At 48.9% G+C, this 56,070-nt stretch carries 58 protein-coding genes, 3 tRNA genes and 1 pseudogene (1 of these 62 only partly in view); 43 read left to right on the top strand and 19 right to left on the bottom strand.

The window, feature by feature from the left end:
• The 3 genes from glyS to TW89_RS00300 all read left to right on the top strand — a co-directional run.
• Positions 1-1,268, top strand: the 3' portion of a protein-coding gene (gene glyS, locus TW89_RS00310; RefSeq protein WP_128580174.1) for a glycine--tRNA ligase subunit beta. It extends 796 nt beyond the left edge of the window; only the last 1,268 of its 2,064 coding nucleotides appear in the window; its start codon lies beyond the left edge, outside the window; its stop codon occupies positions 1,266-1,268.
• Between the two features lie 164 nt (positions 1,269-1,432).
• Complete coding sequence (gene apbC / locus TW89_RS00305) at positions 1,433-2,512, top strand: iron-sulfur cluster carrier protein ApbC (protein ID WP_128580173.1); 1,080 nt, start codon at positions 1,433-1,435, stop codon at positions 2,510-2,512.
• 58 nt (positions 2,513-2,570) lie between these two features.
• Positions 2,571-2,646, top strand: a tRNA-Lys gene (locus TW89_RS00300).
• Positions 2,647-2,838: 192 nt separating this feature from the next.
• Here TW89_RS00300 and TW89_RS00295 read toward each other — a convergent pair.
• The 5 genes from TW89_RS00295 to TW89_RS00275 all read right to left on the bottom strand — a co-directional run bounded on the left by TW89_RS00295 (position 2,839) and on the right by TW89_RS00275 (position 7,773).
• A complete protein-coding gene (locus tag TW89_RS00295) occupies positions 2,839-4,092 on the bottom strand; it encodes an ABC transporter permease (protein WP_128580172.1) in 1,254 nt (417 codons plus the stop codon).
• Entirely contained in the window at positions 4,089-5,003 is a 915-nt protein-coding gene (locus tag TW89_RS00290) for an ABC transporter ATP-binding protein (RefSeq protein ID WP_128580171.1), read from the bottom strand. The genes TW89_RS00295 and TW89_RS00290 overlap by 4 nt, the downstream gene beginning before the upstream one ends.
• 28 nt (positions 5,004-5,031) lie before the next feature.
• Entirely contained in the window at positions 5,032-5,775 is a 744-nt protein-coding gene (locus tag TW89_RS00285; RefSeq protein WP_128580170.1) for an SH3 domain-containing protein, read from the bottom strand.
• Positions 5,776-5,855: 80 nt separating this feature from the next.
• Complete coding sequence (locus tag TW89_RS00280; RefSeq protein ID WP_128580169.1) at positions 5,856-6,854, bottom strand: BtrH N-terminal domain-containing protein; 999 nt, start codon at positions 6,852-6,854, stop codon at positions 5,856-5,858.
• Positions 6,855-6,924: 70 nt separating this feature from the next.
• The gene (locus TW89_RS00275; protein WP_164836673.1) at positions 6,925-7,773 is read right to left on the bottom strand and encodes an RnfABCDGE type electron transport complex subunit B; all 849 of its coding nucleotides are present in this window, start codon (positions 7,771-7,773) and stop codon (positions 6,925-6,927) included.
• A 163-nt stretch (positions 7,774-7,936) separates the two neighbouring features.
• Here TW89_RS00275 and TW89_RS00265 point away from each other — a divergent pair, with 163 nt between their 5' ends.
• A complete protein-coding gene (locus TW89_RS00265) occupies positions 7,937-8,404 on the top strand; it encodes a YchJ family protein (protein WP_128580166.1) in 468 nt (155 codons plus the stop codon).
• Positions 8,405-8,669: 265 nt separating this feature from the next.
• Here the strand turns inward: TW89_RS00265 and TW89_RS00260 are convergent, their stop codons facing one another.
• Entirely contained in the window at positions 8,670-9,458 is a 789-nt protein-coding gene (locus tag TW89_RS00260; protein ID WP_003684681.1) for an inositol monophosphatase family protein, read from the bottom strand.
• Positions 9,459-9,623: 165 nt separating this feature from the next.
• Between TW89_RS00260 and TW89_RS00255 the strand changes: the two genes are divergently transcribed.
• The 4 genes from TW89_RS00255 (at position 9,624) to TW89_RS00240 (ending at position 12,448) form a co-directional block, all read left to right on the top strand.
• Positions 9,624-10,349: a 16S rRNA (uracil(1498)-N(3))-methyltransferase gene (locus tag TW89_RS00255; RefSeq protein ID WP_128580165.1), complete on the top strand. Its 726-nt coding sequence runs from the start codon at positions 9,624-9,626 to the stop codon at positions 10,347-10,349.
• An 82-nt stretch (positions 10,350-10,431) separates the two neighbouring features.
• Positions 10,432-10,722, top strand: a complete 291-nt coding sequence (locus TW89_RS00250; RefSeq protein ID WP_063068421.1) for an acyl carrier protein — start codon at positions 10,432-10,434, stop codon at positions 10,720-10,722.
• On the top strand, positions 10,719-11,777 hold the full coding sequence (locus tag TW89_RS00245) for a beta-ketoacyl synthase N-terminal-like domain-containing protein (protein ID WP_128580164.1): 1,059 nt from the start codon (positions 10,719-10,721) through the stop codon (positions 11,775-11,777). Before TW89_RS00250 ends, TW89_RS00245 begins: the two co-directional genes overlap by 4 nt.
• Positions 11,759-12,448, top strand: coding sequence for a hypothetical protein (locus tag TW89_RS00240; RefSeq protein ID WP_128580163.1), 690 nt, complete (start codon positions 11,759-11,761; stop codon positions 12,446-12,448). Before TW89_RS00245 ends, TW89_RS00240 begins: the two co-directional genes overlap by 19 nt.
• A gap of 110 nt (positions 12,449-12,558) precedes the next feature.
• Here TW89_RS00240 and TW89_RS00235 read toward each other — a convergent pair whose 3' ends face one another.
• The 3 genes from TW89_RS00235 to cyaY all read right to left on the bottom strand — a co-directional run bounded on the left by TW89_RS00235 (position 12,559) and on the right by cyaY (position 15,232).
• Complete coding sequence (locus tag TW89_RS00235; protein WP_128580162.1) at positions 12,559-14,163, bottom strand: hypothetical protein; 1,605 nt, start codon at positions 14,161-14,163, stop codon at positions 12,559-12,561.
• A gap of 184 nt (positions 14,164-14,347) precedes the next feature.
• Positions 14,348-14,854 (bottom strand): S-ribosylhomocysteine lyase, encoded by a 507-nt coding sequence (luxS, locus tag TW89_RS00230; RefSeq protein ID WP_004518928.1) that lies wholly within the window; start codon positions 14,852-14,854, stop codon positions 14,348-14,350.
• A gap of 54 nt (positions 14,855-14,908) precedes the next feature.
• Positions 14,909-15,232, bottom strand: a complete 324-nt coding sequence (gene cyaY / locus TW89_RS00225) for an iron donor protein CyaY (RefSeq protein WP_128580161.1) — start codon at positions 15,230-15,232, stop codon at positions 14,909-14,911.
• Between the two features lie 50 nt (positions 15,233-15,282).
• On the opposite strand from cyaY, the gene lptM reads away from it, so the two are divergent.
• Both lptM and lysA read left to right on the top strand, forming a co-directional pair.
• Entirely contained in the window at positions 15,283-15,474 is a 192-nt protein-coding gene (lptM, locus tag TW89_RS00220) for an LPS translocon maturation chaperone LptM (protein ID WP_432757666.1), read from the top strand.
• A 16-nt stretch (positions 15,475-15,490) separates the two neighbouring features.
• Entirely contained in the window at positions 15,491-16,711 is a 1,221-nt protein-coding gene (lysA, locus tag TW89_RS00215; RefSeq protein ID WP_128580160.1) for a diaminopimelate decarboxylase, read from the top strand.
• 102 nt (positions 16,712-16,813) lie between these two features.
• Here the strand turns inward: lysA and TW89_RS00210 are convergent, their stop codons facing one another.
• Together TW89_RS00210 and TW89_RS00205 are read right to left on the bottom strand one after the other, a co-directional pair.
• Positions 16,814-17,041 carry a SlyX family protein gene (locus TW89_RS00210; RefSeq protein ID WP_004518924.1) on the bottom strand — a complete coding sequence of 76 codons (228 nt, stop codon included), beginning with the start codon at positions 17,039-17,041 and terminating at the stop codon, positions 16,814-16,816.
• 1 nt (position 17,042) lies between these two features.
• Positions 17,043-18,416, bottom strand: coding sequence for a Na+/H+ antiporter family protein (locus TW89_RS00205; protein WP_128580159.1), 1,374 nt, complete (start codon positions 18,414-18,416; stop codon positions 17,043-17,045).
• Between the two features lie 348 nt (positions 18,417-18,764).
• On the opposite strand from TW89_RS00205, the gene TW89_RS00200 reads away from it, so the two are divergent.
• The 4 genes from TW89_RS00200 to TW89_RS00185 all read left to right on the top strand — a co-directional run bounded on the left by TW89_RS00200 (position 18,765) and on the right by TW89_RS00185 (position 23,799).
• Complete coding sequence (locus TW89_RS00200) at positions 18,765-20,084, top strand: MFS transporter (protein WP_128580158.1); 1,320 nt, start codon at positions 18,765-18,767, stop codon at positions 20,082-20,084.
• Between the two features lie 319 nt (positions 20,085-20,403).
• A complete protein-coding gene (gene adhE, locus TW89_RS00195; protein ID WP_128580157.1) occupies positions 20,404-23,019 on the top strand; it encodes a bifunctional acetaldehyde-CoA/alcohol dehydrogenase in 2,616 nt (871 codons plus the stop codon).
• 125 nt (positions 23,020-23,144) lie between these two features.
• Positions 23,145-23,399 carry a helix-turn-helix domain-containing protein gene (locus TW89_RS00190; protein ID WP_070591788.1) on the top strand — a complete coding sequence of 85 codons (255 nt, stop codon included), beginning with the start codon at positions 23,145-23,147 and terminating at the stop codon, positions 23,397-23,399.
• Positions 23,386-23,799, top strand: coding sequence for a hypothetical protein (locus TW89_RS00185; RefSeq protein WP_128580156.1), 414 nt, complete (start codon positions 23,386-23,388; stop codon positions 23,797-23,799). Before TW89_RS00190 ends, TW89_RS00185 begins: the two co-directional genes overlap by 14 nt.
• Positions 23,800-24,095: 296 nt before the next feature.
• On the opposite strand, the gene TW89_RS00180 is transcribed toward TW89_RS00185, so the two are convergent.
• The 3 genes and pseudogenes from TW89_RS00180 to leuS all read right to left on the bottom strand — a co-directional run bounded on the left by TW89_RS00180 (position 24,096) and on the right by leuS (position 28,672).
• Positions 24,096-24,911: a DNA-methyltransferase gene (locus tag TW89_RS00180; RefSeq protein WP_128580213.1), complete on the bottom strand. Its 816-nt coding sequence runs from the start codon at positions 24,909-24,911 to the stop codon at positions 24,096-24,098.
• A complete protein-coding gene (locus TW89_RS00175; protein ID WP_128580155.1) occupies positions 24,904-25,716 on the bottom strand; it encodes a DNA adenine methylase in 813 nt (270 codons plus the stop codon). Before TW89_RS00175 ends, TW89_RS00180 begins: the two co-directional genes overlap by 8 nt.
• Positions 25,717-25,952: 236 nt before the next feature.
• Positions 25,953-28,672 (bottom strand): annotated as a pseudogene (gene leuS, locus TW89_RS00170) (leucine--tRNA ligase).
• Between the two features lie 210 nt (positions 28,673-28,882).
• On the opposite strand from leuS, the gene dnaJ reads away from it, so the two are divergent.
• Positions 28,883-30,040: a molecular chaperone DnaJ gene (gene dnaJ, locus TW89_RS00165; RefSeq protein ID WP_128580154.1), complete on the top strand. Its 1,158-nt coding sequence runs from the start codon at positions 28,883-28,885 to the stop codon at positions 30,038-30,040.
• A gap of 65 nt (positions 30,041-30,105) precedes the next feature.
• On the opposite strand, the gene TW89_RS00160 is transcribed toward dnaJ, so the two are convergent.
• On the bottom strand, positions 30,106-30,510 hold the full coding sequence (locus tag TW89_RS00160; RefSeq protein ID WP_128580212.1) for a MarR family winged helix-turn-helix transcriptional regulator: 405 nt from the start codon (positions 30,508-30,510) through the stop codon (positions 30,106-30,108).
• Between the two features lie 185 nt (positions 30,511-30,695).
• On the opposite strand from TW89_RS00160, the gene TW89_RS00155 reads away from it, so the two are divergent.
• From TW89_RS00155 to TW89_RS00135, 5 genes are all read left to right on the top strand, one after another.
• On the top strand, positions 30,696-31,151 hold the full coding sequence (locus tag TW89_RS00155; protein WP_128580153.1) for a hypothetical protein: 456 nt from the start codon (positions 30,696-30,698) through the stop codon (positions 31,149-31,151).
• A 23-nt stretch (positions 31,152-31,174) separates the two neighbouring features.
• Positions 31,175-31,612: a cytochrome b gene (locus tag TW89_RS00150; RefSeq protein WP_128580152.1), complete on the top strand. Its 438-nt coding sequence runs from the start codon at positions 31,175-31,177 to the stop codon at positions 31,610-31,612.
• A gap of 28 nt (positions 31,613-31,640) precedes the next feature.
• Positions 31,641-31,952 (top strand): antibiotic biosynthesis monooxygenase family protein, encoded by a 312-nt coding sequence (locus TW89_RS00145; protein WP_128580151.1) that lies wholly within the window; start codon positions 31,641-31,643, stop codon positions 31,950-31,952.
• A gap of 513 nt (positions 31,953-32,465) precedes the next feature.
• Positions 32,466-33,044, top strand: coding sequence for a TMEM165/GDT1 family protein (locus TW89_RS00140; RefSeq protein ID WP_128580150.1), 579 nt, complete (start codon positions 32,466-32,468; stop codon positions 33,042-33,044).
• A gap of 1 nt (position 33,045) precedes the next feature.
• Complete coding sequence (locus tag TW89_RS00135) at positions 33,046-33,696, top strand: TIGR01621 family pseudouridine synthase (RefSeq protein ID WP_128580149.1); 651 nt, start codon at positions 33,046-33,048, stop codon at positions 33,694-33,696.
• A gap of 75 nt (positions 33,697-33,771) precedes the next feature.
• Here TW89_RS00135 and TW89_RS00130 read toward each other — a convergent pair whose 3' ends face one another.
• Positions 33,772-34,698, bottom strand: coding sequence for a LysR family transcriptional regulator (locus tag TW89_RS00130; RefSeq protein WP_003748251.1), 927 nt, complete (start codon positions 34,696-34,698; stop codon positions 33,772-33,774).
• A gap of 175 nt (positions 34,699-34,873) precedes the next feature.
• Between TW89_RS00130 and TW89_RS00125 the strand changes: the two genes are divergently transcribed.
• From TW89_RS00125 to TW89_RS00100, 6 genes are all read left to right on the top strand, one after another.
• On the top strand, positions 34,874-35,623 hold the full coding sequence (locus TW89_RS00125) for a Nif3-like dinuclear metal center hexameric protein (protein WP_128580148.1): 750 nt from the start codon (positions 34,874-34,876) through the stop codon (positions 35,621-35,623).
• A gap of 122 nt (positions 35,624-35,745) precedes the next feature.
• Positions 35,746-36,327 carry a ubiquinol-cytochrome c reductase iron-sulfur subunit gene (gene petA, locus TW89_RS00120; protein ID WP_128580147.1) on the top strand — a complete coding sequence of 194 codons (582 nt, stop codon included), beginning with the start codon at positions 35,746-35,748 and terminating at the stop codon, positions 36,325-36,327.
• An 18-nt stretch (positions 36,328-36,345) separates the two neighbouring features.
• Positions 36,346-37,869 (top strand): cytochrome b, encoded by a 1,524-nt coding sequence (locus TW89_RS00115; RefSeq protein ID WP_432757665.1) that lies wholly within the window; start codon positions 36,346-36,348, stop codon positions 37,867-37,869.
• A 14-nt stretch (positions 37,870-37,883) separates the two neighbouring features.
• A complete protein-coding gene (locus tag TW89_RS00110; RefSeq protein WP_180947878.1) occupies positions 37,884-38,672 on the top strand; it encodes a cytochrome c1 in 789 nt (262 codons plus the stop codon).
• Between the two features lie 211 nt (positions 38,673-38,883).
• Positions 38,884-39,489 (top strand): glutathione S-transferase N-terminal domain-containing protein, encoded by a 606-nt coding sequence (locus TW89_RS00105; protein WP_039861850.1) that lies wholly within the window; start codon positions 38,884-38,886, stop codon positions 39,487-39,489.
• An 11-nt stretch (positions 39,490-39,500) separates the two neighbouring features.
• Positions 39,501-39,905, top strand: coding sequence for a ClpXP protease specificity-enhancing factor (locus TW89_RS00100; protein ID WP_049335344.1), 405 nt, complete (start codon positions 39,501-39,503; stop codon positions 39,903-39,905).
• Positions 39,906-40,051: 146 nt separating this feature from the next.
• Here TW89_RS00100 and TW89_RS00095 read toward each other — a convergent pair.
• The 3 genes from TW89_RS00095 to TW89_RS00085 form a co-directional block, all read right to left on the bottom strand.
• Positions 40,052-40,127: transfer RNA gene (locus tag TW89_RS00095), tRNA-Ala, on the bottom strand.
• Between the two features lie 6 nt (positions 40,128-40,133).
• Positions 40,134-40,210: transfer RNA gene (locus tag TW89_RS00090), tRNA-Met, on the bottom strand.
• A gap of 104 nt (positions 40,211-40,314) precedes the next feature.
• Positions 40,315-41,466 carry a class I SAM-dependent methyltransferase gene (locus tag TW89_RS00085; RefSeq protein WP_128580146.1) on the bottom strand — a complete coding sequence of 384 codons (1,152 nt, stop codon included), beginning with the start codon at positions 41,464-41,466 and terminating at the stop codon, positions 40,315-40,317.
• Positions 41,467-41,868: 402 nt separating this feature from the next.
• Here TW89_RS00085 and mraZ point away from each other — a divergent pair, with 402 nt between their 5' ends.
• The 17 genes from mraZ to TW89_RS00005 all read left to right on the top strand — a co-directional run bounded on the left by mraZ (position 41,869) and on the right by TW89_RS00005 (position 56,044).
• Complete coding sequence (gene mraZ / locus TW89_RS00080; RefSeq protein ID WP_039861849.1) at positions 41,869-42,324, top strand: division/cell wall cluster transcriptional repressor MraZ; 456 nt, start codon at positions 41,869-41,871, stop codon at positions 42,322-42,324.
• Positions 42,321-43,283 carry a 16S rRNA (cytosine(1402)-N(4))-methyltransferase RsmH gene (gene rsmH / locus TW89_RS00075; protein ID WP_128580145.1) on the top strand — a complete coding sequence of 321 codons (963 nt, stop codon included), beginning with the start codon at positions 42,321-42,323 and terminating at the stop codon, positions 43,281-43,283. The genes mraZ and rsmH overlap by 4 nt, the downstream gene beginning before the upstream one ends.
• A 63-nt stretch (positions 43,284-43,346) precedes the next feature.
• Positions 43,347-43,610, top strand: a complete 264-nt coding sequence (ftsL, locus tag TW89_RS00070) for a cell division protein FtsL (protein ID WP_003681879.1) — start codon at positions 43,347-43,349, stop codon at positions 43,608-43,610.
• Between the two features lie 78 nt (positions 43,611-43,688).
• Positions 43,689-45,437, top strand: a complete 1,749-nt coding sequence (locus TW89_RS00065; RefSeq protein WP_070826304.1) for a peptidoglycan D,D-transpeptidase FtsI family protein — start codon at positions 43,689-43,691, stop codon at positions 45,435-45,437.
• Positions 45,438-45,463: 26 nt separating this feature from the next.
• A complete protein-coding gene (locus tag TW89_RS00060) occupies positions 45,464-46,942 on the top strand; it encodes a UDP-N-acetylmuramoyl-L-alanyl-D-glutamate--2,6-diaminopimelate ligase (protein WP_128580144.1) in 1,479 nt (492 codons plus the stop codon).
• A 180-nt stretch (positions 46,943-47,122) separates the two neighbouring features.
• The gene (locus TW89_RS00055) at positions 47,123-47,644 is read left to right on the top strand and encodes a M23 family metallopeptidase (protein ID WP_128580211.1); all 522 of its coding nucleotides are present in this window, start codon (positions 47,123-47,125) and stop codon (positions 47,642-47,644) included.
• Positions 47,645-47,668: 24 nt separating this feature from the next.
• The gene (locus tag TW89_RS00050) at positions 47,669-48,523 is read left to right on the top strand and encodes a peptidase (protein WP_128580143.1); all 855 of its coding nucleotides are present in this window, start codon (positions 47,669-47,671) and stop codon (positions 48,521-48,523) included.
• A gap of 40 nt (positions 48,524-48,563) precedes the next feature.
• Positions 48,564-49,070 carry a hypothetical protein gene (locus tag TW89_RS00045; protein ID WP_128580142.1) on the top strand — a complete coding sequence of 169 codons (507 nt, stop codon included), beginning with the start codon at positions 48,564-48,566 and terminating at the stop codon, positions 49,068-49,070.
• A 273-nt stretch (positions 49,071-49,343) separates the two neighbouring features.
• A complete protein-coding gene (locus TW89_RS00040; protein ID WP_128580141.1) occupies positions 49,344-50,711 on the top strand; it encodes a UDP-N-acetylmuramoyl-tripeptide--D-alanyl-D-alanine ligase in 1,368 nt (455 codons plus the stop codon).
• A 32-nt stretch (positions 50,712-50,743) separates the two neighbouring features.
• Positions 50,744-51,145, top strand: a complete 402-nt coding sequence (locus TW89_RS00035) for a hypothetical protein (RefSeq protein ID WP_128580140.1) — start codon at positions 50,744-50,746, stop codon at positions 51,143-51,145.
• A gap of 16 nt (positions 51,146-51,161) precedes the next feature.
• The gene (locus tag TW89_RS11670) at positions 51,162-51,311 is read left to right on the top strand and encodes a hypothetical protein (protein ID WP_003748282.1); all 150 of its coding nucleotides are present in this window, start codon (positions 51,162-51,164) and stop codon (positions 51,309-51,311) included.
• 100 nt (positions 51,312-51,411) lie between these two features.
• Positions 51,412-52,494 carry a phospho-N-acetylmuramoyl-pentapeptide-transferase gene (gene mraY, locus TW89_RS00030; protein ID WP_003685861.1) on the top strand — a complete coding sequence of 361 codons (1,083 nt, stop codon included), beginning with the start codon at positions 51,412-51,414 and terminating at the stop codon, positions 52,492-52,494.
• 115 nt (positions 52,495-52,609) lie between these two features.
• Positions 52,610-53,098, top strand: a complete 489-nt coding sequence (locus TW89_RS00025; protein WP_128580139.1) for a group II truncated hemoglobin — start codon at positions 52,610-52,612, stop codon at positions 53,096-53,098.
• Between the two features lie 67 nt (positions 53,099-53,165).
• Entirely contained in the window at positions 53,166-53,969 is an 804-nt protein-coding gene (locus TW89_RS00020) for an SEL1-like repeat protein (RefSeq protein WP_128580138.1), read from the top strand.
• An 83-nt stretch (positions 53,970-54,052) separates the two neighbouring features.
• Positions 54,053-55,195, top strand: coding sequence for an SEL1-like repeat protein (locus tag TW89_RS00015; RefSeq protein ID WP_265511050.1), 1,143 nt, complete (start codon positions 54,053-54,055; stop codon positions 55,193-55,195).
• 88 nt (positions 55,196-55,283) lie between these two features.
• Positions 55,284-55,946: a tetratricopeptide repeat protein gene (locus TW89_RS00010; protein ID WP_128580137.1), complete on the top strand. Its 663-nt coding sequence runs from the start codon at positions 55,284-55,286 to the stop codon at positions 55,944-55,946.
• Positions 55,946-56,044: an SEL1-like repeat protein gene (locus TW89_RS00005; RefSeq protein WP_225522165.1), complete on the top strand. Its 99-nt coding sequence runs from the start codon at positions 55,946-55,948 to the stop codon at positions 56,042-56,044. Before TW89_RS00010 ends, TW89_RS00005 begins: the two co-directional genes overlap by 1 nt.
• Positions 56,045-56,070: the final 26 nt, after the last annotated feature.

The raw sequence follows: 56,070 nt of genomic DNA, 5'->3' as shown, positions 1-56,070 counted from the left end.
TTGAAGAACACTTCCTCGCCGTGCCACAAGAATGTTTGATTCTGACCATGCAGCAAAACCAAAAATACTTCCCGCTGCTCGATCAAAACGGCAAGCTGATGAACCGCTTCCTGCTGGTGTCCAACCTACAAACCGAAGATCCGTCACACATCATCCAAGGCAACGAACGCGTTTTGCGCGCGCGCCTGTCTGATGCCGAGTTCTTCTACAAACAAGACCAAAAAGCGACTTTGGAAAGCCGCCTGCCGAAATTGTCCAGCGTGGTTTACCACAACAAAATCGGTTCGCAAGCCGAGCGTATCGAGCGTCTGCAAAGCATTGCCGCCCATATCGCCAAAGCATTGGGCGCGGATGCCGCCGCAGCCGAGCGTGCCGCACGTTTGGCCAAAGCCGACTTGGTAACCGAAATGGTCGGCGAGTTCCCCGAATTGCAAGGCACCATGGGCAAATACTACGCCCGCTTGGACGGCGAGACTGAAGAAATCGCCGAAGCCATCGAGCAACACTACCAACCGCGTTTTGCCGGCGATAACCTGCCAGAGGGCAAAGTGGCAACCGCCGTTGCGCTGGCCGACAAACTGGAAACCTTGGTCGGCATTTGGGGCATCGGCCTGATTCCGACCGGCGACAAAGACCCCTACGCCCTGCGCCGCTCCGCCTTGGGTATTTTGCGGATGCTGATGCAGTACGGTTTGGACGTAAACGAGCTGATTCAGACGACCTTCGACAGCTTCCCGCAAGGTTTGCTCAACGAGAAAACGCCGTCTGAAACCGCCGACTTCATGCAGGCGCGTTTGGCCGTGTTGCTGCAAAACGATTATCCGCAAGACATCGTTGCCGCCGTATTGGCGAAACAGCCGCGCCGTTTGGACGACGTAGTGGCCAAACTGCAGGCCGTTGCCGCGTTCAAACAGCTGCCCGAAGCCGCTGCGCTCGCCGCAGCCAACAAACGCGTACAAAACCTGCTGAAAAAAGCCGATGCCGAGTTGGGCGCGGTTAACGAAAGCCTGCTGCAACAGGACGAAGAAAAAGCCCTGTATGCTGCCGCGCAAGGTTTGCAGCCGAAAATTGCCGCCGCCGTTGCCGAAGGCAATTTTCAAACTGCTTTGTCCGAGCTTGCTTCCGTCAAGCCGCAAGTCGATGCATTCTTCGACGGCGTGATGGTAATGGCTGAAGATGCCGCCGTGAAGCAAAACCGTTTGAACCTGCTGAACCGCTTGGCAGAACAAATGAACGCAGTTGCCGACATTGCGCTCTTGAGCGAATAAGGCCGCGTTTCAGTTGACCCTTTTTTCAGGCTGCCCGATGATTCAGGCAGCCTGAAGTTTTTCGGGCGTATCCCTTGCATGGCGTTCAAGGGTATAATTCAGCAGATTTGTCAGGCAGGCAAATCGCGCACATCAAACAATTTCCCACATTCAAGAGGCAGATTATGAATATTCCAGCCATCCGAACCGCACTCGATGCCGTGTTGATTCCCACCACAATACGCACTTTGGGCAGCGAAAAAGCCATTTCGCTTCTGGAAGAGCGTTCAGACGGCCTGCATATCGGTCTGAAATTCGCGTTCCCAGTTGCCCATATTGCCGCAGACATTGCCAACGCTGTTCAAGAAGCCGTCATTTCACATACCGGCGATACCCACATTCACTTGAGTATCGATACCGAAATCGGTACGCATAAAGTTCAACCCGGCGTAGCAACCATCAAAGGCGTGAAAAACATCATCGCCGTTGCATCGGGCAAAGGCGGCGTCGGCAAATCAACGACCACAGCCAACCTTGCCACCGCAATGGCCAGAATGGGCGCGCGCGTCGGCGTACTCGATGCCGACCTGTACGGCCCAAGCCAGCCCACCATGCTCGGCGTACAAGACCGCAAACCCGATCAACAAAACAAAAAACTCATTCCTGTTGAAGCTGAAAGCGGCATTCAAGTGATGTCCATCGGTTTTCTGGTCGATACCGACCAAGCCGTCGTTTGGCGCGGCCCGATGGTCAGCCAAGCCTTGCAACAACTTATGTTCCAAAGCGAATGGGACAATGTCGATTATCTCTTCATCGACCTGCCGCCCGGTACCGGCGATATCCAATTGACCCTGTCGCAAAAAATCCCCGTAACCGGCTCCGTTGTCGTGACCACGCCGCAAGACATCGCCCTGATTGATGCACGCAAAGCCGTGGATATGTTCAACAAAGTCAATATCCCGATTTTGGGCGTTTTGGAAAACATGTCTGTCCATATTTGCTCCAACTGCGGCCATGCCGAAGCAATCTTTGGCGCAGAAGGCGGTAAAAACTTGGCAGAGCGTTTGAACGTACCGTTGCTCGGCCAGCTTCCGTTGAGCCTGCCTGTACGCGAAGCCATGGACAGCGGCACATCTTCGGCCTTGTTTGAAAACAACCAAACCATCGCCGACATCTACACCGAAGCTGCATTCCAAATCGCGCTGGCCATTGCCGATAAAGGCAAAGACTTCAGCAGCCGCTTCCCGAAAATCGTCGTCGAATAAAAAGTTTAAAAAAGGTGTTGACAGCTGTGTGACCCATCTCTATAATGCACAGCTTATCGGGTCGTTAGCTCAGTCGGTAGAGCAGCGGACTTTTAATCCGTTGGTCGAGCGTTCGAATCGCTCACGACCCACCAAATATAAAAACCTGCTTTGAAAAAGCAGGTTTTTTTACGTTTGGATTTTAGGATTTTGTTGAAAATATTTTGTTATTGAAATAATTCATAGCATATCAAGCATCAGGCCGTCTGAAAGATATTTTCAGACGGCCTGAAGTTTTATAGGAATGGTTTTGAGAAATCAGTTTTCTACTTAGGGCAGAGCAACGTTTAAAACCTAACCTGCGTCTGCAACTGCCTCCGATAAATTAATACGGCAGCAGTCAGTGTGGTAAAAGAGAATGCTGACAGTAGAAGCAGATAACGGCCGATTCCGTCCAGTCCGCCGCGGTTGAGCAGCAATTCCTGAAAAGCTTTCAAGCCCCATGCCATTGGGGAAGTCCAAGTGAGTTGCTGCATGGTTTCGGGCATGACGTGTGCAGGCACCATAATGCCGCCGATTGCCGCCATCAGGATGATGCCGCCGCCGCCGAGGACGACGGCATGTTCGGTGGATTTGGCGCAGACGCTGATTAACAGCGCGTAGCCGAGTGCGGCGGTGCTGACGGCGGCGGACAGCAGCGCGTAGGGAACAAGGCTGCCGTTGAGTATGAGGGCGGGTACGCCGATTTCGGGCAGCAGGTAGCGGCCGAGCAGCAGCATTCCGACAAACTGAAGCTGGTTAATCAGGAAATAGGGGATAAGTTTCGCTGCAATCAGGCCGGATGCGGAAGCGCGGGCGAGGCGCAGGCGGGTGATGGTGTTGGTTTGGCGTTCCAGTGCCATGACGTTCGATAGCGGTATCATGATGAAAAACATACCGAAAATCAGCCATGCGGGGACGCTGTGCTGTACGGCGTTGGGTTTTTCCACCGTGCTGCTGCCTGCGCTCAGATAGTGTTCTTCCAGCATTTTTTTATCTAAAAAGCTGCGCACAGCGGCGAATTGTTCGTCGTTTTTTTCATCCACTTTTTTCTGGATGTCTTTGCGGATGGAACGAGGCAGTTTTTTATTGTCGATTTTGATGCCGTCGTTGTTGTCAAAATAGGCGTCCAGCCGCGTTTCAGTGTAGTGCTGCTGCAAAACGCCTTTGACCGCCGCCAGCCATGAAGGCTCGGTATCGGGCGGTACATAGATTTGTAAGGCTTTGTTGTCGGCGATTTTGTCGGAGGCGAGGTTCGGGTTGTGCAGCACCAGTTGGAAACGCTTGTCGTGCAGGCCGTTTTGCGCGTCGGTCAGTTTTTCAGACGGCATCAGCGTAACATGGATCTGCTCTTTCTCCAGCGCGGCGGCCAGTGCGGTATTGATACTGTTGTTTGTTGCACTAACCAGCGCGATGCGGCTGTCAGTGTGCGGATCTTGGTCGCGGCTCAGCGCCAACGACATAATCAGCATGAAGGCGATGGGCATCACAAACAACACGGCCAAACCGTGCAGGTCGCGGCAGAGCAGTTTGAGTTCTTTGAGGAGGGAGGAAATCGTCATTGTGGATTTTGCTTATCTGTTGCCGGTTCGTCTTTGCGCAGGAAATCAAGGTAAAACGTTTCCAGCGAACCGTGTCCCTGCTGGAAGTAGCGGATTTGTGCGCCGCTTTGTTGCAGGGCGGCGTAAACGGCGGCGGCATCGTGCGTCGTTTCCATCATGCCGCGGCTGTCCACTTGCTTGGCACCCAAAGCGGTCAGCGTTTGAGGCGGCAGTGGCGGTTCGACGGTAAAGCGCACGACACCGGTTTGCGTACTTAAAAGCTCGTCCAAACTGCCGTGGTACACCAGCTTGCCGTGTTGCAGCAGCGCGATTTTGTCGCAAAGCTGCTCAATTTCCGACAGATAGTGTGAGGTATAAACCACCGTTACTCCCTGCCGTGTCAAATCCGCCACGCTGTCGAGGATAAAGCGGCGCGACTGCGGGTCGATGCCTACCGTGATTTCGTCAAGGAACACCAGTTGCGGCGTGTTAATCAGGCCGATAGCAAAATTCAGACGACGTTTAAGCCCGCCCGAAAGATGCTTCGCTGCTTTGTTTTTGTGGGCGGTCAGGTCGGTCTGTTCCAACAGCGCGTTCAGACGGCCTTTGTCGCGCACTTTGTAAAGCGAGGCGAAAAACAGCAGGTTGTCCCACACAGAAAGCTGCGGATAAAACGCAAAATCCTGCGGCACCAAACCGATTTTCTGCCGCTCGCTGCGGCTCAATAGGCGCAATGGCTTGCCGTCAAACAAAATTTCGCCCTGCCGTACTTCCTGCAAGCCGGCCAAAAGCGACATCAGCGTCGTTTTCCCCGCACCGTTGTGGCCGAGCAGCCCCAAACATTCGCCGTCGGCAATATCGAACGACACATTGTCCAGTGCGGCAGTTTCGGCTTTGGGATAACGGTGGGAGAGGGATTGGATTTGAATCATGGTTTCAGACGACCTTTTCGAGCGATATTTATATCGCAGCACCCCATAAATAGCGGCGTTGGAATTTGCCGTCTTTAAATATAAAGCAAACGCTGAAAGGATTGCCGTCCGAACCTTGTCTGCCAAACAGATAAAGCGTCTTATCGCTGCCGCGGTAATAGGCTTCCCAGCCTTGATATACATTGCTGCCGCGTGCGGTGGCAGCAAAATCGGGCGAGAACAGTCCTTGCAGTTCGGCAGCGGGAACCGCTTGACCGTTTAGCGTGATACGTTCAAGCGCGAACACGCTTTTGGGAATGTCGTAGTCTGTACCATAGAAAGGTTTGCCTCGATAGAGCCGCGCGGTGTATTTGTCTTTGTTGATGCCCGAGAAGTCGCTGAGTTTTGGATGGATGCGGCGGGCTACGATGTGTACCTTTTGACCGTTGCCGGACAAAGTCAGTGTATCGTCATGACCGGATTGTTCGCGCAGGCGGACGAAGTTTTTGTCGGAAGCGGGAAATATCAGACGGCTGTAATGGATAAAGCCGGAATCATCGGCGTTTGCCTGTTGTAGTTGAACAAAACAGAAGTCCGGCCTGTTTTCACTGAGTTCTTCTATACATTCCAACGGTGTGCCGTTGGGGATTTTTGCCAAAACTTTGGCTTTCAAATTGGGGCGTTCGCGTAAGTTGGTGTATCCGTCGGCATCATGAACCAAGGCAAAGCCGTTTTGCGGCGCGGCATGGGTTAAGGCGGAACACAAAAATAAGACAGTAGCTAGGTAACGCATTTTTAATTTCTTTTAGTTTTCAGACGGCCTGAATGTCAAAATAATTCACGGTAGATTAATCGGGGTTGAATAAATCCTGATTATTTCAATAATCCGCGCCATAATGCTTCTTCATTATCTGCAATTTTGCGCAGAAATTCGGCGATGTTGCGGCAGCCGTTTTCAGATGGCTTTTTGCACTGCTTCACGCACATTGCTGCGAATTGACGCCATTGGTCGCCGATGGCGGTCATTTGTTCTGAGGCCGTCTGAAATGCAGGTTCGTTGCAGATATGGGTGGCTTGTTCGAGGAAGTAGGCGTAGATGTAGCGGAAACCTGCGCCACCGGTGCCGATTTCTTCCTGCATCCGCACCAAATGGCCGAGAAACAGTTTTTGGTATTTCTCATTTTGTTTGGCAGGCAGGGATTCGATTTTTTTGGCCAGCGTGCGGATGCCTTTTACACCGATGAAAAAGACCGGCGCGAGCATATGTTTGGCGTTTTTGCGTATGGCTTTGTGGATAATGGCGGGCAAGTCTGTCATGATTTTTTCAGACGGCCTGTTGTCTTCCAAGGTGTACATCATGCCTTTTGCCGCCAATACGCCTTTGGCAAAGCGCGCCCGTTGCAAATCTTCGGCGGCGCAGCGTTGTACGGTTTCAAATACGGGGTCGCTGATGAGGTAGTCGTTGCCGTCTTTTCCGTATACTAAAAGATTGTGTGCGTTGAAATGGAAGCGCATTTGCGGCGGGAAGTAGGGCAGCCAAAAGACGGAGGTTTGCAAACCGGCCAGTTTGCCTGAGGATAGCGCGGTATCCAATGCGGCTTGTCCGCTTTGTGCGTCGGAAAATTTGCGGACGGATAATTTCAGCCCCAATGCTTTGCAGGTGTTTTTGATGATGCTGCGCGGCGCGGTACGGTAGGAAACCAGCGGCATGCCGTTTAATTTGATCAGCGGCATCCAGACAAATGTCAGCGCGTGGGCAATGCCGAAAATCATGGCTTCGTCTAAATTGTGGCCATGGTATTTGAGCAGGGTGGACATCACACCGCTTTCGCAATGGGCGGTATGTTGGTGTGGAAATTCTTGTGTGGTCATAAAGTTATTGGTTTTCGTGCAATGTTTTCAGACGGCTTGAAGCGGTCGGAATGGTTTGTTGTTTTGGAAATCAGCGGGCTTCTTTGGCGGCTTCCTGCTCGGCTTTGTGGCGGCGCAGAAATTCGATGGCGGCGGCTTTTTCGGCTTCGTTGCCGTATTTGGCATCACGTTGGGCGCGACGCAGTTCGGCGCGTTCTTTGGCTTCTTCGATTTGGCGCGCTTTGAAGTCTTCGCGGTTGTCGGAGGAGATGAGTTTGTCCTGTTGCGATTGCGCTTTGGCCATGGCTTTGGCAATCAAATCCATGGGGTTGAATGCGGCGCTTGGTGCGGCTGTTTGGGTTTGTGCCTGTGCGGCCTGTTTGGCTTTGACGGCGGCTTCTCGTTGCGCCAGCAGGGCTTTGCGTTCGGCATCGTCGCGCTGTTTACGCGCGGTATGGCGTTCAAAACGGCTTTGTGCGTGTTCGGCGGCGGCAAAGCGCGGTTCGGCAGAGGTGCTGAAACGGCGTGCGGACGGCAGGAAGGGCTGCGATACGGGAACCATGTCGATGCAGTCGACGGGACATGGGGTAACGCACAAGCCGCAGCCGGTGCATTCGTCGCTGATGACGGTGTGCATCAGTTTGGACGCGCCCATAATGGCATCAACAGGGCAGGCGCGGATGCAGGCGGTACAGCCGATGCAGACGGCTTCGTCAATCAGGGCTACGGCTTTGATTTGTGTTTTTGCAGGCGCGAGGTATGGCTTGCCCAATAGGTCGGCAATGTCTTTCATGATGGTTTCCCCACCCGGCGCGCACAGGTTTACCGGTGCTTCTCCTGCCGACAGGGCGCGCGCATAGGGTAGGCAACCTTCATAGCCGCACTCACGACATTGGGTTTGCGGCAACAGGCGGCTGATGCTTTGGATGGGAATGGTCATTATGGATAGTCAAAATCGAAAAGGCGCATTATATCAGATTGTTGCGTTTATTTTGGCAAAACCCGCTTTGCTTATTTTAGCGAAACTCTCTACGCTCGTTTTCAGACGGCCTGAGCCGGGTTTGCGTTATAATTTTGAAATGGATTTATTCGGATAATTAGGAATGACGGCTACACTTTGTCCCTGTCAGTCGGGACGTGTTTATACGGAATGTTGCGCACCGTTTCATGCGCGTGAGGCGGCGGCCTCGACGGCGGAAGAGTTGATGCGTTCGCGTTACAGCGCGTATGTTTTGCAGGAAATCGACTATATCGTGGACACGACTGTCCCTGCGCAGCAGAATTTGTTGGACAAGCAGGATTTGGCGTCATGGAGTAGGCAGACGCAGTGGTCGGGATTGAAGGTTATCCGTCATGTGCCGTTTGGCGAACTGCATGCTTTGGTCGAGTTTGAGGCGTATTTTGAAGAGAACGGGCAAACTGAGTGCCATCATGAATTGTCGGCATTTGTGAAAAGAGACGGGCGTTGGTACTTTATTGATCCGACCGTTGCTTTGCCGACGATGAAACAGCCTTGTTTGTGCGGTTCGGGCAAAAAGTTTAAGGCGTGTTGCGGACAGTTTTTCAAATAGTCATGTAAACAGGCCGTCTGAACGTTCAGACGGCCTGAGCTGTTTTTTTCAGATAAAAAAAACCATTCATACTAAGGGAGAAGTATGAATGGCCAATACATTGCGGGAAAACGTCTTACTTGCTGCACCGCCCAAAAGGGATGAAAGAGCGGTGTTGTTTCAGCGATTAATATTCTACCGTTTTTAGTATTAAATGCTGTTAAGAAGTGAAATAATTTCAATAAGTTGCAAGATAATCGTGATATTTTGAAGATAAACGGTATTTTTACTGATTTTCTCGAATCCATTTCACCCATTGCTGAAACAGCTCGGGTTGCAATGCGGCGATGACGGAACGCTTAAATACATGTTCGCCGCTCCAAAAATCGTCGCCCTCCAAAGTGGTCAGGCAGCCGCCGGCTTCTTCAAAAATCAATGCGCCGGCAGCGTAGTCCCACAGCTTTTGACCGCCGTGGATGTAAATATCGTAGCGGCCGCTGGCAAGGTAGCACCAATCGAGCGTGCTGCTGCCCATGCTGCGGATTGTGCCGAATGGGGCAAGGGTATTCATGCGACTGGCGAGTTTGCCCGAACGCAGGTATTTGATTTCCACGCCGGCAATGGATTCGTTGAGTTTTTTGTTTTCGGAACGCAGCGGCAGCGGCGTACCGTTGAGGAATGCGCCTTTGCCGCGTTCGGCATAGAAACATTCGCCGCTGACCGGATTGTAAATCACGCCCAATTCGGCGTGGCCGTTTTTAACCAGCGCGACGGATACGGCAAAATGCGGCAAACCGTTGACGAAGTTGTTTGTGCCGTCTATGGGGTCGACAATCCATAGGCCGTCTGAATGTTCGTTCCACAAACGGGTTTGCTCCTGAACGCTCATCTCCTCGCCCAACATCGGACAATCCTCCAATAAGGGCAGGGCGGCGGCAAAAGCGGTTTGTGCGGCCAAATCTGCTTCACTCAAAACCGATCCGTCTTCCTTGCGTCGTGACGGCGTGTTCAGAAAACGCGGCATGACTTCGGTTTGGGCGATGTGGCGGACGACTTTCTGTAAACGGTATAGCACGGCGTATCCTTGTTTTTTGCAGTTTTGCGTGACAGTAGATTAAAATTCGGGAAGTTTTAAATTATAGTGGATGAAATCGAAATCAGGCAGGAGTATGTCGCCGTGTTTCAACTTCATTCATGAAATTTTAAATTTAAATTATATACATGAATAAAGCAGGAAACCATGCCCCGATTTTATGTTGATTTTGCCTTAAGCCCCGACAGCGTGGTCGAATTACCCGATAATGTGGTGCGCCATCTGAATGTATTGCGCGTGAAAAATACGGAAGAAATCGTGTTGTTCAACGGCAATGGCAAGTCATATCCGACTTTGCCCGAAGTTTTGGAAAAACGCCGCGCCAGCGTGCGGATTCTGCGTGAAGAGGCAACGGACAACGAATCGCCGCTGAACATTACGTTGGTACAGGCGGTATCCGCCGCCGAGCGCATGGATTTCACTTTGCAGAAAAGCGTGGAATTGGGCGTGGCAGAAATTCGCCCGGTCATCAGCGAACGCTGTGTCGTCCGCTTGAGCGGCGAACGCGCTGAAAAGCGGGTAGCGCGTTGGCAGGAAATCGTTGTTTCGGCGTGTGAACAAAGCGGCCGCAATATTGTGCCGAAGGTTTTGCCACTGACGACTTATGCACAGGCTCTGCAGCAGTTGCCGCAGGAAACGAGCAAACTGTTAATGAGCTTGAACCGCGCACAAAAACTGAGCGATGTTCAGCCGCAGTCCGGTAAGGTCGTGTTTATGGTCGGCCCGGAAGGCGGCTGGACGGAGAAGGAAGAGCAACAGGCATTTGATGCCGGTTTTCAATCCGTTACGCTTGGCAAACGGGTGTTGCGTACCGAAACCGCTTCACTTGCGGCCATTGCCGCCATGCAGACGCTTTGGGGTGATTTTGCATAAAGTTCAGGCCGTCTGAAAACGAGCGTAGCGAGTTTCGCTCAAACAAGCTGTTGCTTCATGAGATAAAAATGGGAGTTTAAAAATGTCTTACACCTTTACACTGGCCGAGCACGAGCTGGAAGCGGAATTGAAAAAGCTAATCGTGCAAGAGGCCGATAAGGCCGACGATGTGGATATGGATGATTTCACCGACGATGCACTTTTGTTTGGCGATGGCAGTCCGGTCGGTTTGGATTCGCTTGATGCGCTGCAAATTAGCGTTGCCTTGCAACAGTATTTCCAAGTGCGCCTGCAGGGCGACCGTATGGTGCGCAAACATATGATGTGCGTACGCGATTTGGCGGCGTTTATCCGTGCGGAGCATGGCGCGTGAGTTGGGTTTGCGGTACGGCGGCCACTTCTGCCTTGAATCCGCAAATGGATTTCAGACGGCCTGATGCGGTGTCTTATACGTTTTTAAACCAACCGCAGCAGGCTGCTTATTTTCGTGCATTTGCCGGCGACAGTTTGGGGCGGAAGGAATTTGCGGATATCGCCGAACAACATTTGCGCCGAGCCGCCGAAAATGCAGGCTGGCCGTCTGAAAGTTGGCATGATGCGCCGGTGTTTATCGGTTCAAGTTCCTATTCCATCTCCGAATATGAAAACCGCCATTTTGCGGGCAATAGGGCGTTAGAGGAACACAATCTGCTTTATCTCGCCGAAGATTTGCGCCGGCGCAGCGGCAATCGGCGGATTTTCAGTTTCGCTACTGCCTGCACTTCATCTGCCCATGCGCTGATTCAGGCGGATTATTGTTTGCGCGGCGGGGTGGAGCGTGCCTTTGTGCTTGGTATTGAAAACCTCAACCGGCTAACTTTGCTGCATTTTCACAGCTTGGGTTTGCTGGCCGAACACTATCAGCCTTTTGGCGGAAACGGTTTGATTTTAGGCGAAGGTGTTGCCGCGCTTGCCTTATCTTCCGTCGCTCCCGAATCTTCTTCAGGCCGTCTGAAACTTATCGGACACGCCGCCAATACAGGCAATGACCTGATTCAAAGCGATGGCCAAGCGCAAGAACAGGTGATGCGCCGAGCCTTGGAGGTTGCAAGCATCGCTCCTGAAAGCATTGCAGCCGTTAAAACACACGGCATCGGCACGGCTGACAGCGATGCCGCCGAATTGGTCGCACTGGAAAATATATTCGGTACACTGCCGCCCTTGATGGCGTTCAAACTGCAAATCGGACACACGCTTGGCGCAACGGCAGCCCTTGAAACAGCCTTGCTTTTATCCGCTCTAAAACAAGGCGGAAGCAACGATTATCAGGGGCGGGAAATTCGTTTTTCCGAGTGCGCGGCTTCACAAAAAGGCGGCTTTTTCTGTTTGGCCAATCAGTTTGGTTTTGGCGGCAGCAACACATCTTTGGTATGGCAATGGCAACTGTAAATCCTAATATCCGCATTACCGCCGCCGTGCGTTTTGATACTGAGACCGACACCGGCGATAAAATCCTCAAACAAACGTTAAAGCAGCAAAGCGGTATAGATACCCGTCGCCTCAGTCGCTTAAGTTTGATTGCCGCGCTTGGTGCAGGGCAACTGAAGGGACAAAGCGAAATCCGTCCTGATTGCGCTGTTTTTCTCGGTACGCCGTTTTCTTCGCCATCCGTGTTTGAAAAAATGGCAGACAATGTGCTGAACCATCACGCCGCGATGCCGTTTGACTTTATTGCCAACCTGCACAACGCTCCCGTTTTTCATGCTGCGCAAGCGTTAGGAACGCATGGTGCAACTTTGGTCGTAGCTGTCGACAACAATATAGATACTTGCTTTCATCCATTATTGCTGGCGATGCAATCTTTGCAAAATGGCGGACAAGCTGCGGTTGGCTGGGCATATGAACATCAAACAGTACATGCCGATACCCAAGAAGGCAGTATCTGGATTTTGCTTGAAGCCGGTACAGAGCAGGGTGTTCCCGTTGTGTTGAATGATGAAGGTACTCAGACTGATAGGCCGTCTGAAAAGCCGCGATATTATTGGCAAAGTATCGCTGATTGGATAGAAGCAGTAATGGCGCACGAGGGTAGGGATGTGAAAAAATGTACTTTGGTGTGATTGACAAATGATTTTAGAGAAAGTATTTGTCTTTTGAATAAATAAGGTTTGCAACATTAAAAAGGCCGTCTGAAAATATTTTCAGACGGCCTTTTTGTATCAAAAACCAATCAACGAGACATCTCGCCTTGAATAGCGCGGATATTCGCTTTACGGGCGTTGATGGTACGGGTCAGTTGTTGGATTTTAATTTGATCGCCTTTTTGTTTGGCCGCATTCAGCTGTGTTTGAAGGCGGGTAATAGCGGCCTGTTCGTTGCGTACTTCGGTCTGCAATATCTGTTTGCGGGTTTCTTTAGGGCTTGGCTTAGGAGCCGGCGTAACCACAGGTGCAGTACGGATAACAGGGGTTTTGTATTTGCTGTATGAAGAACTGCGTGATTTGTTCTGACGGTTGCGCAGGGTAATATTGAGGCGCGGATTGGCAGCTTCGGCTGTGTTGGTTACGCTTGTAATCGGTACATTTGGCAGGATTTTGATATCGCTGTCGCTATTTCCTTTATCCAGCAAAATATCGGCTGCCGGTTTGTATGCTTGTGGGAAAGGTGTTGGGACAGTGGTTTTGCCATGCTCTACCGGAGTGGCAGTTGCCGGCATGCTTGGTTCGGTTGAAGCGGTGGCAATAGGTTTGGCTGCTTGTTCCTCAGATGCGCGGACAACGGCTGTTTTATCGGCTTTAGTACGGCTGACTTTGGCTTTGCGTCGAGAGGAGGTTTTGGCATAAGTTTTACCTTTACGTTTAGTCTCGGCTTTGGCAGGCGTTTTATCGAGCGCTTCATCCTGAGCTGTTACCGCTTGGCTATTTAGGGTAGTTGAAGTTTGCGGCTGAGCTGTCGAGTTCTGAATAGTCTCTTGTGGGATTTGGATTGCAGGTACAACAGGTTGAGCAACTGGTGTTTCATTAATAATAGCAAGGCCGTCTGAAACTGTTTTCTCGGTAGAAGCAGTAGGTTGGGCTTGTGCGGCAAGCATGACAGGAACAATACTGTTTTCTGTTTGGGTTGCACTAGACTGAGTTTGTACGACAGGAGTTGTATTGCGGACAGTAGTGTCGGCAACATAGTCTTCAGCTTTTATTGCGGGTGGCGCTTCCAGGGTAGGCGTATTGTTAGGAACGATTACGCTGTCTGCAATGGCTTTGTCGGCCACAACGGTAGGTTGAGCTTGTGCGGCGAGCATTGGAGGAACAATAGTGTTGTTCTCTTGAGCGGCAGTCGTCTGCGTTTGTACGGCAGAAGTCGTGTTGTGGACAGCAGTATCGACAACATAGTTTTCAGGTTTTGCAACGGCTTGTGTTTCCAAAACAGGCGTATTGTTGGAAACAATTACGTTGTCTGCAATAGTTTTATTCGCAGGCACAGCTTGTCGAGTTTGTGCCATCGGAATGGAAATAGGTGCCGGAATACCGTATTCATTTTGAGAAACAACGACTGGGGTTTGTACCGCAGGTGTTGCTTGAGAAGCATGAACGTAGTCAGTGGCAGATGCTTTAAATTCTGTTGTTTGTACCGTTTTTAAAACCGGAGTGTCGCCTGGAATCGCAACGACGCTGTTTTCTGTTACATTGTTTGTTTCAACTATGCGACAGTCGTCATTGATCTGGTATGAAGCATAAACGGTAATGCCTTCAACATTGCAGACATACTCGGCAGCGTTGGCGGCGGCGGGGAGGGTCAGGCTGAGGGCAATGGCGGTTTTGCAGAAAAACGGTTTCATAAAGGCAATAGAATCAGGTTGTTTGTTTAGAGTGTAATTATACTATGTACACTGTCAGCATCCGCCAACTTATTTTTAGGCGGTGTAAAACTGTGGCTGAAAGGTTGAAAATTGAAACAAAAGGTCTTAGGCCGTCTGAAACTTGTCATATGAAGTTTCAGACGGCCTTTGCTGTCATAGCGTATTAAGCGTTCAACAGGCTTTCGTCCAATGTCAGCTCTTCGTTTTTATTGACGGCGACTTTGCGTGCCAAAACGTTTTGGGCGATTTCGTGCGCTTCGGCAAGCGAGTGCATCAGATAAGTACCGCATTGGTATTCGTTCAGCTCGGGGATTTTGCTTTGGTCCTGAACGGTCAAAACATCCTGCATTGAAGCGAGCCATGCGTCGGCCACTTTTTGCTCGTCGGGCGTGCCGATGAGGCTCATGTAGAAACCGGTGCGGCAGCCCATCGGGGAAATGTCGATGATTTCAACGCCGTTGCCGTTTAAGTGGTCGCGCATAAAGCCTGCGAACAGATGCTCCAGCGTGTGAATGCCTTTTTCGGGCAGGATTTCTTTGTTGGGAATGCAGAAACGCAGGTCAAACACGGTAATGGTGTCGCCTTTGGGCGTGGTCATGGTTTTTGCCACGCGTACGGCAGGGGCGTGCATACGGGTGTGGTCGACTTTGAAACTGTCTAGTAGGGGCATTTGGGTGTCCTTTGAGGTAAATAGATTTTTAGCTAGGGATGTTTGGAGACTGAATCACAATTCTGCAATCTCAACTGCCTCGCCCGAAGCCGCACTCAGTGCTTCGTTCAAAACATCGTAGAAATCGCGGCTGTCGCGCGTTGCCAGCCATTTGCCGTTTTGCTCGGCGAAATGGTAGCCGCCGCTTTTGGCGGCAATCCACAATTCTTGGTTGGGCGTGTGGCGGTTAACGATGATTTGCGTGCCGTTTTCGGCTTCGATGGTCAGTACGTTTCCGGAAAACTGGCAGTCGAAATCCCAGCCGTTTTCATCGATTTGGTCTTCGATGTGTTCAAACAATTCTTCGCTCATGCGGATGAATTCGCTTTCGGTCATCATGGCTTTTTGTGTGGTTTTTGTTTAAGATACCGAATCTTGCCACATTCGTAATGATGAAGAAAGTTTTACTGATGAAATACGGCGTATTTTTTGCAGCGGCAACGGTTCTGCTGCTCTCTGCCTGCGGCTACAAAGGCGATCTCTACCTGCCCAAAGAAGGCGACAAGGCGCGCTTCGGCGTGATTCAAACCGGCTTGAAATTCGATACGGCCAAAGAACCGACCACTCAAACCAATGATTAAAAAAGATTTCAGAAACATGACCTTATTCTGCGAACAACTCCCTTATACACACCTTGCCGAAGAGTTTGGTACGCCGCTTTATGTATACAGCAAATCTGCGCTGACCGAAGCGTTTGAAAACTACCAAACCGCATTTGCCGCTTTAAATCCGCTTGTCTGCTATGCAGTTAAAGCGAATGGCAACCTGAGCATCATCAAGCACTTTGCTTCTTTGGGGAGCGGTTTTGACATTGTGTCCGGCGGTGAGTTGGCGCGTGTTTTAGCGGCAGGCGGCGATGCGGCGAAAACGATTTTTTCCGGTGTGGGCAAGAGTGAGGCAGAAATTGAATTTGCGCTGAATGCAGGTGTGAAATGTTTCAATATGGAAAGCATTCCCGAAATCGACCGTATTCAAAAGGTTGCCGCGCGTTTGGGTAAAGTCGCCCCGGTTTCCCTGCGCGTCAATCCCGATGTCGATGCCAAAACCCACCCTTATATCTCCACCGGCCTGAAAGCCAACAAATTCGGTATTGCCTATGCCGATGCACTTGAGGCCTATCGTCATGCTTCCCGACAAAGCCATTTGAAAATCGTTGGTATCGACTGCCATATCGGCTCGCAACTGACCGACCTCAGCCCGCTCATCGAAGCCTGCGAACGTATCTTGGCCTTGGTCGACCAATTGGCAGATGAAGGCATTGTGTTGGAACACTTGGACTTGGGCGGCGGTGTCGGCATTGTTTATCAAGACGAAAATGTGCCTGATTTGGGCGCGTATGCCCAATCCGTTCAAAAACTGATGGGTACACGCCGTCTGAAACTGGTCCTCGAGCCTGGTCGTAGTTTGGTCGGCAATGCCGGTTCGTTGTTGACGCGCGTTGAGTTTGTCAAACATGGCGAAGAGAAAAACTTTGTGATGGTCGATGCGGCAATGAACGATTTGATGCGTCCGGCGCTTTATGATGCCTATCATCACATCGAAGCGATTGAAACCAAAGACATTGAGCCTCTGACGGCCAATATCGTCGGTCCGATTTGCGAAACCGGCGACTTCCTCGGCAAAGACCGCACCATCGCCTGCGAAGAAGGGGATTTGCTGCTTATCCGTAGCGCCGGTGCGTATGGTTCAAGCATGGCGAGCAACTACAACACGCGCAATCGTGCGGCGGAAGTATTGGTTGACGGCAACGAATGCAAACTTATCCGCCAACGTGAAACCGTCGAGCAGCAAATGGCCAACGAATTGGCTTGTTTGTAAGGTTTGATTGTTTAAAAGGCCGTCTGAAAGCTTGATTGACTTTCAGACGGCCTTTGTTATGAAAGAAAAGGGCATGTATCAAACACGCCCTTTTTTAGTTTATCAATAATGCGGCGGAATCTCGTCGCGCAGGCTGTACGGTTCGCGTTCGCCGTTTGCGCCTTTGTCCTGCATCCGTTGATACAGCAGCCGCAACTGGCCTTGCTGCAAATCCAAAGCCTGCTGCATCTTGGCGATGGTGTCGTTCAGGCTGCCGATTAAATCTTCCTGCAAGGCCGTCTGAATTTCCAGCTCCGTGACGCGGTGTTCCAATTCCTGAATATCGCTCATATCAAAGCACCATTGCGGCAATCCAGCCGGCAGCCATCAGCGGGATATTGTAGTGGATAAAAGTCGGGATAACCGAATCGCGGATGTGGTCGTGCTGACCGTCGGCATTCAAACCCATGGTTGGACCGAGTGTCGAGTCGGAAGCGGGGGAGCCGGCATCGCCCAGCGCACCTGCCGTGCCGACAATGGCCACGGTAGCCATTGGGGAGAAGCCCAAGCTGATGCACAAAGGCACATAAATCGCGGTAATAATCGGCAAGGTGGAGAAAGATGAGCCGATGCCCATGGTCACCAGCAAACCGACGCACAACATGGTCAATGCGGCCATGCCTTTATTGCCGCCGAACAAAGCCATGCTGTGTTCGACCAAAGGCTGAATCTCGCCGGTTGCGTTCATTACAGCGGCGAAACCTTGAGCCGCAATCATAATAAAACCAACCATCGCCATCATTTTGATGCCTTCGCCGAAGACATCGCTGGCGGCGGAGCGGTTCATCACGCCTAACATCATAAACACGGCAAAGCCCAACATAGCACCCAATACCAGCGAACCATCATACAAAAGCTGAATGGCAAAACACACGGCAATCGCCACGGCCGCTACCAAGCTGCGATAGGTTGACGGCTCTTGTTGTTGCACTGCTGCGCGGTTGTCTTCCGTGTCAGTGGTATTGTTTTGATAAATGCGCGGCTTGCGGTAGTGCAAAAAGGCCAGCAGCAAGCCGGACACCATGCCCAAAGCCGGAATCGCCATTGCATGCATCACATTGATGCCGCTGGTGTCCATGCCTGCCGAGCGGATATTGCCCAACATGATGTCGTTCAAGAAGATGGCGCCGAAACCGTAAGGCAGGAACATATAAGTCGTTACCAAGCCAAACGTAATCACACAGGCCACCAAGCGGCGGTCGAGTTTCAAACGGTTGAACACCAACAGCAGCGGCGGAATAATCATCGGGATAAACGCAATATGAATCGGCACAACGTTTTGGCTCATCACACCCATGCACAAAATAATCGCCAGCAGCAGCCATTTGACCGCGCCTTCGCCTTTCGCATTGCCTTCGCCGCCGTTGAGTTTGCGGATAATCACGCCGGCGAGCTGTTGCGGCAGGCCGGAATGCGTGATGGCCATGGCAAACGCGCCGAGCATGGCATAAGACAGCGCGATTTGTGCCCCGCCTTTCAGACCTTCGTTAAAAACAGGAATAATCCCTTGCTGCACCACATCGCCGGCCGCGTTGGTTACATTCTCCAAAGGCATACCGGCCACCAAGCCGCCGACAAACGCGCCGACAGCCAAGCTGAGCACCACATGCACGCGCGATAAAGACAGCACAAGCATGATGATGACCGCAATTACAACCGCATTCATATCATTCTCCGTTGTTCAGACGGCCTGTTATGTAAAAACAGGCAATCATCTGTTTACATATTACAAATAAACATCATAACCCAAGCATGAGGCCTTTGCAAAAAACGGCAGGCCGTCTGAAAAACAGACCATCAGTTTCAGACGGCCTGCCGTGAACTCTTATTCAGCGTTTTAATATGGCGTGCGGTTCTGGCGATAAAAATATCCAAAAAACACGCGCTTCCTATTCTTTGCATATGGTACCAATGTTAAAATCGACACAATGTCTCGGTTTCAGGTTTGTCACTGAAATTAAAGCATTTATTGCTAAAACCCAATTCAATCATACACAAACAAAGGAAAGAAGTTATGGATATTCTGACACGGCTGCACAATCTGCCGCCTTCCCGATTTCATTACAAACTTCTGGTTTTGGTCGGCATAGGTTGGCTGTTTGATGCCATGGATACAGGCTTGGTGTCGTTTGTATTGCCTGCTTTGGGCAAAGATTGGGCGCTGGCTCCGGCGCAGTTGGGTTGGATTGTCAGCATTGCCTTTGTCGGCATGGCTCTGGGCGCAGTATTCAGCGGCTGGCTGGCGGATAGATTCGGACGGAAAATCGTTTTTGCCGGCACGATGGTGGTGTACAGCATTGCCACAGGTTTGTGCGCGCTCGCGCCTGATTTGACGGTTTTGCTGGTGTGCCGCTTTTTTGTCGGCGTCGGCTTGGGCGGCCAACTGCCCGTCGCCGTGTCGCTGGTCAGCGAATATGCGCCGCCGAAAGTACGCGGCCGTTTTATTGTGTTGCTGGAAAGCTTTTGGGGCTTGGGCTGGCTCTCAGCCGCGCTGGTGTCTTATTTCTTTATTCCGCAAACCGGCTGGCACAGCGCGTTTTTATTCGGCGCCTTGCCCCTGTTTTATGTGCCGTTGGTGTTGAAATTCGTTCCCGAATCCGTACCTTACCTGCTTTCCCGCGGCAAAACCAACGAAGCGCACCGTTTGGTATCCGCGCTGGAAATACAATCGGGCATAACGCCGCCGACAGAAGCCGTTGCCGCACCTGCTGCCCCACGCGAACGCATCCGCTTCGTCCAACTTTGGCAACATCCGTTTGCACGGCGTACGTTGATGCTGTGGCTGGTTTGGTTCGGCATCGTGTTTTCGTATTACGGCATTTTCACTTGGTTGCCCAAACTGCTGGTCGAACAGGGCAATACTGTGGTTAAAACCTTTGAATATGTGCTGGTGATGATTGTTGCGCAACTGCCTGGCTATATTGCCGCCGCGGCTTTGGTGGAAAGAATCGGCCGCAAAGCAACGCTGGCAGGCTTTTTGGCAGCTTGCGCCGTGTGCGCATGGTTTTTCGGGCAAAGCACAACTGCGGCCGAAGTCATGGTCTGGGGCAGCCTGATGTCCTTCTTCAACTTGGGCGCATGGGGCGTTTTGTACACCTACACCCCCGAACTCTACCCCTTGCGCTTCCGTGCCTTCGCATCCGGCTGGGCAGGTGCCATCGGCCGCGTCGGCGGCATACTCGCCCCCATGGTAGTGGCGGCGATGGTGGGCAACAGCGGGGGCTTCGGCAATATCTTTATGATGTTTGCGCTGGTTATGCTGCTGATTGTGGCGGTAATCTTGGTATTGGGTGAAGAAACCAAAGGCCGTACGCTGGAAGACATCAGCCAATAAAAGGCATATATAAACAAAGGCCGTCTGAAAAAATATTTTCAGACGGCCTTTTTCATTTACGTTTGTAATTTTAATACATCGATTTTCTGTTTTTATCTTAATTATCGAGGAAAGCGACGAAGAATAACCGTCTTTGTTTTTGTGTAGATAAAAATATTATACTTCAAAGAATTAAAATGAATAAACGATAAAATGGCCGTCTGAAAAGTTCAATCATGGTTTGTGATGTAGGTCAAAGCAAAATGTAACTAAATTACCTATAGTTATCGTAGTGAAAATTTATTGACCTTATTGCCACCTTTTATTAAGGAGATACACCATGAACGCATCAGCCGACAACGTCGTCAGCCCAGCCGTAGCCGAGGTAAACAGCCTGGTTGACAAGGGTTTACGGGCATTGGACGAGTTTCTTAAGCTCGATCAGGAGCAGATTGACTTTATTGTTGCCAAAGCCTCCATTGCCGCGCTGGACAAACATGGTGTGCTCGCCATGCACGCGGTGGAAGAAACGGGACGCGGCGTGTTTGAAGATAAGGCAACCAAAAACCTATTTGCCTGTGAGAACGTCGTACGCCGCCTGCGCGATTTGAAAACCGTGGGCGTCATCAGCGAAAACGATGTAACCGGTATTACGGAAATTGCCGATCCGGTCGGCGTGGTTTGCGGTATCGTGCCGACTACCAATCCGACTTCCACCACCATTTTCAAATCCTTGATTGCGCTGAAAACCCGCAATCCGATTATTTTCTCGTTCCATCCGTCCGCCCAGCAGTGTTCCGCCCATGCCGCGCGTATCGTGCGCGATGCAGCGATTGCGGCCGGTGCGCCGGAAAACTGTATCCAGTGGATTGAAAAGCCGTCTATGGAAGGCACTTCCGCGCTGATGAAGCATCCGGGCGTGGCAACGATTTTGGCGACCGGCGGCAATGCGATGGTGGAAGCCGCGTACTCTTGCGGCAAACCTGCGCTCGGCGTCGGGGCGGGCAACGTACCTGCTTATGTTGAAAAAACGGCGGACATCAAACAAGTGGCGCACGATATTGTGATGTCGAAATCTTTCGACAACGGCATGGTGTGCGCCAGCGAGCAAGCGGTGATTGCCGATAAAGAGATTTACAAAGAGTTGGCCGAAGAATTCAAATCCTACGGCGTGTACTTTGCCAACAAAAAAGAAAAAGCCATGCTCGAAGAGTTTATCTTCGGTGTAACGGCGAATTGCGCCAGCTGTGGCGGGGCGAAACTCAATTCCGCCGTTGTGGGCAAACCGGCGGCATGGATTGCCGAACAGGCTGGGTTTAAAGTGCCTGAAAAAACAAACATCATCATCGCCGAATGCCGCGAAGTCGGTCCGAACGAGCCGCTGACCCGAGAAAAACTTTCGCCTGTTTTGGCCATGATTAAGGCAGATTCGACCGAACAAGGTTTGAAGTTCGCCGAAGAAATGGTTGCCTTTGACGGCTTGGGACACTCCGCCGCCATTCATACCGCCGATGAAGAATTGGTCAAAACGTTCGGCTCCCGCGTCAAAGCGCTGCGCGTGATTTGGAATTCGCCTTCCACCTTCGGTGGCATCGGCGACGTGTACAACGCCTTCCTGCCTTCTCTGACCCTTGGTTGCGGCTCTTACGGTAAAAACGCCGTCGGCGGCAACGTCAGCGCAGTCAATCTGTTAAACATCAAAAAAGTAGGCCGTCGGAGAAACAACATGCAATGGTTCAAAGTGCCCGCCAAAATCTATTTTGAACGCGATTCCATCCAATATCTGCAAGACATGAAAGACTGCGAAAAAGTCATGATTGTGACCGACCGTTCGATGGTTGATCTAGGCTTTGTCGATAAAATCACCCACCAACTGCATCAACGCAAAAACAAAGTGACCATCCAGCTGTTTACCGATGTCGAAGCTGATCCGAGCGTCCAAACTGTCTATAAAGGCACGGATTTGATGCGCAGCTTCCAGCCCGACACCATCATCGCACTAGGCGGCGGTTCGCCAATGGACGCGGCAAAAGCCATGTGGCTCTTCTACGAGCAGCCGCAAGTCGATTTTGAAGACTTGGTACAAAAATTCATGGACATCCGCAAACGCGCCTTCCGCTTCCCTGAATTGGGCCGCAAAGCCAAATTTATCGGTATTCCTACCACGTCGGGCACAGGCTCCGAAGTAACACCGTTTACCGTCATCAGCGACGGCGATAAAAAATATCCGATTGCCGACTACTCGCTGACACCGACCATTTCGATTGTCGATCCTGCGTTTACCATGACCGTACCGGCAGGCGTAACCGCCGATACCGGTTTGGACGTACTGACCCACGCCGTAGAAGCATACGTTTCCGTACTGGCGAACGACTTTACAGACGGCCTCGCCCTGCAAGCCATTAAGCTCGTGTTCCAATATCTCGAACGCTCCTACAAACACGGTGCGGCCGATCCTGAAGCGCGCGAGCATATGCACAACGCCTCCACCATCGCAGGCATGGCGTTTGCCAATGCGTTCTTGGGTATCAACCACTCGATGGCACACAAAATCGGCGGCAAATATCACGTTCCGCACGGTCGTGCCAACGCCATCCTGCTGCCGCACGTCATCCGCTACAACGGCACGCGTCCGCAGAAAACCGCCACTTGGCCGAAGTACAACTACTACAAAGCCGACCTGAAATATCAGGAAATCGCCCGTACCTTAGGCCTGCCATGCAACACACCGGCAGAAGGCGTCGAATCCTTCGCCCGCGCCTGCCATGAACTGGCGGTCAACGTCGGCATCAAAATGTCGTTGAAAGAGCAGGGTATCGATGAGAAAACCTTCCTCGACGGCAGAAAAGAGCTGGCTATGATGTCTTTTGAAGACCAATGCACCCCGGCCAACCCACGCCTCGCCATGGTGGCCGATATGGAAGAAATCCTGACCAAAGCCTATTACGGCGAATAAAATCGGGCAGATAAAAAGGCCGTCTGAAACCTGAATATAGGGTTTCAGACGGCCTTTCGTATTAGAACTAAAGTTGATACTTATTGTATGTGGAATTTAATTTGCAAACATTAAGAATAGTCATCATGAAATCAGAAATTTTAAAACAATTTGGCAAACATGTTCGTCATTTAAGACAACTCCAGGATTTAAGTCAGGAGGCATTGGCTGAAAAAGCGAATATGCACCGGACTTATATCGGAATGATAGAACGTGGAGAGCGTAACCCCGCCCTATTAAATCTTATTCGTTTGGCTAGCGCATTAGATATTTCTTTGCCTGAACTTTTAACTTTTAAGGACTATGTTAATGACGGGAACTGTGATAATGAATCTAACTGATTCGTATGGTTTTTTTAGAGAAAACGTCGGAAGGACGCTAGGAGATCTAAAACTTGAATATCAAACCAGATTTCCCGAGTTCACCTCTGAAATGAAGATAAATAAAGGCGGGGTAGGGCAGTTTATCGAGAAATTGATAGGACTTAACAATACAAATGCTTTGACAGATTTTGCTGATGGTGAGCTGAAAACCAATAAAGCAGATACAGATGGTGCACCACTAGAGACTATGTTTATCTCGCAGATTTCCAGTAACTTTGATCAGTTAATCAGCGATCAGATAAGCTTTGAAGATAGTTGGATATACCAAAAAATAAGAATTTGCTATATGTTCCTATTTGTAAAGTCGACGACGATCCTAACAAATGGTACATACAGTCAGCTTATCATGTGCAAATAAATGAAGGGGGTGAACTTTTCAGACAGTTATCTGCTGATTTCACGCAAATTAAAAGTAAGCTGTTAGCTGATATTAATTCCGGCGACGGATACATTCATACATCAAACGGTGTGTTTATCCAAATCAGATCAAAAGATTCTAAGCCATACCATCCTATATTTTCTGCACAATATAATCGGAATATTTCTAATAAGAATCATGCATTTTATTTTAAAAAAGAATTTATGCGGGAAGTTCGTGAAATGGCCAGACAGGGTAGGGATGGTGTTGTTCGAATAATTTAAAATAAGATGGGGCTACAGCTTTTGTTGTAGCCTTTTCTTTGCTAATTCAAAAAAATCTTCTTCTAGTTCGCAACCACAAAATTTCCGACCATGTTTTAAGGCAGCAACGCCTGTTGTGCCGCTGCCCATGAAAGGGTCAAAAATTAAATCTCCGATGTTTGAAGCTGAGAGTATGCAGCGTTCAAGTAAGGGGAGTGGTTTTTGTGTCGGATGTTTGCCGAATGTTTTTTCGGCTTTGTTTGGAGGAGAAAATGTCCAAACACATTTCATCTGCTTGTCATTATTTTGTGCTTTCATCATTTCATAATGAAACGTGTGTTTGGCTTTTTTATTTTTCTTTGCCCATAAGATTGTTTCTGTCGAATGGGTAAAAAAACGGCAGGACAAATTAGGGGGAGGATTGGGTTTTTCCCAAGTAATATTGTTCAAAATATGGTATCCGATGGTTTGCATCAGGTAGCCGATTAAATAAATATTATGGAATGTGCCGCAAACCCAAATTGTGCCGTTTGGTTTTAATAAGGCGTAACACAGTCGAAGCCATTCTTCGTAGAATTCCAAATCTGCCGCCATCCCTTTGGATTTATCCCAGTTGCCTTTATTGACGGAAACTATTTGTCCGTTTTGACAACTGAAACCGTCATTGGAAAGAAAGTAAGGCGGGTCTGCGAAAATCATATCAAAACAGCCGTTCGGATGTTTTTCCAATATCTTCCGCATGATGTTAAGGGAATTTTCGTTGTAGAGAACAAGGTCGTCTGAAACGATTTTTTTCAAACGACTTTGATAAATGGCAGCTTCTTCAGCCAGTTTGTTGAAATCACTCATAAATTGCCAATAATTCTCCGACTTTTTTGCGACTGCTGCCCTTTGCGGCAATATTGCGTTGTACTTCAACCGTTTTTAGAATGGCAGAAGAATAAATATTTCTCGTAAATTCAGTATCATGATTTGAAATCAAAACGCCTTGAGAGTTAGGTGCAATTTGTTGGGCTGTCTGGGCAAGGCGGATTTGATCGTCCAAATTGAAGCCTTCTTTGGCATAAGTGGTAAATGAAGCGGTTGGGCTTAAAGGTGCATAAGGAGGATCACAATAAACAGTATCTGTATTGTTTGTCAGAGATAGGATTGTTTGAAAATCTCCGCACATTAATTCAACTCTGTCAGATTTTTGAATGAAACCTTCCATTTCTTGTTGTGGAAAGTAAGGAGATTTGTAGCGTCCGAATGGCACATTGAATGCCCCTTTGCTGTTGTAACGGCATAAACCGTTAAAAGCATGGCGGTTCAAATAAATAAATAGCGCTGAACGTTCGTGTAGATCTTGGCTGAAGTTGAATTGTTCCCGCAATTCATAGAATCTTGAATCGCTATTGTTTTCGGAAGTAAAGAAAGAGCGGGTATAGTCTATGAATCCGGATTTTTCTTCTTTTAGGATACGGAATAAGCCGATTAAGTCAGCGTTAATATCATTGAGCAGATAATGTTCGAAATCCAATGCGAGAGACAAAGCGGCAGAACCGCAGAAGGGTTCAATCAGACGTTTTCGTGCAGGAGTGGGTAGATTGTGTTCGATAAAGGGGACAAGTTTATGTTTGCCACCAGCCCATTTTAGGAAGGGTTTTGAAGCCATTAGGATGCCAAGTACAAGCGTGGTTGATTGGCTTCGAATTGTGCCAAAACATCGTGAGGAATACAACGGATTTATGTTTTAGGGACGTGTGTAGAGTGATTCTAAATCCAATGGAACCTTTTCATCCCAATGTGTTATTGGACTTATCAGCTTAATCTACCTTAAAAAGGCCGTCTGAAAACCTGTTTCCAAGTTTCAGACGGCCTTTATCCGTGTGGCTAAACCTTAAAAGCGGTTTAGACAACGATATTCACCAAGCGTCCGGGAACGACGATGATTTTCTTCGCAGGCTTGCCTTCCATGAATTTCACTGCGCCTTCGTTGGCAAGGGCGGCGGCTTCGAGGTCGGCTTTGGATGCGTCGGCGGCAACGGTGATTTTGCCGCGCAGTTTGCCGTTGACTTGAACCATCACTTCGATTTCGGATTTGACCAAGGCTGCTTCATCGACTGTCGGCCAGCCTGCTTCCCACAGTTTTGCGCCGTTCAATTCGCTCCACAGGGTTTCGCAGATGTGCGGCACGATGGGCCACAACAGGCGTACGGCGGTTTCCAATACTTCTTGGGCGACGGCGCGGCCTTGTTCGCTGCCGGTGTCGGTTTTGTCGTATTGGTTGAGCAGTTCCATCACGGCGGCGATGGCGGTGTTGAACTGCTGGCGGCGGCCGTAGTCGTCGCTGACTTTGGCGATGGTGGAATGCAGTTTGTGGCGCAGGTCTTTGAGTTCTTTAGACAAACCGTCTTGGCTGCCTGCGAACGCTTTTACTGCTTCGCCTTGTTTCAGGTATTCGTAAACGGTACGCCACAGACGACGCAGGAAGCGGTGCGCGCCTTCGACGCCGCTGTCGCTCCATTCGAGGGACTGTTCGGGCGGTGCGGCGAACATCATGAACAGGCGGGCGGTGTCTGCGCCGTAGGCGTTAATCAGCTCTTGCGGATCGACGCCGTTGTTTTTGGACTTGGACATTTTTTCCGTGCCGCTGATGACGACAGGCAGGCCGTCTGCTTTCAGAACGGCGGAAACAGGGCGGCCTTTGTCGTCAAAAGTCAGCTCGACATCGGCAGGGTTGATCCAGTCTTTGCCGCCTTTGTCGTTTTCGCGGTAGTAGGTTTCGCAAACGACCATGCCTTGCGTCAGCAGGCGTTCAAACGGTTCGTCAACATTGACCAAACCTTCGTCGCGCATCAGTTTGGTGAAGAAACGCGCGTACAAGAGGTGCAGAATCGCGTGTTCGATACCGCCGATGTATTGGTCGACCGCACCCCAGTATTTCGCGGCTTCAGCCGATACCATGCCTTCTGCGAACTTGGGCGACATGTAGCGGAAGAAGTACCAGCTCGATTCCATGAAGGTGTCCATGGTATCGGTTTCGCGTTTCGCCGCGCCGCCGCAGCATGGACAGGTGGTTTCGTAAAATTCGGGCATTTTTGCCAGCGGCGAACCCATGCCGTCGGGTACGACGTTTTCAGGCAGGACGACCGGCAGTTGGTCGGCTGGGACGGGTACGTCGCCGCATTTTTCGCAATGGATGATGGGAATCGGGCAGCCCCAGTAGCGTTGACGCGAAATACCCCAGTCGCGCAGGCGGTATGTGACTTGTTTTTCGCCTAAGCCTTGTGATTCTAAATCCTCTGCAATTTGCTCCATTGCTTCAAAAGAACTTAAACCATCATATTTTCCTGAATTTATCAGATTGCCATACATTGAAAAAGAAGGGTTCCAGCCTTGTTCCCATAACATTTCCAAAGGCATTGCTGCAGGGGGATGTGAATTATTTAAATGATCTTGATCTTTTGTTTTTGCCATTTGGCTTTAGAAGGTGGGTTATCACCATATGGCATAATAACAGGTTTGATAGGTGGCAATTTATCAGCATATTTTTTAGCGAACTCGAAATCGCGTTCGTCGTGCGCCGGAACCGCCATCACAGCGCCGTCGCCGTAGCCCCACAATACATAGTTGGCAATCCACACTTCCAGCTTGTCGCCGTTGAGCGGATTGACGACGTAGCGGCCGGTCGGTACGCCTTTTTTCTCCATCGTCGCCATGTCGGCTTCGGCAACGGAGCCGGCTTTGCATTCAGCGATAAATGCCTGCAATTCGGGTTTGTCGGCGGCTGCGGCGGTTGCCAATGGATGTTCGGCGGCAACGGCGACATAAGTCGCACCCATCAGCGTGTCGGGACGGGTGGTATAAACTTGCAGGAATTTCGAGTAATCGCCTTCCAAACCTTGTTTGCTGTCGTCTGAAACGGCGAAGCGCACGGTCATGCCGCGAGATTTGCCGATCCAGTTGCGCTGCATGGTTTTGACTTGTTCCGGCCAGTGTTCCAGCTTGTCCAAGTCGTTGAGCAGCTCTTCGGCGTAATCGGTGATTTTGAAGTAATACATCGGGATTTCGCGTTTTTCGATTAACGCGCCCGAACGCCAGCCGCGCCCGTCGATGACTTGCTCGTTGGCAAGGACGGTTTGGTCGACGGGGTCCCAGTTTACCGTGCCGTTTTTACGATAGACGATGCCTTTTTCAAACAGCTTGGTAAACAGCCATTGTTCCCAGCGGTAGTATTCGGGTTTGCAGGTGGCGACTTCGCGCTCCCAGTCAATCGCAAAACCCAGGCTTTTGAGCTGGGTTTTCATGTATTCGATGTTGTCGTAAGTCCAAGCGGCAGGGGCAACGTTGTTTTTCATCGCCGCATTTTCCGCCGGCATACCGAACGCGTCCCAACCCATAGGCTGCATGACGTTGAAGCCGTTTAAGAGTTTGAAGCGGCTCAATACGTCGCCGATGGTGTAGTTGCGCACATGCCCCATGTGCAGCTTGCCGCTGGGGTAGGGGAACATGGAGAGGCAGTAGTATTTGGGTTTGGAAGCGTCTTCGGAGACGTTGAAAATACGCTCGTCGCCCCATTTTTTCTGCGCCGCAGGCTCGATGGCGGCGGGTTGGTAATGTTCTTGCATGGTCATTCTGTTTTTCGCTTGAAAACGTTGGAAAAAATAAAGATGGGATTATAGCAGGTTGTCGGGTCTGTCGGTTTGACAAAGGCCGTCTGAATGTTTGGATGTCGGAAAAGCACAATTTCAGACGGCCTTGAAAATACTGACTTGAGTTTTTGATACTCGCCCACATATCCCACCCAGTTTGAATTCATTCTTAACACTATCAAAATTATGAGCAATAAAGATTTTTACGAAACCCTTGGTGTTGCCCGCAGCGCTAGCGATGATGAAATCAAAAAAGCCTACCGTAAGCTGGCAATGAAATACCATCCTGACCGCAACCCTGACAACAAAGAAGCGGAAGAAAAATTTAAAGAAGTCCAAAAAGCTTACGACACCTTGTCTGACAAGGAAAAACGTACCATGTACGACCAATACGGCCATGCCGCGTTCGAACAGGGCGCAGGTGCGGGCGGATTCGGTGGCTTTGGCGGTTTTGGCGGCCAAGGCGGATTCGGTGGTGCGCAAGGCTTCGATTTTTCCGATATTTTCAGCCAAATGTTCGGCGGTGGCGGCAGCTCAGGCGGCCGTCAGCCGGATTACAGCGGCGCAGACTTGCAGGTCGGCATAGAGATTTCGCTTGAAGAAGCCGCCAAAGGCGTGAAAAAACGCATCAACATTCCGACTTACGAAGAATGTGATGTCTGCCACGGCTCAGGTGCCAAACCGGGCACATCCGCATCGACTTGTTCGACCTGTCACGGCTCAGGTACGGTACACGTCCGCCAAGCCATTTTCCAAATGCAGCAGACTTGTCCGACTTGTCACGGTACAGGCAAAGAAATCAAAGATCCTTGCGTCAAATGCCGTGGTGAAGGCCGTACTAAGACCAGCAAAACGGTTGAAGTCAACATTCCGGCAGGCATCGACGACGGGCAACGCATCCGCTTGAGCGGCGAGGGCGAACCGGGTCAACACGGTGCACCGGCAGGCGATTTGTACGTCAATGTCCGCGTAAGACAGCACAAAATTTTCGAGCGCAACGGCTTGGACTTGCATTGCGAACTGCCGATCAGCTTTGCCATTGCCGCATTGGGCGGTGAAGTCGAAGTGCCGACTTTGGACGGTAAAGTCAAACTGCACATTCCGAAAGAAACGCAAACCGGCCGCCGTATGCGCGTGAAAGGTAAAGGCATCAAGTCTCTGCGTTCCAGCTCGACCGGAGATTTGTACTGCCACATTTTGGTTGAAACTCCGGTTAACCTGACCGACCGTCAGAAAGAGTTGCTGGAAGAATTTGAAAAAATCTCCTCCGGCCTCGACCTCAGCCAAACTCCGCGCAAAAAATCGTTTTGGGAAAAAGTAGGCGATTTGTTCTCCGATAATTAATCGTTGTGAAAAAGGCCGTCTGAAACCTGTTTACATTGAGTTTCAGACGGCCTTTTTTATATTTTTCAGACTTTTATCATCTTTTGTTGTTTCAATATAATTTTCTGTGCCATTTCCAAAAACAGTTTTTGCTCGTCTGCCGACAGATCCGCCAAGGCTTCTTGGTTGATGGCTTTGGCAATTTCGGTGGAGCTTGATTGTAAAGCACGCGCGTGTTCTGTCAGCATAATCAAACGGCTGCGTGCATCTTCAGGATTAGGCTCCCGTGTAATCAATCCGTCTCGCTCCATCCGTGCCAGAGTGTTGGCAATCGTTGCCTGCTTCAAATCGGCACGCTCAACTAATTCCTGTTGGCTCAAACCGTCTTTATTCCATAGCTCGATCAAAATTGGAAATTGTGCAGGCGCAATCCCCAGTGGTTTTAAGCCTTCGCTCAATAAAATGGCAAATTGGCGGGCAATGTGGTTCATCAGATAGCCGGCTGATTGGTCTTTGAATGAGTCGTTCACTTTGTTTCCTTTTAAAACAGATCTTTATGAATTATAGCGCAAGTATAGCTTGCTATATTAATCAATAGCAAGCTATGCTTATTTTAATTTAATAGCTTGCTATATAAATTTCAGGCGGCCTATCTTAAACATTCAAAGGAAATATTATGAACCGCGATACTTTACGCAAAATCCATGCTGCAGCAGGAGCATGTGCATGTTTATTCATCGCCTCATTTTGGATCAGTACCGTATTAAGCGAACTCTTCAGCTCGCATGAAACCATCATTGTCGTAAAGCAAACCATTGTTTATGCGCTATTTGGACTGATGGCTTGTATGGCAGTTGCAGGTGCAACAGGCATGAAAATGGGTGGAAAAAGCAAACATACTGCGATTGCCGCGAAACGCCGACGCATGCCGTTTATCGCTGCCAACGGAATGCTGATTTTGCTGCCTTGTGCCTTTTTCTTGAATAACCGCGCTTCTGCCGGACAGTTTGACAGCGTGTTTTATATCGTTCAAATCGTAGAACTGATTGCCGGTATGGCTAATCTGACGCTGTTGGGACTGAGCATGAAAGACGGATTTTCTATCCGTAAACCCAAATTGAAATCCATTTAATTGTTAATTTAAGAGAAAACATCATGAAACCTGATATTCCACAACGTTACGGCACTACAACCCGCTTTCTGCATTGGACTATGGCGGCCTGCTATCTGTTTATGTTTGCAACCGCCATTGCTTGGAATATGGATGAAAGTCTGAAGTTTTTGACTAATCCTCATAAGGCGGTTGGCTTTCTTCTGCTGATATTGTCTGCTTGGCGTGTGATGCGGGCAATCCGCCAGTCCAGCAATCGACCGGTTGGCAGTATGGCTGCCAAATTTGGACATTGGGCAATGTATCTCCTGATGCTTGCCGTTCCAGTCACAGGTGTTATGAGACAAATTACTCAGGAAGGACAGATTCACGGAGCACTGGCATTTTCGTTGTTGTTCTTGTCTCTGGGACACATTGGAATGGTTGTCTACCACTACATCAAAGGCAGATCCGTGCTGCCTCGAATGCTCGGAAAATCTTAATACCCCACACAAACAAGGAGCTCTTGATATGAATACCCGTAAAAAAACCATCATTGCCGCTATTACCACCGCTGTTTTGCTTTGCGCTGGCGGCTGCACTGCTAAAGCCGAACAATGGCGCTCAAAACGTGAAGCCATGCAGAACAGCGTTGTGCTCATCAACACCTTTGAAGTACCGCAGGGTAAGGAAGCTGAAGCTTTGGCTGCTTGGCAGAAAGCACGCGATTTCCTGAAAACCCAGCCGGGTTATATCAGCACACGTCTGCATCAAAATATTGACCCGAACGGCAAATACCATTTAGTCAATGTTGCCCGTTGGCGCACGCGCGGAAGACTTTAAAAGCCGCCTGACCCGACCAAAAATGAAACCGAACGACGTTTACGACCGAAACCAAACGAAACCGGGAACGGACCGGTAACCCGACCGTACGGTACCCGGGTTTAGTTTAAAGTAAGTTAGGAAAGCGATAGTCGCCGTCGAGGGTCGTTTAGGTAAGGAACGAAAGTAGGACGAAAGGTACGTTCCGGTACCCTAAACTTAGAACTACAAGACGAATAAATAACGAAACGGCCGTCTAGTAACTGTCTTAGTATGTAGTTCAGACGGCCTTTTGTTTTCTTTTTGTTGCTTCAGGCTATGGTTTGCCGTAAAATCCGCGCTTCACTCTTACGGGAGTAGCCATTCGGCGCAATGCCGAAACCGTTGTCAACATAATCGGCTTGTGCGGCCGTGGCAGCGGTATCTTCTCTGCTTTATCGGAAGACAGGCAAGACGTAAGCGTTGTCCATACCCTTGCGGGCGGTATGCACAGCGCTTTTTGTTTGCCCGCTTTTCGGTTGAGTATCTTAAATCATGGAAGCTTTTTTCTCCTCGACGCTGGGCGTTGCCATTGCCGAAATCGGCGATAAGACGCAATTGCTCGCGCTCTTTTTGGCTGCACGTTTTGCCCACAAAAACGCGATTGTTGCCGGTATCTTTATTGCAACCCTGTTGAACCATCTTGTTTCAGCCGCACTCGGTGTCTGGCTGGCATCCGCTATTTCTCCCGAAGTCATGAAATGGGTGGTCGGCGGCAGCTTTATTGCGGTCGGATTATGGCTGCTGTTGCCGGATAAAGACGAAGACCCTGATGGCAAATGGTTGAAATACGGCGCATTTACGGCGACGGTCGTCCTGTTTTTCTTGGCGGAAATCGGCGATAAAACGCAAATTGCGACGGTTCTTTTGGCGGCAAAATACCAATCTATCCTGCTGGTTGTGGTCGGCAGTATTGCCGGTTTGATGATTGCTTCTGTGCCTGCCGTGTATTTGGGCGAAATGCTGATGCGCAAGATTCCGGCCAAAGCAGTGCGTATTACTGCATGTATCTTGTTCTGCCTGCTGGGTATTTTGACCCTGCTTGGTGACGGTATTGTATTGAAGGCCGTCTGAAATGTGGGACATTGTTTTTGAACACGAAGACTTTGTAGTCATCAATAAGCCTTGCGGCGTATCGGTGCACAGCGAATCAGAAGGGAATGTTTGTCTGACCGCATCGCTGGCGCAGCAGCTCGGTGTTGAACGCGTGTGGCTGGTTCACCGTTTGGACAAAGCCACCAGCGGCCTGTTGCTGTTTGCGTTAAATCACGACAGCGCGGCCGCTTTGTCGGCGCAGTTTGTCGAGAAAACCATGCGTAAAACTTATTTGGCACTCGGTACGCACAAGCCGGCGAAAAAGCAGGGCTGGGTGAAAGGCGGTATGGCGCGTTCGCGGCGTGGTACATGGAAGCTGACGCGTGATGAGGATAATTTTGCCGTTACCCGTTTCAGCAGCCAAAGCCTGAAGCCCGGTTTGCGCCTGTTTGTGTTGCAGCCGTTTACCGGCAAAACCCATCAGTTGCGCGTGGCTATGAAAAGCATAGGCAGTCCGATTTTGGGCGATACGCTGTATGGCGGCGATGAGGCGGGACATCTGTTTCTGCACGCTTGGCGTTTGGTTTTCGACTATCGTGGCGAGCATTTCGATATTCGGGTTGCACCTGATAAAACATGGCCGTCTGAAATCGATTTGTCGGCGTGTTTGGGATCGGATGAGTCCGAATAGAAGCAGTGAAATTTTTGTGTATATTAGAAAAGGCCGTCTGAAAATTGTTCAGACGGCCTTTTGATTGTTTCAAGTTTACATTTCCAATTCGCTCAAGCCCGGCAAGTCGGCAAAACAGCGGTCATGCGTAATTTGGCAGAAGTTGTCCAGATAGCCTTTGTTGGCGTCTTCCGTACGAATGGCGGCATAAAGTTTGCTTTGCAGGCCGTCTGAAGTGATTTTGCGGTGGACGACGTAGCCTTTTTCCAAATACGGCATGACTGTCCAATAGGGCAGGGCGGCGATGCCGCGTTTGCTGGCAACCAGTTGAATAATGGCAATGGTCAGCTCGCTGTGGCGGCGCGGCGGATTAATGCCTTTAGGCAGCAGCACTTTTTTAGGCAAATCCAGCATTTCGTCGGGGACGGGATAAGTAATCAGGGTTTCGTCGATAAAATCTTCCGCTTCCCAAACGTCTTTGTCGGCAAGCGGGTGGTCTTCTGCGCAGATGCCGACCATTTCATAGGCAAACAGAGGGCGGTAGCTGATGCCGTTGAGCGGCTCGGCTTCGGAAACGATGGCAAGGTCGGCGCGGTGTTGCAGCAGCAGCCCGACTGGATCGGCTTGGAAACCGGAGACGATGTCCAATTCAACTTGCGGCCATAAGGGGCGGAACTCGCCCATGGCAGGCATCAGCCAGTCGAAGCAGGTGTGGCACTCGACGGCAAGCCTGAGTTCGCCGGCTTCGCCTTCAATAATCCGCACCAAATCACGTTCGGCGGCGGCAACCTGCGGCAACAGCTCACGCGCCAGTTGCAATAGGCGCATACCGGCCGGAGTGAAGCGCAAAGGTGTGGATTTACGTTCAAACAACGGCGTTTCGTAATAATTTTCCAAGGCGCGGATTTGGTGCGACAGGGCGGATTGGGTCAGGAAAACCCGTTTGGCGGCAAGGGAAACGCTGCCGGTTTCTTCTAAAGCCAGCAAGGTTTTGAGATGACGCAATTCGATAATAGAGTCCATGTGTTTTCAGACGGCCTGTGGGTAAGGTGGGTTATATTAAAATAATTCATGATGATGTGCAAATGATTAATGTTGGGAATGATTGCTGAAATCGGAATGTAAGAATTTGAGGCATAAACAGATTTTGCGGTTAGAATGCGAAGCTGTTTTTGAAGATAGATATAAGGAGCGGAATATGGTTTTACGCCGCGAAATTCTGGCTTGGTGCGATGAGACATTGCAGGTCGGGCTGTTTAAGGACTATGCGCCCAACGGTTTGCAGGTTGAAGGCAAAGAAGAAATTGCCAAAATCGCCACTTCGGTTACCGCCAGCAAAGCTGCAATCGATTTTGCAGTAGAGCAGGGGGCAGATATGCTTTTGGTTCACCACGGCATGTTTTGGAAAAGCGAGCCCGTCACGATTACCGGTTGGAAAAAAGCACGCATTGAAACCTTGCTGCAACACCAAATCAATATGGCGGGCTACCACTTGCCGCTGGACGCTCACCTGCAACTGGGCAATAACGCGCAGTTGGCCGAGAAACTCGATTGGGTGCTCGAAAAACAATTCGGCGAGCAAAACCTGTTGAATACAGGCCGTCTGAAAACCACGCAAACATTGGCGCAGTTGTCTGAACGCATTGAGGCGGTATTCGGCCGCAAGCCGACCGTTATCGGTGATTTTGAACGCGAAATCAAACGTATTGCCTGGTGCAGCGGCGGTGCGCAGGGGTTTTTTCAGACGGCCGTAGACGAAGGTGTCGATGCATATCTGACCGGTGAAATTTCCGAAGCGCAATATCATCTTGCCAATGAAACGGGTGTGGCGTTTATCAGTGCCGGCCATCATGCGACAGAACGCTACGGCGTACGTGCCTTAGGCGATGCCGTGGCAGAAAAATTCGGTATCGAAGTGGTTCACTTTGATGAAAACAATCCTGCCTGAGTATTGAGCAATATCATAAAACTTTACCTTATTTTAAATAATGCTTTGAGTATTACAACAAACTAGGTAGAATTACGCTGTTTAATGGCTCGGTATTCCCAAAATTTTAGGACGACTGAATAATGGATAATCAAGAAATCAACAACGGTCGCCGCCGTTTTCTGACACTGGCTACTTGCGGTGCAGGCGGTGTGGCGGCTCTGGGCGTAGCTACGCCTTTCGTGGCCAGCTTCTTCCCATCGGAGAAAGCTAAGGCTGCCGGTGCTGCTGTCGAAGTAGATGTCAGCAAAATCGAAGCAGGCCAAATGCTGACTGCCGAATGGCAGGGTAAACCGATTTGGCTGGTCAACCGCACGGATCAACAGCTCAAAGACTTGAAAAGTTTGGATGGCGCAGTTGTCGATCCCAATTCCGAAGTGGATCATCAGCCCGAAAACTGTAAAAACGAGACCCGTTCGATCAAGCCGAACCTCCTCGTCGCTATCGGTATCTGTACCCACCTGGGTTGCTCTCCGACTTACCGTCCCGACATTGCTCCCGCCGACTTGGGCGCAGACTGGAAAGGCGGTTTCTTCTGCCCTTGCCACGGTTCGAAATTTGACATTGCAGGCCGAGTATACAAAGGTGTTCCTGCACCGACCAACTTGGTTGTACCGCCTTACAAATATCTGAGCGATACGACTGTTTTGGTGGGCGAAGACTAAAAATAAGGAACGATAATTATGGCAAACCAAACCAATAGCAAAGCAAAAGCATTGTTAGGCTGGATGGACGCTCGCTTCCCTCTGTCTAAAATGTGGAATGAGCATTTGGCTCAATACTATGCGCCGAAGAACTTCAACTTCTGGTATTACTTCGGCTCTTTGGCCCTGCTTGTCCTTGTGATTCAAATCGTCAGCGGTATTTTCCTGACCATGAACTACAAACCGGACGGCAACCTTAACGCCTACCATTTGCCTGCTGCCTTTACCGCAGTAGAGTACATCATGCGCGACGTGTCCGGCGGCTGGATTATCCGCTACATGCACTCCACCGGCGCATCTTTCTTCTTCATTGTCGTTTATCTGCACATGTTCCGTGGTCTGATCTATGGTTCGTACAAAAAACCTCGTGAATTGGTGTGGATTTTCGGTTCCCTGATTTTCTTGGCATTGATGGCAGAAGCCTTTATGGGTTACCTGTTGCCTTGGGGTCAAATGTCCTTCTGGGGTGCGCAGGTAATTATTAACCTGTTCTCCGCCATCCCTGTTATCGGTCCTGATTTGTCCACTTGGATCCGCGGTGACTTCAACGTTTCTGACGTTACTTTGAACCGCTTCTTCGCCCTGCACGTTATCGCAGTACCTCTAGTATTGCTCGGCTTGGTTGTGGCTCACATCATCGCCCTGCACGAAGTGGGTTCTAACAACCCTGATGGCGTTGAAATCAAGAAAAACAAAGACGAAAATGGTATTCCACGCGATGGTATCCCATTCCATCCTTACTATACCGTTAAAGACATCTTGGGTGTTGTTGTATTCCTAATTGTCTTCTGTTCTGTGTTGTTCTTTGCACCTGAAGGCGGCGGCTACTTCTTGGAAGCGCCAAACTTCGATGCAGCAAATGCGCTGAAAACACCTCCTCACATTGCGCCGGTATGGTACTTCACTCCGTTCTACGCAATTTTGCGTGCGATTCCTTCGATGGCAGGTACTCAGGTATGGGGTGTAATCGGCATGGGTGCAGCAGTTGTGTTGATTGCCTTGTTGCCTTGGCTAGATAAGTCACCTGTAAAATCTGTTCGTTACCGCAACAACTCTTTCAAAGTAATGTTGGCGTTGTTTGTTGTATCTTTTATCGGCTTGGGAATTTTGGGTGCATTGGTAGCAGATGATACTCGTACAGCTTTTGCTCGTGCATTCAGTGCATTCTATTTCTTGTTCTTCATCGGTATGCCTTTGCATACAAACCCTAAATGGTTGACTGAAAAAGCTGGTGGTATTAAATATTTAATCAGTCTGTTTGTTTATGCAGCTTTAATTATTTATAACCTGTATTTAGTTGCAGTCTTGCCAAATTACATCGTTAAGGCGTTCGTTTTGGCTTACACTGTTTTCTTTGCAGCTATTCCATTCTTGAATGCGTTTAATATCGAAAAAGATACACCTGAACGCGTAACCATGAGCACTACTAAACAAAAAATTATGTTCTTTGTTTACGTCGGTATTACCGTTGTTGGTGCTTACTTGTTTGCAACCAATATCTGATGAGGGCAGCGAAAATGAAACAAACTCTGAAAAACTGGTTTGCTGCCTTATTGCTGGCAGTGCCTATGAGTGCAGCCGTCGCCAGCGGCGGCCATGCAAACTACGAAAAAGTCGATATCGACCTGCGTGATCAAGTCAGTCTGCAGCACGGTGCGCAAATCTTTACAAACTACTGTTTGTCTTGCCACTCTGCAAGCGGTATGCGCTTCAACCGTCTGAAAGATATTGGTTTGACTGAAGATGAAATCAAGAAAAACCTGATGTTCACAACAGACAACGTTGGTGACGTAATGGTAGCGGCAATGGATCCGAAAGATGCCTCCAAATGGTTGGGTGCGCCTCCGCCGGATTTGACCCTGATTGCTCGTTCTAAAGGTGCAGACTACCTGTACGCTTATATGCGCGGTTTCTATAAAGACCCAACTCGTCCGAACGGTTGGAACAATACCGTTTTGGCCGGCGCGAGTATGCCTCACCCATTGTGGGAGCAACAAGGTGTTCAAGCCGTTGAGTTGGATGCCAAAGGTCAGCCCGTTATGATTAAAGACGAGCATGGCAACCTGACTCCTAAACTGTATTGGGAATCTACCGGTCTGCACAGCCGTCGTCTGCCTAACGGTAAAGTAATCCAAAAAGAGTACGATGCTTATGTGCGCGATTTGGTAAACTACCTGGTATACATGGGTGAGCCTGCTCAATTGCAACGCCACCGTATCGGTTACATGGTTTTGACATTCCTGTTTGCCGTAATGTTGCCGTTGGCGTACTTCCTGAAAAAAGAATTCTGGAAAGACGTTCATTAATTCTTTTGAATCAAAAAGGCAAGCCTGTTTCGGGTTTGCCTTTTTTTGCTTGATTAATTTATGTTGAATTAATGAAAATCTAAAAATTTCTTAATGTAAACAGTGTGTTATTTTAAATTTATGGATTAAGTATTTGAAATTATGTATAATTCTTTCAGAATTTTTATAAGGCTTAAGGCCGTCTGAAAAGATTGATCAGGAGTAGAAGATTATGATGACTTTGTATTCGGGTATTACTTGTCCATTCAGCCAACGTTGCCGTTTTGTGTTGTATGAAAAAGGCATGGATTTTGAAATCAAAGATGTGGACGTGTTCAATAAACCCGAAGACTTGGCTTTGATGAATCCGTATAACCAAGTACCGGTCTTGGTTGAGCGTGATTTGATTTTGCATGAATCAAACATCATTAACGAATACATTGATGAGCGTTTCCCTCATCCTCAGTTGATGCCGGGTGATCCTGTTATGCGCGGTCGCGGCCGTTTGGTGCTGTACCGTATGGAAAAAGAACTGTTCAGCTTGGTGCAAGTGTTGGAAAACCCTGAATCTACCAATAAAGAACAGGCTAAAGCGCGGGAAGCTATTGGCAATGGTTTGACACTATTGGCACCGTCTTTTACTAAAAACAAATACATCTTGGGCGATGACTTCTCCATGATTGATGTTGCCTTGTCTCCGCTGTTGTGGCGTTTGGACTATTACGACATCAAACTGGGTAAATCTGCTGCGCCTTTGCTGAAGTACGCCGAGCGTATTTTCCAACGCGAAGCCTTTATTGAAGCATTGACGCCGGCTGAAAAAGCCATGCGTCGTTAAGGGACGGATCTATGGCAACTTCAACCAAACCGTATTTGTTGCGTGCTTTGTATGAATGGTGTTTGGATAATAACCAAACACCGCATATCGTAGCTTGGGTAAATGAACATACCCGTGTGCCGATGCAGTATGTACGCGACAATGAGATTGTTTTAAATATTGGCCCTACTGCCAGCCATAACTTGAATATCGACAACGAGTGGGTCAATTTTTCTGCACGCTTTTCCGGCGTAGCGCACGAGATTTGGATTCCGGTCGGTCATATTGTCAGTATATTTGGCCGCGAAAGTGGAGAGGGTATGGGGTTTGAGGTAGAACCATATCAGCCTGCTTCTATCGAAGCTGCAGTGGCCGAAGATAAAAAAGCTGAATCTGCGGAAGAAAAACCGAAAAAAGTATTGAAGCTTGTGAAGTAATTAAAAGACAAGAGGCCGTCTGAAATGTTTCAGACGGCCTTTATTGATTGGGTATTGAGGTGGACAAAATTAATGAGCAATCAGTTATTAATTAAGATTAAGCCAAACAAAAAGCTCTTGTGTTTAACAAGAGCTTTTTTGTTTAGTGGTGGAGGTAAGCGGGATCGAACCGCTGACCTCTTGCATGCCATGCAAGCGCTCTACCAACTGAGCTATACCCCCGAAATTTGGTGGCGAATCAGGGACTCGAACCCCGGACACAAGGATTATGATTCCTCTGCTCTAACCGACTGAGCTAATTCGCCGTTTCGTGAAGTCGCTATTATAGTTTTTTTTGAATATTTGGCAAGCGCTAATTTTGCTTTTTTTATTTCTTATTGTTTTTAAAAATAAAAAGTAGGTTGTCAGGCTATAGCTTATGGCAAATATCGCCGTGGCTGAAGCCTGTCCAATCGATATCGATGTCTTTGCCAAAAGCGATCACTTTAAAAAGTTCGCCCATTTCGTGTTGATGTATCAGTTTCTGTACTGCGGCGGCAGCTTGGATATATTCAACCGAATCCGGGCTGCCGATTTGTGCCAGTAGGTCAGTGATGCCGAGATTGAGCAGGAAATAAGATTGGGGCAGGTAGCCGATTAAGTCCAAACCTGATTCCGTGCCGGCGCGTGCGATATCGGTGAAATTGACGTGCGCAGTCAAATCGGTCAGGCCGATATTGAAAAATGGGTCGTGGATAGTGTGGTGGCGATGGTGGCCGATAAATGTGCCTTCTTTACGTTGCGGATGGTAATACTGAGCGGCATCGAAGCCGTAATCGATAAATATCATGCCACCGCGCTGTAATTTGGCTGCTAGGGTTTGGATAAAGGCATATTGTGCCGGATGCAGCTCGCTTGTGTATGAAGGAAGGGGAGGGAAGTACAAGGCGGCTGTTTGCGTAAGTTTGGCTTGGGCCAATGGTCTGATGGCTTCGATTAGCTCGTCATTCTCTAGGCTCACGCCGATTTGTTGAAACCCTTCATCTTGATAAATCAAGCGTTCAACTGGCATGGCATCCAATACTTCGTTGCCGATGATGATGCCGTCAAAGTGTTCGGGTAATGTGGTGAGGTGGATGACTTTTGCGGCTGTTTCGGGAGATGTGTGCTCAAGAATGTGTTGACGTTGTCTTTCTGCAAGCTCTGCCGATAGCTCGATAATGTAGTAATGATTCAGGCCGTCTGAAAGATTTTGCAAGAGTGTGGCAGCGAGATGACCTGTACCTGCACCAAATTCGTAGATATTGCCTGCTGTTTGCGGCAGTAATTCGGCAAGTTGTTTGGCAAGGGTTTGTCCGAATAAGGGGGAGAGGGTTGGGGCAGTAATGAAGTCGCCGTCCGTACCAATTTTATGGCTGCCTCCGCTGTAATAACCGTATTGAGGTGTGTAAAGGGCAAGCTCAATAAAACGGGAGAAGGGTATCCAGTTTTGATGTTGTTCAATTTCGTTTTTTATGAGCTTCGTCAGGTGTGCTGAAGAGGCTTGTGCATCAGTGGAAGGGAGGGGGAGTTGTGGCTTCATGACTGTTAGATAATGTAAAAAATTTGAATTTGTTTGTATATTATAGCCCCTTGTGAGAGGGGTGGTAATCGGGTGTAAAAATACTATATGTAGTATTTTAAAAACATAAATAATACTAGATATGGTGTTTTATGCCATATAAAATGGCTGGCATATTAATTTGTCATGCATTTTTGTATATATAAGCTATTGAATTTTAAGTATTTAGTGTTTCATTTCAGATAAAGGGTTGATTTGACCTGATTGCCAAAATTTCTTATAGTGTCGGTTAGTGGGGCATAGTGGGTGAAAGTGGTTACTTTTTCCCAAAAAGTGTTCCGTAGAAGTGAAAACGAAATATTTTAGGAAGGTGGGATTTTTAATCCCACTCTAGTTTTATTTTAATCGAATTTGGGGTGTGATGTGTTTGGCGGTGCTCATGAATTGAGTATGGACAGTAAAGGGCGGTTGGCGATTCCTGCCAAATTCCGCGATATTTTGCTGCGCCGTTATACGCCTGCAATTGTGGTCACACTGGATTCCCGAAAAAAATTATTGATGTACCCCGAGCCCGTTTGGGAAGAAAAAGCCGAGCAGATTTTGAAGTTGAAAGTGGCCGGCAATGAAGCTTTGCAACGGTATCAGAATTTGCTGCTGCACAATGCGGAGATTTTGGAGTGGGATAGCGCCGGACGCGTTTTGATTCCGGCCAATCTGCGCAAACGCGTAGATTTTGAAAAAGAAGTTACTTTGGTTGGCCGTGCAAACCGTATGGAGTTGTGGGGCCGCGAACATTGGGAAGAGGAAATGAATCAGGCTTTGGATATCGATCCTGATGAATTGGCTTTCCAATTGAGTCAAACGGATTTGCAATTGTGAGTAAAGTTGAAAATTATCAGCATGTTACTGTCTTGTTGCATGAGGCGGTGGATGCGTTGGCAATCCGTGAAGATGGGATTTATGTGGACGGTACTTTCGGTAGGGGAGGGCATTCCCGGCTGATTTTGTCACGTTTGGGTGAGCAGGGTCGTTTGGTTGTTTTTGATAAAGACCCCGAGGCGATTGCGGTAGCTAATGAATTGGCAGAGCAAGATAAGCGCGTCAGTGTCGTACACAATGGTTTTGAAACATTTCAGACGGCCTTGGATGAATTGGGCATCGATAAGATTGACGGTGCGCTTTTTGATTTGGGGATTTCGTCGCCGCAAATTGACGATGGCAGCCGCGGATTCAGTTTCCGCTTTGATGCGCCGTTGGATATGCGGATGGATCCGACTCGCGGGATGTCTGCGGCGGAATGGATTGCAGCCGCATCCGAACAGGATTTACACGAGGTTATTAAGAATTATGGTGAAGAGCGGTTTAGTCGCCAGATTGCGCGCGCCATTGTTGCGCAACGCGAGGAGAGTCCCATCGATACAACCCACAAGCTGGCGCAGCTTGTGGCGCAAAACGTCCGTACTCGTGAGCGCGGACAAGACCCTGCAACGCGCACCTTCCAAGCAGTTCGCATCTTTATTAACCGCGAGCTCGAAGAGGTAGAGGCAGTTTTGCCGCAAGTTGCAGGCCGTCTGAAAGAGGGTGGACGTTTGGCTGTCATTGCGTTCCATTCGCTGGAAGACAGAATTGTGAAGCAGTTTATTAAAAAATATTCGCAACATGCGCCATTGCCCCGTTGGGCGGTGGTTAAGGAAGCGGATTTGCCTCAGCCGCCTTTGAAGGCTGTGGGCAAAGCAATCAAACCGGGTTCGACAGAGACTGAAGCCAATCCGCGTGCGCGCAGTGCAGTTTTGCGTGTGGCGGAGCGCAGTAGCGGCGAATTTTCGGTTATTGAGTAGGGGATGGCGTCTAAACGCTGTCGTAAGAGATAGTCCTGTTGACAGGCCGTCTGAAAGTTTGAGATGGGTAAGTTGAATATTTTATTGCTGGTTTTGGTGACGGTCTCAGCCTTTGCCGTAGTATTTAAGCAAAACCAGTCCCGTTTGCATTTTATCGAATTGGATAAGGCACAAAAACGGGAAATTCAGTTGGAACAGGATTACGCGCGCTTGAAATTGGAGCAGGCTAGGCTGGCAAACCACAAGTTGATTAAAGTGGCGGCCGAAAAGCAACATCTGCTTCCGCCAGGTGCGCATAATACGGCTATGCTGGAACGCAAAAAATAAGAATATAGAGCCTTGCATTGGTGCAAGATTTACGGGATTTGATGGCTCACTGAGCAGCTAAGTCATGAGAAGTTCAACATGTTAATTAAGAACGAATATAAACCTCAAATGCTGTCTGGAACAACAAAAACGAAAAAGCCGCTGACAAGTAACGGGCGAATCGGTTTGGTGTTGGGCGCTGTTGCGCTGGCATTTACCGGTCTGTTGGTGCGCGGGGTTTATCTGCAAACCAGTCAGCATGAATTTTTGAAAAATCAGGGCGACCAACGTTTTGTGCGTACGCTTCCGCTGCCGGCATCACGCGGTATGATTACCGACCGTAATGGTGCTACATTGGCTTTGAGTGCGCCTACCGAATCATTGTATGCCATGCCTTCCGGTATGGAGGAAATGCCGACTGCAGAACAATTAGAAAAGCTGTCGGCCATTGCTGATGTGCCTGTTGAAGTTTTGAAAAATAAATTGTCTAAAAAAGACAAAGGCTTTATCTACCTGAAACGTCAACTCAGCTACGAGAAAGCAGAAGAAATCAAGGCATTGGGCATTAAAGGCATCGCATTCCAAAAAGAATTGAAACGCCATTACCCGATGGGCAATCTGTTTGCGCACGTTATCGGTTTTACCAATATCGACGGCAAAGGTCAGGAAGGCTTGGAGCTTTCCCGAGAAGACAGCCTGCGCGGTGAAGATGGTGCGAAAGTCGTATTGCGTGACAACAAAGGCAATATCGTTGACAGCCTCGATTCTCCACGCAACAGCGTGCCTAAAAACGGTCAAGATATGATTTTGTCTTTGGATCAGCGTATTCAAACGCTGGCTTATGACGAGTTAAACAAAGCTGTGGCTTATCACAAAGCCAAAGCGGGTACCGTTGTGGTATTGGATGCGCAAACCGGCGAGATTTTGGCTTTGGTCAACAGCCCGGCTTACGATCCGAATCAGCCCGGCCAAGCCAATAGCGAACAGCGCCGTAACCGCGCCGTAACCGACATGATTGAACCCGGTTCTGCCATGAAACCGTTTACCATTGCCAAAGCATTGGATTCCGGTAAAGTGGATGCAACCGACACATTCAATACTCTGCCTTACAAAATTGGTCCGGCTACCGTACAAGATACCCACGTTTATCCTACTTTGGATGTGCGCGGCATTATGCAAAAATCTTCCAACGTCGGTACCAGTAAACTTTCTGCCATGTTTACGCCTAAAGAAATGTACGATTTCTATCACGATTTAGGTGTGGGCGTGCGCATGCATTCAGGTTTCCCAGGTGAGACTGCAGGTTTGTTGAGAAGCTGGCGCAGATGGCAAAAAATCGAACAGGCAACCATGTCTTTCGGTTATGGCCTGCAATTAAGCTTATTGCAATTGGCGCGTGCCTATACTGTCCTGACCCATGACGGTGAATTGTTGCCGGTCAGCTTTGAAAAACAAGCGGTTGCGCCTAAAGGCAAGCGCGTCATCAAAGCCTCTACTGCGAAAAAAGTGCGCGAGTTGATGGTTTCCGTTACTGAAGCCGGCGGTACCGGTACTGCCGGTGCTGTGGATGGTTTCGACGTAGGTGCGAAAACCGGTACGGCGCGTAAACTGGTCAATGGTCGCTATGTAGACAACAAACACGTCGGTACGTTCATCGGTTTTGCCCCGGCTAAAAATCCACGCGTGATTGTGGCCGTTACCATCGATGAACCGACTGCCAACGGCTATTACGGCGGCGTGGTTGCCGGTCCCGTATTCAAAGAAGTCATGAGCGGAAGCTTGAACATCTTGGGCGTTTCCCCGACTAAGCCTTTAAGTAATACCGCTACTGTCAAAGTACCGTCATAATCCAAACAATCAAAGAGATATTGTTTATGTTCAGCAAGTTAACCCCCTTGGCTGAAACCAACTTTCCGCCTCTGCTGTGTGAAAACGCAGCAGGGCGTTTGTTGCATTCAGACAGCCGACAAATTAAACAGGGTGACATTTTCGTTGCCTGCCAGGGCGAATATACAGACGGCCGTAGCTATATTCCTGCCGCCATCGCCAACGGAGCAACCTTTGTTTTTTGGGATGATGACGGCAAATTCACATGGAATTCTGAATGGAACGTTCCCAATCAAGGCATTAAAGATCTGAAACATCGCGCCGGTATGTTGGCGGCGCAGGTTTACGGCAATGTTTCAGACGGCCTTAAAGTTTGGGGCGTAACCGGTACCAACGGCAAAACTTCTATCACACAATGGCTGGCGCAAGCTGCCGATCTTCTGGGCGAAAAAACCACCATTATCGGCACAGTCGGCAACGGCTTTTGGGGCGCATTGGAAGAGACCACGCATACCACGCCAGCTCCCGTTGATGTTCAAACCCTGCTCTACCGCTTCCGCCAGCAAGGCGCAACAGCCGCCGCGATGGAAGTTTCCAGTCACGGCCTTGACCAATCGCGCGTCAACGGCGTGCCGTTTCGCAGTGCAATCTTCACCAACCTCACCCGCGACCACCTCGACTATCACGGCACCATGGAAGCCTATGGTGCCATCAAATCGCGCCTGTTCTACTGGCATGGTCTGCAACACGCCATCATCAATGTCGGTGACGCATACGGTGCAGAACTCGCAGGCCGTCTGAAAAAAGACTGTCCCGATTTAGCCGTTTATGGCTATGGTTTCAGTGAACACGCCGACATCCGCATTACCGATTTCACCGCTTCTTCAGACGGCATGGAAGCCGTATTCCAAACCCCGTGGGGCGAAGGAAAATGCCGTACCCGTCTGCTCGGACGGTTCAACGCGCAAAACCTCGCCGCCTGCATCGCCTTGCTTTGTGCCAACGGTTATCCGCTTGATAAAGTATTGGATGTACTGGCAAAAATCCGCCCCGCCTCAGGCCGCATGGACTGCATCATGAACAGCGGAAAGCCCTTGGTCGTCGTCGATTACGCCCACACGCCTGACGCATTGGAAAAAGCACTCTCCACCTTGCAGGAAATCAAACCGCAGGGCGCGGCTTTGTGGTGCGTATTCGGTTGCGGCGGTAACCGCGATCGCGGCAAACGCCCGCTGATGGGCGCGGCAGCCGTACAGGGCGCGGATAAAGTTGTCGTAACCAGCGATAACCCGCGTTTGGAAAATCCGCACGACATCATCAACGACATCCTGCCTGCCGTGCCTAATTCTGAACGTGTCGAAGTTGATCGTGCCGTCGCCATCCGTTATGCGGTTGAGCAGGCTGCCGCGAACGACATCATTCTAATTGCCGGTAAAGGGCATGAAAACTATCAGGATGTACAAGGCGTGAAGCACCATTTCTCCGATTTTGAAATCGCAGAAAAAGCATTGGCAGAGCGCGGATAAGCCATATCGCAAATGTTCAGACGGCCCGAAACTTTAAGGCCGTCTGAAAAAGATTTAAACCTATACAATAAAAGCAATACGACACACGCATTACGGCACGTCAGCCATTAAACCCATCACAGTTGTTTGTTTCGGAGGACTTTTTAACAAGGCTGTCTGAACAACAAGGAGACCGATTTGATGCTGAAAATGCCGACAAAAACCTTATTAATCAGTGCGGCCGTAGTTTTATTCGCAGGCTGTACAACCAAACAACTTCCGCGTCCAACTGCCGAAATCGAGCAGTTGAGGGCGCAACAGCCTCCTACCGAGCAAAGCCTGCCGAATCCTGTTAAAGGCAAACGTTTTGACGACACTTGGGGCGCAGCGCGCAGTCAGGGGCGCAGGCATGAAGGTGTGGATATTTTTGCTAAGAAAAACACGCCGATACGCAGTACCACGCCCGGCATCGTGACCAAAATCGGACGCAACCGATTAGGCGGTAAAGTTATCGGTATCCAAGGGCCGGGTGCGTGGCATTACTATGCCCACCTCAATAAATTTGCCCGTATCCGTCTGTATGAACGAGTAAAAGAAGGACAGGTCATCGGCTATGTCGGTAAAACCGGCAACGCCAGAACCACACCGACCCACCTGCATTACGGCGTGTATCTGCCGAGTGGCGCGATTAATCCGTATCCGCTGATTAACCAGAGCAGATAGGCCGTCTGAACAAGATTTGAGAATATGAACGCAAAGAAATTGGTTAAGGCAACGAATATCGTCGGCATGGTGGCAGTTGTGCTGCTGGTGTACTGGGTATTTGTTCTGATTTTATCCAATGTTTTCGGGCTTAAGGTATTCCGCGAATACATTACGGAAATTTTCCTGATGAGTATTTTGGGGATTTTTGCCGTGATGGCGGGTGCCTTGATATTGAACATCATGCTGAATTTGACCCGTATCGCCGAGCGAGGACAAGAGGAAGAAAGCAAAGGTGGCCGGAAAATCTTATTTTTGTTGTTGGCAGTATTTCCCGTTTTAGCCACCTTGTTATTTGGCGGAAATTATCTGACTGTTCAGAAAAAACGTCAGATCTTGACTCAATCGCTAGAGCGTATCGTCAAGGATAATCCATCGCAAATCAACGCGTTGGCAGATTATCGTTTTGACTTGGCATACATCAAAAAAGCGGCGTTAATCCTTGAGCTGATGTCGAAGGAAGATTCTGCCTTTAAAGCCGCTACGGTGATTGTGCCGGATACGATCGGTAATAAACAGGTTTATTTGGCTTTCTCAGCTGATTCCCAGTTAAGTGGGATTGATGAGCAGGCACCTAATGCTCAGGGGGTAGGCGATGATAATGGTTTTGTCGTTACTCGGAATGGCAGTAAAGAAACGATCAGCAAAACGCAATATCTTTATGCTCCGCATTTGAGCGAGCGTGAATACTTGCAGAGGGTATTTGCCGGACAAACAAATGAAATACGTTATGAGGCAAAAGACGGCAATTACAGCCTTTGTCACCCCTACCGCCAAAACGGTAAAACCATTGTATTGTGTTTTTCCGATTACCAGCAGTACGGGAAAATCGGTAGTTGAGTGTGGGAAAATCGGTTTCAATAGTACAGGAATACGTCAAGTGAATGATTTACAAGAAATATTGCTGAATAAGTATGTAGAGATTTTAAACAAACCGGAACATCAGAACTTATTGCGTGCAATTAGCAATAAAGACAATAAATTATCCAATATCCATTTGGGCTTTGTCCCTGAGCATTATGAAAGCGCAGAACATAAAATTCTGATTGTCGGTCGAGAAACACGAAGTTGGTACGATAGCAAGAAATTTGATGAATATCATGCCGAAAATGTAAGGCAACTGATGTCGTTAAGCAAAGATTTTATTTGGCGGAATTTGACTGGGGATTTAAAAAGAAACACAAAAGGAGCAACATTTTTCAATTTCGTCCGTAACGTTGCCAAGCGAAGTGGGAATGAAGGCATCTTGTGGGCTAATATTTTTGCGGTGGACTATAAAACTAAACATCCTAAGCATTCGGATTGGTTCGAAGATATAAAAACACTTTCCTGTAAATTACTGCGTACCCAAATTGAAATTTTAAAGCCACAGATTATCTTTTCGTAAGCGGAGACGGCGGCGTAGCGGCGCGGAGGGAGTGCTTTCCTGATTTGTCCGGCTCGGATCAAGGCATAAACGGCTTGAATAAGGGAAAACTGGAAAAATTTCTTTTGAAGGTAATAAGGAAATAATATGTTACCGAGCACCTCATCCCAGTACCAGAAATCGAGAAGGAAGGCGCGCTTTAAAGGTGCTCGTCGAAGAGTTGCTGCCTTCTGCCAAAGTGTAAAATGCCTTTGCAACAAAATGCCTGTTTGAAAAAAACAAACGAAAGAAACCATGAAACCACTAGACCTAAATTTCATCTGCCAAACTCTCGGCCTTCCAATGCCGTCTGAAAATCAACCTGTTTCGCGTATCGTTACAGACAGCCGCGATATTCAGGATGGCGATGTTTTTTTCGCGCTTGCCGGTGAGCGCTTTGACGCGCATGACTTTGTTGAAGATGTGTTGGCAGCTGGGGCAACGGCGGTTGTGGTTTCGCGCGAAGATTGCGCGGCTTTGAAAGGCGCGTTGAAGGTTGACGATACGCTTGCGGCTTTGCAAAAACTGGCGAAGGCGTGGCGTGAAAATGTGAATCCGTTTGTCTTTGGTATTACCGGCTCTTCCGGCAAAACGACGGTTAAAGAGATGTTGGCTGGCGTATTGCGTCATCGATTCGGTGATGAAGCTGTGTTGGCGACTGCCGGTAATTTCAACAATCATATCGGACTGCCGCTGACTTTGTTGAAACTGAACGAAAAACACCGCTATGCCGTCATTGAAATGGGTATGAACCATTTTGGCGAATTGTCTTTGTTGACCCGAATCGCCGGTCCGAATGTTGCTCTGGTCAATAACGCCTTGCGCGCGCATGTCGGCTGCGGTTTCGATGGTGTCGGCGATATTGCCAAAGCCAAAAGTGAAATCTACGAAGGTTTGCTTTCAGACGGCATTGCGCTGATTCCGTGCGAAGATGCCAATATCGCTACATTTGAAGCGGCTACTGCGCAATTGAACACTCAGACTTTCGGCGTTGTCAGTGGCGATGTCCATGCAGAAAATATTGAGTTGAAACCGTTGTCCTGCGAATTTGATTTGGTGCGTGGTAATGAACGTGTTGCCGTGGTATTGCCAGTTCCCGGCCGTCACAATGTGCATAATGCCGTAGCAGCGGCGGCTCTGGCTTTGGCGGCAGGTTTGAGCCTTGCCGAAGTTTCAGACGGCCTGAAAAATTTCAGTAATATCAAAGGCCGTCTGAATATCAAGCAAGGCATTAAAGGCGCGACTTTGATTGACGATACTTATAATGCCAACCCCGACAGCATGAAAGCCGCCATTGATGTGCTCGCCGCTATGCCTGCGCCGCGTATTTTTGTGATGGGCGACATGGGCGAATTGGGTGAGGATGAAGCCGCTGCCATGCACGCCGAAGTTGGCGCGTATGCACGGGATAAAGGCATTGAGGCCGCGTATTTTGTCGGCGACAACAGCGTTGAAGCAGCGGAAACGTTTGGCGCGGAAGGTTTGTGGTTTGCTGACAAAGATCCGCTGATTCAAGTGATGAGCCACGACTTTCCTGAACACGCTACTGTATTGGTCAAAGGCTCGCGCTTTATGAAGATGGAAGAAGTGGTCGAGGCACTGACGGATAAAGAGGTTGTCTGAAAATGGAACAGAAAAGGAAACGGCCTATACTGTTGCAGGTTATCGTTGGGATGATGGTAGTGGCAGCAGTTTTATGGCCGGTTGTAGTGTGGCAGTACATCAAAGATGTAGGGTTTGAGGCAATAAGCGAAGCATACGAAAGTACAAGTGGACGTTGGGGGTGGTTTGAATTTTGGTTAGGAAATTTTCATTTGCTTGTGCAAGTGATATTGATGCTGGTTAGTGCTGTTGGGCTATGGAGAGGTAAGGATTGGGCGCGTAGATTGTGGCTGTATGGCTGTATACTGTATATCGTCTACAATATGGTCGGTTATTTGGTTTCCCCTAGGAATGGGTTTCCATTGTTGGATGTCATTATTCGTGTTGTAATTTGTTACAGCTTGTTTTGTTTACATCCCAAAGATTATTTTCAGACTCAAGAAAATAAAACTTAAGAAGGCCGTCAGAAATATGAAAAAGATTTTACTATTGGCTGGATTGCTGATTGCAGCATTTTATGCCGGAATGAAAGTACAGGCATTTATCTATGAAGATACCTGTTTGGACTTGGGCGGCGGAAAGAATCCTGGAAACTATCCGATTTGTGTGGTAGAGAAATAATCTTACTCAATAAGGCCGTCTGAAATTTCAGACGGCATACCGATTGATTTTTAATTGGGCAATAAGCCCGCTGTAACAACAAAAACAAAAAGGAAGCCCCATGTTTTTATGGCTCGCACATTTCAGTAACTGGTTAACCGGTCTGAATATTTTTCAATACACCACATTTCGTGCCGTGATGGCTGCGCTGACTGCGCTGGTATTTTCATTATTGTTGGGTCCATGGACCATCCGCAAACTGACTGCGCTTAAAGTAGGCCAAGCCGTCCGTACCGACGGCCCTCAAACCCACCTGATCAAAAACGGTACGCCAACTATGGGCGGCTCGCTGATTTTGACCGCCATTACCGTGTCCACAATCTTGTGGGGCAACTGGGCAAATCCTTATATCTGGATTCTCTTAGGCGTCTTGCTTGCTACCGGCGCACTCGGTTTTTATGACGACTGGCGCAAAGTGGTTTATAAAGACCCTAACGGCGTGTCTGCCAAATTTAAAATGGTGTGGCAGTCCAGCGTTGCCATTATTGCCGGTTTGGCATTGTTCTACCTTGCTACAAATTCCGCCAACAATATCCTGATTGTTCCCTTCTTCAAACAAGTTGCCTTGCCGCTTGGCGTAGTCGGTTTCTTGGTATTGTCTTACCTGACCATCGTCGGCACATCCAATGCCGTTAACCTGACCGATGGTTTGGATGGCTTGGCCGCATTCCCCGTTGTACTTGTCGCAGCCGGTCTTGCCATCTTTGCTTATGCCAGCGGACACTCCCAATTTGCACAATACCTGCAACTGCCTTACGTTGCCGGCGCAAACGAAGTGGTGATTTTCTGTACCGCCATGTGTGGCGCGTGTCTCGGATTTTTGTGGTTCAACGCTTATCCGGCACAAGTCTTTATGGGCGATGTCGGCGCGCTCGCGCTTGGCGCGGCGCTCGGTACCGTTGCCGTCATCATCCGCCAAGAATTTGTCCTCGTCATCATGGGCGGCCTGTTTGTTGTTGAAGCCATTTCCGTTATGTTGCAAGTCGGTTGGTACAAACGAACCAAAAAACGCATCTTCCTGATGGCGCCGATTCATCATCATTACGAACAAAAAGGCTGGAAAGAAACCCAAGTTGTTGTTCGTTTCTGGATTATCACCATCGTCTTGGTGCTGATTGGTTTGAGTACCCTCAAAATCCGCTAAATCTCCAAAGGCCGTCTGAAACTTTCAGACGGCCATTATGTAAGGTAAGCATGCTTGCCTGAATCCTACATCTCAAAATAAATCCCGTAATAATCCACACAGAAAGTCCCCAAACATGTACCAATCTTTTGGCGGCGCAATCGGCATCCGCACCCTGACCGACCGTTTCTACGATTTGATGGAACTCGAGCCGAAATACCAAACCTTGCGCCAAATGCACGGCGAAGACATGACCCTGATACGCGAAAAACTCTACGAATTTTTTAGCGGCTGGCTCGGCGGCTCGCAACTTTTTGTCGAAAAATACGGCCATCCCCAACTGCGTGCCCGCCATATGCCTTTTGCCGTCAACGTACAAGTCCGCAACGAATGGATCGCCTGTTTTGCCCAAGCCATGAGCGAACTGGACATCGACAAAGTACTTGCCGAACCGGTGTTAATCCAAGTTTTTGCGATGGCAGATTGGTGTCGTAATCAAAACGAAGACGGTGTCGAACCGCCAATGCCGCCGATGGCGGTTGATCCATGGGTACGCGCACCGGAATTGCAGCAGATTTTGAGTAGCTACGGTGTGAATAGCTTTTTTAAGGAATTCACTAGTTAAGGCCGTCTGAAACTTCTTGGATAAAACAGGAACAATAATTTAAAAGTAAAAAGTAATAGGTTTTAAAATGAATAAGTGCTTTAAAATAATAATGTTGGGCATGATTGCCTTGAGTTTCAGCCAACTAGTGTGGGCGGATAATGTTCCTAATTTTCAGGAAACCTTACGGGCGGCAGAACAAGGAGTTGTTGCCGCCCAATACAATCTTGGTCAGATGTATCGTAACGGACAAGGTGTCCGTAAAGATTATGCTGAAGCGGTTAAATGGTATCGCAAGGCAGCAGAACAGAAGCATGGCGCTGCACAACACAATTTGGGCGGAATGTATGCCTATGGACTGGGTGTCCGTCAAGACTATGTTGAGGCTGTAAAATGGTATCGCAAAGCAGCAGAACAGGGTTATGTAGAAGCCCAAAACAATTTGGGTGTGAAGTATAAGGAAGGACAAGGAGTCCGCCAAAACTATGCAGAAGCAGTCAAATGGTTTCGTAAGGCGGCAGAACAGGGAAATGCTTCATCACAAAACAATTTAGGTTCGATGTATGAAAAAGGACAAGGTGTTCGGGAAGACCATGTTGAAGCGGTCAAATGGTTTCGTAAGGCGGCGGAACAGGGGGGTGCCGAAGCTCAAAATAATTTAGGTACGAAGTATGCTAATGGGCAAGGTGTTCACCAAGATTATGCACAGGCATTTAAATGGTATCGCAAAGCGGCAGCTCAGGGAAATATCATTGCACAATACAATTTAGGTGTAATGTATCTAAAAGGGCAAGGTGTACGTCAAAGTAAAATAGTTGCTAAAGAATGGTTTAAGAAGGCTTGTGCTAATGGAGACAAGCAAAGTTGTGATGTTTATCGCCAATTAGATTAGACAGGGTATTGAATTTTGCTAAGGGCCGTCTGAAAAAACTAGGATAAAACAGAAATAATAATTTGAATGTAATGGATTTTAGAATGAAGGTTTCGATGAAAAAAATAATAATGGGCGTGATGGCTTGCTTTGGGTTAGGGCAGGCAGCTTTAGCTGAAAGTATTCCGGATTTTAAGAATATGCTGAGAGCTGCGGAGCAAGGAGACCCAGAAGCTCAATTAAGTATTGGAGCAATGTATGCCAATGGACAGGGTATTAATCAAGACAACAGACTGGCAGTGCAGTGGTTTCATAAGGCAGCAGAGCAAGAGAATGCTCAAGCTCAATTTAACTTGGGTGTAATGTATCAGCTAGGGCAAGGTGTTGGTCAAGATTACGTACGGGCGGCGGAATGGTATCGTAAGGCTGCCGCACAGGGTGATACTGGAGCCCAAAATAATTTGGGCATGCTGTATCAAAATGGACAAGGTGTTAATCAAGACTATGCTCAAGCTGCAAAATGGTTTCATAGGGCTGCGGATCAGGAAAATACAGATGCTCAGTTAAATTTGGGTATGCTGTATGCTAATGGGCAAGGTGTTAGCAAAGACTATGAGCAGGCGTTGAAATGGTTTCGTAGAGCGGCTGATCATGGAGATGCCATAGGTCAGTATAATTTAGGTGTGGCATATGCTAACGGGGAAGGAGTACATCAGGATCACATACAGGCTATAGGATGGTATCGTAAAGCTGCGGAACAAGGGAATGTAGATGCACAATATAATTTAGGTGGTATGTACGCTAGCGGAAAAGGTGTAAGACAAGATTATGTGCAGGCGATTGAGTGGTACAGAAAGGCAGCAGAGCAAGGTGATATGGTTGCGCAATTAAATGTGGGTGTAATGTATGCTAATGGCCAAGGAGTTGAGCAAGACTACGTACAAGCTGTGAAGTGGTATCGCAAGGCGGCAGAACAAGGAAATGCCAAAGCTCAATTTAATTTGGGTGTAGTGTATGCCACTGGGCAAGGAGACCGTCAAGACTACGTACAAGCAGCACAGTGGTACCATAAGGCAGCAGAACAAGGCTTAGCTGATGCTCAATATAATTTGGGTGAGATGTATTATTACGGACGAGGCATTCGTCAAAATCATACTCTTGCCAAGGAGTGGTTTGGTAAGGCATGTCAGAATGGATTGCAACAAGGCTGCGAGGCGTATCGTCACTTGGATGGTGCAGAATTTTGAATCAAAGGCCGTCTGAAAAACTAGGATAAAACAGAAATAATAATTTGAATGTAATGGATTTTAAAATGAATAAATTATTAAAAAAATAATGAGAATCCTATTATCTTTGTGCTTGGTGCAGGAGGTTTGTGCGGATAATGTGCCGGATTTTCAGGAAACGCTTCAAGCTGCAAAACAAGGGTATGCTCCTGCTCAATATAATTTGGGTCTGATGTACACTCAAGGACAAGGAGTCCGTCAAGACTATGTCGAAGCAGTCAAATGGTATCGCAAGGCAGCAGAGCAAGGGCATGTTGATGCCCAAGTGAATTTGGGTGGGCTGTATGCTGATGGGAGAGGAGTCCGTCAAGACTATGTCGAAGCAGTCAAATGGTATCGTAAGGCAGCAGAACAAGGGGATGCCGTTGCCCAATATAATTTAGGTTTAAAATATGCTGATGGGCAAGGAGTCCGTCAAGACGATGCACAAGCGGTACAGTGGTATCACAAGGCGGCAGAACAAGGCTTAGCTGGTGCCCAATATAATTTGGGTGTGGCTTATGAAGAAGGACAAGGAGTCCGCCAAGATGATGCGCAAGCAGTGCAGTGGTTTTACAAGGCAGCAGAGCAAGGGGATGCTTATGCACAATATAATTTGGGCGTGATGTATGACAATGGGCGAGGCGTCCGTCAAGATGATGCACAGGCAGTGCATTGGTATCGCAAGGCGGCAGAACAAGGCTTAGTTGGTGCCCAATATAATTGGGTGTGATGTATGCCCAAGGTCAAGGAGTCCGTCAAGATGATAAGCAGGCAGTGCATTGGTATCGTAAGGCGGCAGAACAAGGAGATGTACAAGCTACAATATAATTGGGTGGATGTATGCCAAGGCAAGG

This window comes from Neisseria flavescens (assembly GCF_001618065.1).
GTDB classification, from domain to species: domain Bacteria; phylum Pseudomonadota; class Gammaproteobacteria; order Burkholderiales; family Neisseriaceae; genus Neisseria; species Neisseria flavescens_A.
This window is presented reverse-complemented; position numbering and strand designations above follow the sequence as displayed.

What these genes read in the sequence shown, in the direction of transcription:
- TW89_RS00275 (WP_164836673.1), bottom strand. Translation starts at nt 7,773, where the DNA reads ATGACCATTCCCATCCAAAGCATCAGCCGCCTGTTGCCGCAAACCCAA.
- TW89_RS00135 (WP_128580149.1), top strand. Translation starts at nt 33,046, where the DNA reads ATGTGGGACATTGTTTTTGAACACGAAGACTTTGTAGTCATCAATAAG.
- TW89_RS00280 (WP_128580169.1), bottom strand. Translation starts at nt 6,854, where the DNA reads ATGACCACACAAGAATTTCCACACCAACATACCGCCCATTGCGAAAGC.
- TW89_RS00015 (WP_265511050.1), top strand. Translation starts at nt 54,053, where the DNA reads ATGAAGGTTTCGATGAAAAAAATAATAATGGGCGTGATGGCTTGCTTT.
- TW89_RS00130 (WP_003748251.1), bottom strand. Translation starts at nt 34,698, where the DNA reads ATGGACTCTATTATCGAATTGCGTCATCTCAAAACCTTGCTGGCTTTA.
- TW89_RS00235 (WP_128580162.1), bottom strand. Translation starts at nt 14,163, where the DNA reads ATGAAACCGTTTTTCTGCAAAACCGCCATTGCCCTCAGCCTGACCCTC.
- TW89_RS00265 (WP_128580166.1), top strand. Translation starts at nt 7,937, where the DNA reads ATGACGGCTACACTTTGTCCCTGTCAGTCGGGACGTGTTTATACGGAA.
- TW89_RS00125 (WP_128580148.1), top strand. Translation starts at nt 34,874, where the DNA reads ATGGTTTTACGCCGCGAAATTCTGGCTTGGTGCGATGAGACATTGCAG.
- TW89_RS00040 (WP_128580141.1), top strand. Translation starts at nt 49,344, where the DNA reads ATGAAACCACTAGACCTAAATTTCATCTGCCAAACTCTCGGCCTTCCA.
- TW89_RS00005 (WP_225522165.1), top strand. Translation starts at nt 55,946, where the DNA reads ATGTATGCCCAAGGTCAAGGAGTCCGTCAAGATGATAAGCAGGCAGTG.
- TW89_RS00185 (WP_128580156.1), top strand. Translation starts at nt 23,386, where the DNA reads ATGAATCTAACTGATTCGTATGGTTTTTTTAGAGAAAACGTCGGAAGG.
- lptM (WP_432757666.1), top strand. Translation starts at nt 15,283, where the DNA reads ATGATGAAGAAAGTTTTACTGATGAAATACGGCGTATTTTTTGCAGCG.
- TW89_RS00180 (WP_128580213.1), bottom strand. Translation starts at nt 24,911, where the DNA reads ATGAGTGATTTCAACAAACTGGCTGAAGAAGCTGCCATTTATCAAAGT.
- mraY (WP_003685861.1), top strand. Translation starts at nt 51,412, where the DNA reads ATGTTTTTATGGCTCGCACATTTCAGTAACTGGTTAACCGGTCTGAAT.
- TW89_RS00250 (WP_063068421.1), top strand. Translation starts at nt 10,432, where the DNA reads ATGTCTTACACCTTTACACTGGCCGAGCACGAGCTGGAAGCGGAATTG.
- TW89_RS00105 (WP_039861850.1), top strand. Translation starts at nt 38,884, where the DNA reads ATGATGACTTTGTATTCGGGTATTACTTGTCCATTCAGCCAACGTTGC.
- TW89_RS00010 (WP_128580137.1), top strand. Translation starts at nt 55,284, where the DNA reads ATGAGAATCCTATTATCTTTGTGCTTGGTGCAGGAGGTTTGTGCGGAT.
- TW89_RS11670 (WP_003748282.1), top strand. Translation starts at nt 51,162, where the DNA reads ATGAAAAAGATTTTACTATTGGCTGGATTGCTGATTGCAGCATTTTAT.
- TW89_RS00140 (WP_128580150.1), top strand. Translation starts at nt 32,466, where the DNA reads ATGGAAGCTTTTTTCTCCTCGACGCTGGGCGTTGCCATTGCCGAAATC.
- TW89_RS00155 (WP_128580153.1), top strand. Translation starts at nt 30,696, where the DNA reads ATGAACCGCGATACTTTACGCAAAATCCATGCTGCAGCAGGAGCATGT.
- apbC (WP_128580173.1), top strand. Translation starts at nt 1,433, where the DNA reads ATGAATATTCCAGCCATCCGAACCGCACTCGATGCCGTGTTGATTCCC.
- ftsL (WP_003681879.1), top strand. Translation starts at nt 43,347, where the DNA reads ATGGGTAAGTTGAATATTTTATTGCTGGTTTTGGTGACGGTCTCAGCC.
- TW89_RS00290 (WP_128580171.1), bottom strand. Translation starts at nt 5,003, where the DNA reads ATGATTCAAATCCAATCCCTCTCCCACCGTTATCCCAAAGCCGAAACT.
- TW89_RS00050 (WP_128580143.1), top strand. Translation starts at nt 47,669, where the DNA reads ATGAACGCAAAGAAATTGGTTAAGGCAACGAATATCGTCGGCATGGTG.
- TW89_RS00255 (WP_128580165.1), top strand. Translation starts at nt 9,624, where the DNA reads ATGCCCCGATTTTATGTTGATTTTGCCTTAAGCCCCGACAGCGTGGTC.
- TW89_RS00295 (WP_128580172.1), bottom strand. Translation starts at nt 4,092, where the DNA reads ATGACGATTTCCTCCCTCCTCAAAGAACTCAAACTGCTCTGCCGCGAC.
- TW89_RS00060 (WP_128580144.1), top strand. Translation starts at nt 45,464, where the DNA reads ATGTTCAGCAAGTTAACCCCCTTGGCTGAAACCAACTTTCCGCCTCTG.
- TW89_RS00150 (WP_128580152.1), top strand. Translation starts at nt 31,175, where the DNA reads ATGAAACCTGATATTCCACAACGTTACGGCACTACAACCCGCTTTCTG.
- TW89_RS00145 (WP_128580151.1), top strand. Translation starts at nt 31,641, where the DNA reads ATGAATACCCGTAAAAAAACCATCATTGCCGCTATTACCACCGCTGTT.
- TW89_RS00055 (WP_128580211.1), top strand. Translation starts at nt 47,123, where the DNA reads ATGCTGAAAATGCCGACAAAAACCTTATTAATCAGTGCGGCCGTAGTT.
- TW89_RS00025 (WP_128580139.1), top strand. Translation starts at nt 52,610, where the DNA reads ATGTACCAATCTTTTGGCGGCGCAATCGGCATCCGCACCCTGACCGAC.
- lysA (WP_128580160.1), top strand. Translation starts at nt 15,491, where the DNA reads ATGACCTTATTCTGCGAACAACTCCCTTATACACACCTTGCCGAAGAG.
- luxS (WP_004518928.1), bottom strand. Translation starts at nt 14,854, where the DNA reads ATGCCCCTACTAGACAGTTTCAAAGTCGACCACACCCGTATGCACGCC.
- TW89_RS00115 (WP_432757665.1), top strand. Translation starts at nt 36,346, where the DNA reads ATGGCAAACCAAACCAATAGCAAAGCAAAAGCATTGTTAGGCTGGATG.
- TW89_RS00110 (WP_180947878.1), top strand. Translation starts at nt 37,884, where the DNA reads ATGAAACAAACTCTGAAAAACTGGTTTGCTGCCTTATTGCTGGCAGTG.
- TW89_RS00065 (WP_070826304.1), top strand. Translation starts at nt 43,689, where the DNA reads ATGTTAATTAAGAACGAATATAAACCTCAAATGCTGTCTGGAACAACA.
- TW89_RS00200 (WP_128580158.1), top strand. Translation starts at nt 18,765, where the DNA reads ATGGATATTCTGACACGGCTGCACAATCTGCCGCCTTCCCGATTTCAT.
- TW89_RS00160 (WP_128580212.1), bottom strand. Translation starts at nt 30,510, where the DNA reads ATGAACCACATTGCCCGCCAATTTGCCATTTTATTGAGCGAAGGCTTA.
- adhE (WP_128580157.1), top strand. Translation starts at nt 20,404, where the DNA reads ATGAACGCATCAGCCGACAACGTCGTCAGCCCAGCCGTAGCCGAGGTA.
- TW89_RS00285 (WP_128580170.1), bottom strand. Translation starts at nt 5,775, where the DNA reads ATGCGTTACCTAGCTACTGTCTTATTTTTGTGTTCCGCCTTAACCCAT.
- dnaJ (WP_128580154.1), top strand. Translation starts at nt 28,883, where the DNA reads ATGAGCAATAAAGATTTTTACGAAACCCTTGGTGTTGCCCGCAGCGCT.
- TW89_RS00210 (WP_004518924.1), bottom strand. Translation starts at nt 17,041, where the DNA reads ATGAGCGATATTCAGGAATTGGAACACCGCGTCACGGAGCTGGAAATT.
- cyaY (WP_128580161.1), bottom strand. Translation starts at nt 15,232, where the DNA reads ATGATGACCGAAAGCGAATTCATCCGCATGAGCGAAGAATTGTTTGAA.
- TW89_RS00240 (WP_128580163.1), top strand. Translation starts at nt 11,759, where the DNA reads ATGGCAATGGCAACTGTAAATCCTAATATCCGCATTACCGCCGCCGTG.
- TW89_RS00175 (WP_128580155.1), bottom strand. Translation starts at nt 25,716, where the DNA reads ATGGCTTCAAAACCCTTCCTAAAATGGGCTGGTGGCAAACATAAACTT.
- petA (WP_128580147.1), top strand. Translation starts at nt 35,746, where the DNA reads ATGGATAATCAAGAAATCAACAACGGTCGCCGCCGTTTTCTGACACTG.
- TW89_RS00020 (WP_128580138.1), top strand. Translation starts at nt 53,166, where the DNA reads ATGAATAAGTGCTTTAAAATAATAATGTTGGGCATGATTGCCTTGAGT.
- TW89_RS00205 (WP_128580159.1), bottom strand. Translation starts at nt 18,416, where the DNA reads ATGAATGCGGTTGTAATTGCGGTCATCATCATGCTTGTGCTGTCTTTA.
- TW89_RS00190 (WP_070591788.1), top strand. Translation starts at nt 23,145, where the DNA reads ATGAAATCAGAAATTTTAAAACAATTTGGCAAACATGTTCGTCATTTA.
- TW89_RS00085 (WP_128580146.1), bottom strand. Translation starts at nt 41,466, where the DNA reads ATGAAGCCACAACTCCCCCTCCCTTCCACTGATGCACAAGCCTCTTCA.
- TW89_RS00100 (WP_049335344.1), top strand. Translation starts at nt 39,501, where the DNA reads ATGGCAACTTCAACCAAACCGTATTTGTTGCGTGCTTTGTATGAATGG.